43 protein-coding genes, 1 tRNA gene and 2 pseudogenes are annotated in these 56,334 nt (G+C 34.7%); 30 read left to right on the plus strand and 16 right to left on the minus strand.

Annotation, left to right across the window (positions count from 1 at the left end; all coding sequences use genetic code 11):
• Positions 1–621: 621 nt before the first annotated feature.
• From K8V80_RS11140 to K8V80_RS11185, 10 genes and pseudogenes are all read left to right on the plus strand, one after another.
• Entirely contained in the window at positions 622–1,440 is an 819-nt protein-coding gene (locus K8V80_RS11140) for a PstS family phosphate ABC transporter substrate-binding protein (protein ID WP_040310230.1), read from the plus strand.
• Positions 1,441–1,453: 13 nt separating this feature from the next.
• Positions 1,454–2,644, plus strand: coding sequence for a phosphate ABC transporter permease subunit PstC (pstC, locus tag K8V80_RS11145; RefSeq protein ID WP_040310457.1), 1,191 nt, complete (start codon positions 1,454–1,456; stop codon positions 2,642–2,644).
• 15 nt (positions 2,645–2,659) lie between these two features.
• The gene (gene pstA, locus K8V80_RS11150) at positions 2,660–3,514 is read left to right on the plus strand and encodes a phosphate ABC transporter permease PstA (RefSeq protein WP_006745630.1); all 855 of its coding nucleotides are present in this window, start codon (positions 2,660–2,662) and stop codon (positions 3,512–3,514) included.
• Between the two features lie 9 nt (positions 3,515–3,523).
• The gene (gene pstB / locus K8V80_RS11155; protein WP_006745631.1) at positions 3,524–4,270 is read left to right on the plus strand and encodes a phosphate ABC transporter ATP-binding protein PstB; all 747 of its coding nucleotides are present in this window, start codon (positions 3,524–3,526) and stop codon (positions 4,268–4,270) included.
• Between the two features lie 18 nt (positions 4,271–4,288).
• On the plus strand, positions 4,289–4,966 hold the full coding sequence (gene phoU / locus K8V80_RS11160; protein WP_040310458.1) for a phosphate signaling complex protein PhoU: 678 nt from the start codon (positions 4,289–4,291) through the stop codon (positions 4,964–4,966).
• 77 nt (positions 4,967–5,043) lie between these two features.
• Positions 5,044–5,730, plus strand: coding sequence for a response regulator transcription factor (locus K8V80_RS11165; RefSeq protein WP_276778061.1), 687 nt, complete (start codon positions 5,044–5,046; stop codon positions 5,728–5,730).
• A complete protein-coding gene (locus tag K8V80_RS11170) occupies positions 5,727–7,448 on the plus strand; it encodes a sensor histidine kinase (RefSeq protein WP_276778064.1) in 1,722 nt (573 codons plus the stop codon). The genes K8V80_RS11165 and K8V80_RS11170 overlap by 4 nt, the downstream gene beginning before the upstream one ends.
• Before the next feature lie 49 nt (positions 7,449–7,497).
• A pseudogene (locus K8V80_RS12060) lies at positions 7,498–8,534 on the plus strand (endonuclease/exonuclease/phosphatase family protein).
• A 133-nt stretch (positions 8,535–8,667) separates the two neighbouring features.
• Positions 8,668–9,045: a RidA family protein gene (locus tag K8V80_RS11180; RefSeq protein WP_006745635.1), complete on the plus strand. Its 378-nt coding sequence runs from the start codon at positions 8,668–8,670 to the stop codon at positions 9,043–9,045.
• A 126-nt stretch (positions 9,046–9,171) separates the two neighbouring features.
• The gene (locus tag K8V80_RS11185; protein WP_276778068.1) at positions 9,172–9,699 is read left to right on the plus strand and encodes a GNAT family N-acetyltransferase; all 528 of its coding nucleotides are present in this window, start codon (positions 9,172–9,174) and stop codon (positions 9,697–9,699) included.
• Between the two features lie 57 nt (positions 9,700–9,756).
• On the opposite strand, the gene K8V80_RS11190 is transcribed toward K8V80_RS11185, so the two are convergent.
• Positions 9,757–10,167 (minus strand): NUDIX hydrolase, encoded by a 411-nt coding sequence (locus K8V80_RS11190; protein WP_276778071.1) that lies wholly within the window; start codon positions 10,165–10,167, stop codon positions 9,757–9,759.
• Positions 10,168–10,304: 137 nt separating this feature from the next.
• Positions 10,305–12,599, minus strand: coding sequence for a family 20 glycosylhydrolase (locus K8V80_RS11195; RefSeq protein ID WP_276778074.1), 2,295 nt, complete (start codon positions 12,597–12,599; stop codon positions 10,305–10,307).
• A gap of 507 nt (positions 12,600–13,106) precedes the next feature.
• On the opposite strand from K8V80_RS11195, the gene K8V80_RS11200 reads away from it, so the two are divergent.
• The 3 genes from K8V80_RS11200 to K8V80_RS11210 all read left to right on the plus strand — a co-directional run bounded on the left by K8V80_RS11200 (position 13,107) and on the right by K8V80_RS11210 (position 16,237).
• Positions 13,107–13,697: an outer membrane beta-barrel protein gene (locus K8V80_RS11200; RefSeq protein WP_276778077.1), complete on the plus strand. Its 591-nt coding sequence runs from the start codon at positions 13,107–13,109 to the stop codon at positions 13,695–13,697.
• 197 nt (positions 13,698–13,894) lie between these two features.
• Positions 13,895–14,983 (plus strand): glutamate 5-kinase, encoded by a 1,089-nt coding sequence (proB, locus tag K8V80_RS11205; RefSeq protein WP_276778080.1) that lies wholly within the window; start codon positions 13,895–13,897, stop codon positions 14,981–14,983.
• Positions 14,984–14,986: 3 nt separating this feature from the next.
• Complete coding sequence (locus K8V80_RS11210) at positions 14,987–16,237, plus strand: glutamate-5-semialdehyde dehydrogenase (RefSeq protein WP_006745642.1); 1,251 nt, start codon at positions 14,987–14,989, stop codon at positions 16,235–16,237.
• A 345-nt stretch (positions 16,238–16,582) separates the two neighbouring features.
• On the opposite strand, the gene K8V80_RS11215 is transcribed toward K8V80_RS11210, so the two are convergent.
• A tRNA-Ser gene (locus tag K8V80_RS11215) sits at positions 16,583–16,670 on the minus strand.
• A 131-nt stretch (positions 16,671–16,801) separates the two neighbouring features.
• On the opposite strand from K8V80_RS11215, the gene K8V80_RS11220 reads away from it, so the two are divergent.
• The 3 genes from K8V80_RS11220 to K8V80_RS11230 all read left to right on the plus strand — a co-directional run bounded on the left by K8V80_RS11220 (position 16,802) and on the right by K8V80_RS11230 (position 21,691).
• Positions 16,802–19,297, plus strand: coding sequence for an endonuclease MutS2 (locus K8V80_RS11220; RefSeq protein ID WP_276778084.1), 2,496 nt, complete (start codon positions 16,802–16,804; stop codon positions 19,295–19,297).
• A 76-nt stretch (positions 19,298–19,373) separates the two neighbouring features.
• The gene (gene corA / locus K8V80_RS11225; protein WP_006745665.1) at positions 19,374–20,411 is read left to right on the plus strand and encodes a magnesium/cobalt transporter CorA; all 1,038 of its coding nucleotides are present in this window, start codon (positions 19,374–19,376) and stop codon (positions 20,409–20,411) included.
• Between the two features lie 71 nt (positions 20,412–20,482).
• Positions 20,483–21,691, plus strand: coding sequence for an L-serine ammonia-lyase (locus K8V80_RS11230; protein ID WP_006745666.1), 1,209 nt, complete (start codon positions 20,483–20,485; stop codon positions 21,689–21,691).
• Positions 21,692–21,758: 67 nt separating this feature from the next.
• Here K8V80_RS11230 and K8V80_RS11235 read toward each other — a convergent pair whose 3' ends face one another.
• The 7 genes from K8V80_RS11235 to nusB form a co-directional block, all read right to left on the minus strand.
• Entirely contained in the window at positions 21,759–22,196 is a 438-nt protein-coding gene (locus K8V80_RS11235) for a PepSY-like domain-containing protein (protein WP_006745667.1), read from the minus strand.
• A gap of 42 nt (positions 22,197–22,238) precedes the next feature.
• Positions 22,239–22,694, minus strand: coding sequence for a DUF4890 domain-containing protein (locus tag K8V80_RS11240; RefSeq protein ID WP_006745668.1), 456 nt, complete (start codon positions 22,692–22,694; stop codon positions 22,239–22,241).
• Between the two features lie 165 nt (positions 22,695–22,859).
• Entirely contained in the window at positions 22,860–23,285 is a 426-nt protein-coding gene (locus tag K8V80_RS11245) for a DUF5606 domain-containing protein (protein WP_006745669.1), read from the minus strand.
• A gap of 97 nt (positions 23,286–23,382) precedes the next feature.
• Entirely contained in the window at positions 23,383–23,970 is a 588-nt protein-coding gene (gene coaE, locus K8V80_RS11250) for a dephospho-CoA kinase (RefSeq protein ID WP_006745670.1), read from the minus strand.
• Positions 23,963–24,982, minus strand: coding sequence for a YbbR-like domain-containing protein (locus K8V80_RS11255; protein ID WP_276778094.1), 1,020 nt, complete (start codon positions 24,980–24,982; stop codon positions 23,963–23,965). The genes coaE and K8V80_RS11255 overlap by 8 nt, the downstream gene beginning before the upstream one ends.
• Positions 24,983–24,999: 17 nt before the next feature.
• Positions 25,000–25,314: a preprotein translocase subunit YajC gene (gene yajC, locus K8V80_RS11260; RefSeq protein ID WP_006745672.1), complete on the minus strand. Its 315-nt coding sequence runs from the start codon at positions 25,312–25,314 to the stop codon at positions 25,000–25,002.
• 326 nt (positions 25,315–25,640) lie between these two features.
• Positions 25,641–26,567, minus strand: coding sequence for a transcription antitermination factor NusB (gene nusB / locus K8V80_RS11265; RefSeq protein ID WP_006745673.1), 927 nt, complete (start codon positions 26,565–26,567; stop codon positions 25,641–25,643).
• A 179-nt stretch (positions 26,568–26,746) separates the two neighbouring features.
• On the opposite strand from nusB, the gene K8V80_RS11270 reads away from it, so the two are divergent.
• The 4 genes from K8V80_RS11270 to K8V80_RS11285 all read left to right on the plus strand — a co-directional run bounded on the left by K8V80_RS11270 (position 26,747) and on the right by K8V80_RS11285 (position 28,896).
• The gene (locus tag K8V80_RS11270) at positions 26,747–27,148 is read left to right on the plus strand and encodes a PUR family DNA/RNA-binding protein (RefSeq protein WP_276778098.1); all 402 of its coding nucleotides are present in this window, start codon (positions 26,747–26,749) and stop codon (positions 27,146–27,148) included.
• 139 nt (positions 27,149–27,287) lie between these two features.
• Entirely contained in the window at positions 27,288–27,890 is a 603-nt protein-coding gene (locus tag K8V80_RS11275; RefSeq protein WP_006745675.1) for a 50S ribosomal protein L25/general stress protein Ctc, read from the plus strand.
• Positions 27,891–27,896: 6 nt separating this feature from the next.
• Positions 27,897–28,463, plus strand: a complete 567-nt coding sequence (pth, locus tag K8V80_RS11280) for an aminoacyl-tRNA hydrolase (RefSeq protein WP_006745676.1) — start codon at positions 27,897–27,899, stop codon at positions 28,461–28,463.
• A 10-nt stretch (positions 28,464–28,473) separates the two neighbouring features.
• Complete coding sequence (locus K8V80_RS11285) at positions 28,474–28,896, plus strand: RNA-binding S4 domain-containing protein (RefSeq protein WP_006745677.1); 423 nt, start codon at positions 28,474–28,476, stop codon at positions 28,894–28,896.
• A gap of 389 nt (positions 28,897–29,285) precedes the next feature.
• Here K8V80_RS11285 and gcvT read toward each other — a convergent pair whose 3' ends face one another.
• Positions 29,286–30,377, minus strand: a complete 1,092-nt coding sequence (gene gcvT / locus K8V80_RS11290; protein WP_006745678.1) for a glycine cleavage system aminomethyltransferase GcvT — start codon at positions 30,375–30,377, stop codon at positions 29,286–29,288.
• Positions 30,378–30,407: 30 nt separating this feature from the next.
• A complete protein-coding gene (gene pepT, locus K8V80_RS11295; protein ID WP_276778102.1) occupies positions 30,408–31,631 on the minus strand; it encodes a peptidase T in 1,224 nt (407 codons plus the stop codon).
• Between the two features lie 427 nt (positions 31,632–32,058).
• On the opposite strand from pepT, the gene eno reads away from it, so the two are divergent.
• From eno to K8V80_RS11320, 5 genes are all read left to right on the plus strand, one after another.
• Entirely contained in the window at positions 32,059–33,339 is a 1,281-nt protein-coding gene (eno, locus tag K8V80_RS11300; RefSeq protein WP_276778105.1) for a phosphopyruvate hydratase, read from the plus strand.
• A 235-nt stretch (positions 33,340–33,574) separates the two neighbouring features.
• On the plus strand, positions 33,575–37,279 hold the full coding sequence (purL, locus tag K8V80_RS11305; RefSeq protein WP_006745681.1) for a phosphoribosylformylglycinamidine synthase: 3,705 nt from the start codon (positions 33,575–33,577) through the stop codon (positions 37,277–37,279).
• A 337-nt stretch (positions 37,280–37,616) separates the two neighbouring features.
• Entirely contained in the window at positions 37,617–41,609 is a 3,993-nt protein-coding gene (locus K8V80_RS11310) for a hybrid sensor histidine kinase/response regulator transcription factor (RefSeq protein WP_276778109.1), read from the plus strand.
• Positions 41,609–42,151, plus strand: coding sequence for a chromate transporter (locus K8V80_RS11315; RefSeq protein ID WP_276778113.1), 543 nt, complete (start codon positions 41,609–41,611; stop codon positions 42,149–42,151). The genes K8V80_RS11310 and K8V80_RS11315 overlap by 1 nt, the downstream gene beginning before the upstream one ends.
• Positions 42,148–42,708 (plus strand): chromate transporter, encoded by a 561-nt coding sequence (locus K8V80_RS11320; protein ID WP_276778116.1) that lies wholly within the window; start codon positions 42,148–42,150, stop codon positions 42,706–42,708. Before K8V80_RS11315 ends, K8V80_RS11320 begins: the two co-directional genes overlap by 4 nt.
• A gap of 15 nt (positions 42,709–42,723) precedes the next feature.
• Here K8V80_RS11320 and K8V80_RS11325 read toward each other — a convergent pair whose 3' ends face one another.
• A complete protein-coding gene (locus K8V80_RS11325; protein ID WP_276778118.1) occupies positions 42,724–44,229 on the minus strand; it encodes a glycoside hydrolase family 10 protein in 1,506 nt (501 codons plus the stop codon).
• Between the two features lie 213 nt (positions 44,230–44,442).
• On the opposite strand from K8V80_RS11325, the gene uvrA reads away from it, so the two are divergent.
• Positions 44,443–47,223 (plus strand): excinuclease ABC subunit UvrA, encoded by a 2,781-nt coding sequence (gene uvrA / locus K8V80_RS11330; RefSeq protein WP_276778120.1) that lies wholly within the window; start codon positions 44,443–44,445, stop codon positions 47,221–47,223.
• 302 nt (positions 47,224–47,525) lie between these two features.
• Here the strand turns inward: uvrA and K8V80_RS11335 are convergent, their stop codons facing one another.
• Together K8V80_RS11335 and K8V80_RS11340 are read right to left on the minus strand one after the other, a co-directional pair.
• Positions 47,526–48,011: an outer membrane beta-barrel protein gene (locus K8V80_RS11335; protein WP_006745687.1), complete on the minus strand. Its 486-nt coding sequence runs from the start codon at positions 48,009–48,011 to the stop codon at positions 47,526–47,528.
• A 3-nt stretch (positions 48,012–48,014) separates the two neighbouring features.
• Positions 48,015–48,248 carry a hypothetical protein gene (locus K8V80_RS11340; protein WP_276778124.1) on the minus strand — a complete coding sequence of 78 codons (234 nt, stop codon included), beginning with the start codon at positions 48,246–48,248 and terminating at the stop codon, positions 48,015–48,017.
• A gap of 122 nt (positions 48,249–48,370) precedes the next feature.
• On the opposite strand from K8V80_RS11340, the gene K8V80_RS11345 reads away from it, so the two are divergent.
• Positions 48,371–49,855: a glycoside hydrolase family 10 protein gene (locus tag K8V80_RS11345; RefSeq protein WP_276778125.1), complete on the plus strand. Its 1,485-nt coding sequence runs from the start codon at positions 48,371–48,373 to the stop codon at positions 49,853–49,855.
• Here K8V80_RS11345 and K8V80_RS11350 read toward each other — a convergent pair.
• A complete protein-coding gene (locus tag K8V80_RS11350) occupies positions 49,812–50,990 on the minus strand; it encodes a hypothetical protein (RefSeq protein ID WP_276778128.1) in 1,179 nt (392 codons plus the stop codon). The two genes, K8V80_RS11345 and K8V80_RS11350, sit on opposite strands and share 44 nt — an antisense overlap.
• 216 nt (positions 50,991–51,206) lie before the next feature.
• On the opposite strand from K8V80_RS11350, the gene K8V80_RS11355 reads away from it, so the two are divergent.
• From K8V80_RS11355 to K8V80_RS11365, 3 genes and pseudogenes are all read left to right on the plus strand, one after another.
• Positions 51,207–52,385, plus strand: a complete 1,179-nt coding sequence (locus K8V80_RS11355; RefSeq protein ID WP_006745691.1) for an ATP-binding protein — start codon at positions 51,207–51,209, stop codon at positions 52,383–52,385.
• A gap of 28 nt (positions 52,386–52,413) precedes the next feature.
• A complete protein-coding gene (nifJ, locus tag K8V80_RS11360; protein ID WP_006745692.1) occupies positions 52,414–55,965 on the plus strand; it encodes a pyruvate:ferredoxin (flavodoxin) oxidoreductase in 3,552 nt (1,183 codons plus the stop codon).
• 107 nt (positions 55,966–56,072) lie between these two features.
• Positions 56,073–56,334, plus strand: a pseudogene (locus K8V80_RS11365) (IS3 family transposase); the annotation flags it as partial.

The following is a 56,334-nucleotide window of genomic DNA, read 5'->3' on the forward strand; positions in this document are numbered from 1 at the left end:
TGACTTCAATCCAAATATATTAATACTTTATTTCTGAATATTTTATTCCTATTTACTTAATATCCTATCAATCTTATTCTTATAACGAATTCTTTTTTTAATCAAACCTCAAAGGAAATACAAGTAGGCTGCTTTATACACATTATTATATATGCACCCTAAACCCCCCTTTTTAAATGATCTCGAAAAGAGCTCAAGTTTATCGATTTTTAAGTTCATTTGCCTAGGGGTGGAAATAACTTTAACCCTTTGATCGTAATGACATGTCGGTGTCATGATGAGTACATGACACCGACATGCAATCAACATAACAGTACCAGAATGCAGTGTTTTCTTATTGTCTATTCAATGATTATTGCAATTTATAGAATAAACCTAGAACACAACTCTTTGATTTATATCCAAATACCATCTATCAGATATTTGATAACGTCTAATTTGCAAAAAAACTTATATCAAATTAGCTAAAAGACAGAGAACACGGCTTCAAAGCTTAATATTTTCGTAACAATAACGAGTAGTGATTGTAATAAGACATACTTATTTTTGTTACATAATAAAAGGAAATGCTCCTAATTCATCTAATGTCATTGTGGTCTCATTTCCATTTAATATTATATGATGAAGAAATATTTAAGTTTAGTTTGCTTTGTGCTGCTACTTCCTCAAATAGGAATTGCACAAAAAATTAAAGGTTCAGACACGGTTTTACCGTTAGCACAAAAAGAAGCTGAGGTGTATATGCAAAAACATCCATCGGCTACGGTTACAGTTACGGGAGGAGGAAGTGGTGTAGGAATTTCTGCTCTTCTAGAAGGAACAACTGACATCGCACAATCTTCTAGAAAAATTAAGTTTGATGAAAAACTAAAACTAAAAAACAAAGAAAAAGAAGTTATTGAAGTTATAGTAGCTTATGATGCTTTAGCAGTCATTGTACATCCCAATAATCCGATTACAAAATTAACAAGAGAACAACTCGAAGCTCTTTTCAGAGGAAAGATAAAAAACTGGAAAGAACTAGGAGGTCCTGATTTAAAAGTAATTCCTTATGCTCGTGAAACCTCTTCGGGAACTTATGAGTTTTTTAAAGAAAGTGTATTAAAGTACAAAAACTATATGAACGGCATAATGAGTATGCCAGCAACTGGTTCGGTCATTCAATCCATTAGTCAAACCGAGGGAGCTATAGGTTATGTGGGATTAGCCTATCTTAATAAAGATGTAAAAGCCATTCAAGTATCTTATGATCAAGGTCAGTCCTACTCAAATCCATCAGTTAGCCATGCGAATGATCATAGCTATCCCATCGTCCGTCCTCTTTACTTCTACTATATAAAATCAGAAGAAGCTATTGTCAAACCATTTATTGATTATATCTTATCAGATGAAGGACAAAAAATAGCTTCAGAACTGGGCTTCATCAAAGTAATTAAATAGACTCATGAGAAAAATACGTAAGTTTTTAGAAAAAATTATTGAAGGTATATTAACCTTAAGTGGGGCAGCTACTACATTAGTTATTATACTAATCAGTATATTTCTTTTTAAAGAGGGTTTTGGGCTATTCAATAGCCCTGTGGTAGAGAAAGGTTATATGATTTGCTTAAATAGCGATAATCCAGTTCAACAACTATCCTCTTTCGAGATTAAAGAGATATTCGACGAAGAAATAACCAATTGGAAAGAGGTTGGAGGTATTGATGAAGAAATTCACACCTTCCGATTCGAAGAACTCTTCGAGAAATACTCTGAAGCAGATTTCGGAGAAGACTATAAACTACTCCCTGATAAAATTATAGAAATAGTAAAATCAGATCCGAATATAATTGCATTTATGCCCGAAAAGTATGTCCCAAAGGATATGTCTATTTATACATTACCTTATCAAAACTTTAGTATCACAGATTTTTTCTTTGGTAAAGAGTGGATGCCTACTGCTACCCCTACTCCCCAATTTGGAATCTTACCATTAATATTAGGAACATTATTAGTCAGCCTAACCGCTATTCTAATAGCACTTCCTCTAGGACTAGGTGTAGCTATTTATTTGTCTGAATTAGCCGGCAAGCGTACTCGCAAATTTTTAAAACCCGTCATTGAACTATTAGCAGGTATCCCTTCTGTGGTCTATGGATTCTTTGGATTAGTAGTACTTGTGCCTATTGTACAAAACTGGCTCAACCTTCCTGTTGGAGAGACAGCCTTTACAGGAAGTTTATTACTTGCTATTATGGCACTTCCTACTATTATTACGGTAGCAGAAGACTCTATGAGAAATACTCCAAGGGCAGTACGCGAAGCTAGTTTAGCACTCGGAGCAACTCAATGGCAAACTATTTATAAGGTGATAATACCTTACGCTAAGTCGGGAATTTCTGCCGCTGTAGTATTAGGCATAGGTAGGGCAATCGGAGAAACTATGGCTGTATTAATGGTGACAGGTAATGCAGCAATAATGCCAACTTCATTGTTTCAGCCTATCCGATCTATACCAGCAACAATTGCAGCCGAATTAGGTGAAGCTCCAGCAGGTGGAGCTCATTATCAATCTTTATTTCTATTAGGTTGTATTTTATTTGTTATTACATTAATTATCAGTATCTCTGCTGAGGTGATATCCAAAAGACATCCTCAAAACTAGTTAATCAGAAATAATATGAATAAGAAAATATCACAACATATTGCTTTTGGCCTATTCAGATTACTGGGTATCCTCATCGTAGGGTTACTATTCTGGATCTTAGGTTTTATTATTTATAATGGAATAGATGTCATCAGCTGGGAATTCTTAACTACAGCACCCACAGATGGAATGACATCAGGAGGTATTTATCCAGCAATCATCGGTACACTATGCTTGATTGTAGGTAGTATGTTATTTGCCTTTCCGCTAGGTGTAATGTCTGCCATATATACCAGTGAATATGCAGGTAATGGTTGGATCATAAAAGTGATTCGAGTAATGACAAACAACCTCGCTGGAATTCCATCCATTGTTTTTGGTTTGTTTGGGATGTCTTTATTTGTAAATACGATGGGATTAGGAGACTCTATCATTGCAGGATCATTAACCTTGGGGTTACTTGTTTTGCCTATAGTGATAAGGACAACAGAAGAGGCTCTTAAGTCTATTCCAAATTCATTTAGAAATGCCAGTTTAGCATTGGGAGCCAGCAAACTACAAACGATTAGGAAAGTAGTATTACCTATGGCCTTTCCAAACATTATTACAGGACTTATTCTATCAATCGGTAGGGTCTCGGGTGAAACAGCACCTATTCTATTTACAGTAGCAGCTTATTTCTTACCCAAGCTACCTTCATCTATGTTTGATCAGGTGATGGCTTTACCCTACCATTTGTATGTAATAGCAACAAGTGGTACTGATATAGAAGCTTCTCGACCAATAGCATATGGTACAGCATTAGTTCTTATCGCCATCGTTTTAATTATGAACTTACTTGCTACTGCGCTGAGAAGATATTTTAGTAAAAAAGTAAAAATGGATTAATATATTATTATGATTAATACAGAAAACGTCAATTTCTACTACGGAGATTTCCATGCATTAAAAGATATTAGTATGGATATTGAAGCCAATACAGTAACAGCATTCATAGGACCATCTGGATGTGGAAAATCAACCTATCTGCGCCTTTTTAATAGAATGAATGATCTTATAGAAGGAACTAAACTAACAGGGAAATTCCTTATTGAAGGACAAGATATCTATGATAAATCCGTACAAGTAGATGAGTTACGTAAAAAAGTAGGTATGGTATTTCAAAAACCCAACCCTTTTCCTAAAACTATCTTTGAAAACGTAGCCTATGGTTTAAGAGTTAACGGAATGGGCAATAAAGATTTCATACAACAAAGAGTGGAAGAGTCTTTAAAAAGCACAGCTCTATGGGATGAAGTCAAAGATAAGCTTAAAAAATCAGCCTATGAGCTTTCGGGAGGACAACAGCAGCGCCTATGTATAGCTAGAGCTTTAGCTGTATCACCTTCTATTCTCTTAATGGATGAACCTACATCTGCATTGGACCCTATTTCGACTTCAAAAATTGAAGAATTAATTTATCAGCTTAAAAAACAATATACCATTGTTATCGTTACACACAATATGCAACAAGCTGCTCGTGTAAGTGATAAAACAGGATTTTTTATGCTAGGCAAACTTGTTGAATATAGCAATACTAAGAAACTATTCACCAACCCAGAACAAGAAGAAACTCAAAATTATATCACAGGTCGTTTTGGCTAAAATATTATTACTATGATTATGAAACAGACTGATTCAGAATTACAAGCCCTCAGAGATGAAATAAATGAGATGTGGAAGCTTGTTCTATCACAGATGGAAAAAGTAAAACTAGCCTATGTAAACCACGATACAGAACTAGCTCACGAAATCATTAGCAGAGAGAAACGAGTCAATGCTTTTGATTCTAAAATAGATAGCGACTGTGAAAATTATATAGCCTTATATGCTCCCGTTGCCATAGATTTACGCTTAGTTCTATCGCTTATTAAAATAAGTAACACCTTAGAACGTATAGGCGATTTTGCAGATGGAATTGCTAGACAAGTATTGGATGAAGATTATCCAAAGATTGAGTCACAGTTGGCAGAAGATATACATGTAGAAAAAATGTTTGACATTGTTATTACTATGTTAATGGAATGCTACATTGCTTTAGAGTCTGAAAACACAAAGCTATCTGGCAAAATTTTAGCTACAGATGACAAAGTTGATCAACTCTACCATGATTCAATGCCCGTACTTGCTAAATATATCAATGAACATCCAGATATGGCTATGTATGGATTGAAAACCATGTTAGTTATACGAAAATTAGAACGCGTGGGTGACCATTGCAGTAATATAGTAGAAGAAATAGTATTCTACATTGATGCTAAGGTATTAAAGCATACTAAACCAAAAAAGAAAGTAGAATAACGACATTTTATCCTATATTTAATAATTCATTAGATATAGGATATTTTCTATTAGTTAGAACTCCATAAACTCTTGATATGAAACCTAAAATACTTATCGTTGATGACGAACCTGATATTTGTGAAATTCTTACATTCAACCTTGTCAATGAAGGCCTCATCGTAGATTATGCTTATTCGGCAGAAGAGGCTTTACAGAAACTTAGCCCTGAACATTCACTCATCCTCCTTGATATAATGATGGACGGAATGTCTGGTTATAAAATGGCTGAAAAGTTAAGGAGTGAAGGTAATGAAATTCCCATTATCTTTCTGACTGCCAAACGTTCTGAAAATGATATGCTAACAGGGTTTTCAGTCGGTGCAGATGATTACATATCCAAACCCTTTTCCATCAAGGAAGTAATAGCTCGTGTTAAAGCAATCTTGAAAAGAGCCAAACTTAAAAAACAAAATGAGTCGCCAACTTCAATTGATTTCGAAGGCTTAAGCATTAACTTAGAGAGCAAAGAGGTTATTATTGATGAAGAAATGATTCCTCTTACTAAGACCGAATTTGAAATACTTGCTCTATTGGCCTCCAATCCTTCTCGTCTATTCTCAAGAGAAGATATTATAGGTGTTGTATGGTCGGAAACTCCTTATATAACAGAAAGAACAGTAGATGTACACATCACCAGACTTAGAAAAAAGATGAAAGATTATGGACAATTCATCACTAGCAGATCTGGCTATGGGTACAGATTCAATGTGAATGAAGAATGAAATTCAACTATAAACAAAAAATATTCTTTAGCTTCTGCCTACTTATAACGCTATTTGCAGGTAGTATTATTTTCTTTGAAAAATCTGAAGCTAAAAGATATAAGACAGAAGCCCTTGAAGAGCGCCTAAATGTCTATTCATCATTGATATATAGAAGCCTCCAGAAAAAAGACACTTTCGATATAGAAACTATCAATAGTATCATTAGTTCTTTTCCTAGAAACTTACGAGTAACTATTCTTTCGCACATTGGCGACGTTCTCTTTGATAATACGATCTCTAAGGATGATCTTAAACTAGAAAATCACAGCAAAAGACCAGAGATAATACAAGCTCAAAAAAAAGGTAGTGGAAGCGACATCAGAATTTCAACTACTACTTCAGAGAAGTATTTGTACTATGCTAAACAGTATCAAACTCTATACATAAGAGTTGCACTCCCCTACAACATTGAGACCAAGGAAATTCTTAAAGCAGATAACATTTTCCTCTATTTTATTATAATTCTTTTTTTGATAGCCATACTCTTAGTCTATCGATTATCCAATAGACTGTCTCAGTCTATCCGACAACTGAGAGATTTTACAGTTAATCAACAGAGTTCAACCCGTGCAATAGAGACCAACTTCCCTGATGATGAATTGGGGGAAGTAGCTTCACAGATGGTCGACAATTATAAAGAGCTCAAACATAGTCAGTCTCAAATAGCTCTTGAAAGAGAAAAGCTATTACAACATATTCACACTTCTGAAGAGGGTATTTGCTTTTTTACAGCAAGTAAGAAAGTGGAATTTTATAACGGACTATTTATGCACTATCTCAATATAATGCTTGATAAAAAGAGTACAAACCCTGCTGTTATCCTAACAGACCCTCTCTATAGCAATCTTCAAGAGTTTATCCAAGCCCCTGAAAATAATGGCTATTATGAAACTAAAATAGAAAGACAAGGAAAGCAGTTTAATATTCGCATTAGTATATTCGATGATAATAGTTTTGAAATAATTATCAATGATATTACTAAAAGAGAAAAAACAAGACTCTTAAAACAAGAAATGACAAGTAATATTGCACATGAATTAAGAACTCCTATCACAAGTATAAGAGGATATTTAGAAACTATAAAAAGCCAAAACTTAAGCACAGAACAAAATCAATATTTTATAGATAAAGCCTATAATCAGGTAATTAATCTTTCTCAGTTGATAGATGACATGAGTATGATCACTAAAATAGAAGAAGTACCTCAATCTTTTGATTTTGAGAAAGTGTCTATATCTGAAGTGATAGAAGAGGTTTATACCGACTTTAAAGAGGCTCTACAGCAGGAGAATATTGAACTCTATAATTCAGTACCTGAGAACTGTCTATTAAAGGGGAACCGCAATCTACTTTATGCCGTATTCCGAAATCTAGTTGAAAACACTATTAAGTATGGAGGAAATAAAGCTCACATCTATATTTCATGCTATAATGAAGATGAATACTTCTACTATTTTTCATATGCAGACGAAGGTAAAGGGATTAGTGGTGATGAGCATTTGAATAGATTATTTGAGCGATTTTATAGAATATCAGCTGGGAGAACAAGAAAAACAGGAGGGACAGGTCTCGGCCTATCTATCGTAAAGAATGCTATTCAAATACATAAAGGAACCATTATTGCCAAAAACAGAATAGAAGGTGGATTAGAGTTCTTATTTAAAATCAAGAAATGACAATTTTCAAAAATAAAGACACATGACTTTAAATCACAAAAGAAATACTATGAAACAGATTTTATCATTCTTATTGATCTGCTCATCTTTTTTTAGTTGCTCAAAAAATAATGCAAGTCAAGAATTAAAAGTCTTGCAATTCAATATTTGGCAAGAAGGGACAGTGGTTCCTGGTGGATATGAAGCTATCATCAGTCAGATTATTCAATCGGATGCCGATTTTGTCACACTGAGTGAAGTAAGAAACTACAACAATACTCGATTCTGTGATCGCATTATTGAGTCTTTAAAAGATAGTGGATACACCTATTATTCTTTTTATAGTTACGACTCTGGATTAATTTCTCGCTACCCTATCATTGACTCTACTGTAGTTTTTCCCCCACAAAATGATGAAGGAAGTGCATACAGAGCTTTAATAGATATGAATGGACAAGAAATAGCTCTTTATACTTGTCATTTAGACTATAGGCACTGTACTTATTACGATATTTACGGATACAGCGGAGTAACTTGGGAGAAAAGAGAACCTCTACTAGACCTAGATTCTATTTTAACTGATAATAGGCTATCCAAAAGGGATGATGCAATGGCAGCAATAATTAAAATGGCTGAAGAAGATAGAGCTAAAAATAGATTGGTTTTTATCGGGGGGATTACAATGAACCTTCACATTTAGACTGGACAGAGGAGACTAAAGATTTATATTCTCACCAAGGACTAGTTATTCCTTGGACTGTAAGTAGCATGCTAGAGAAAGCAAACTATATTGATGCTTATAGGGAATTGTATCCGAGTGCGGTAACTCATCCAGGCTTTACATTTCCTTCAGCAAACCCCTATGTCGATCTAAGCCAACTGCTTTGGGCGGAAGAATCTGATGAACGTGAGCGTGTTGACTTTATACATTACACTCCAAATTCACAGTTAAAACTTCAAGAAGTGATAATTTGGGGACCACAAGAATCGATTCATACTAGTCAGGTAGTAATAGAAAAATCTCTGGATACCTTTAGAAAAGCTCCTGGTATTTGGCCTACGGATCATAAAGGGGTATTAGCAACGTTTATTTATACTCAGAAATAAGCTGCAATAAGACTATAAATGGTACATTTAACAGTTAAAGAGTACCCAAAAACAAATCTCGATTCTTTTTATCTTTTAATAGTAAAATTCACTACATTAGCTAAAAGTAATCTTAACATAAATCAACATTCCTATGAAAAAAGTAATTGCGACAAAGAATGCCCCTGCAGCAATTGGCCCATATAGCCAAGCTATAGAAGTAAATAATACAATCTATATTTCTGGACAACTACCTATTGATCCTTCAACAGGTCAATTCCCTAAAGGTGGCATTAAAGAACAAACACAACAATCTTTCAATAATATTAAAGCTATCCTTAAAGAAGTAGGACTTACTACAGATCATATTGTTAAAACAACAGTCCTCTTAGCTAGTATTGATGATTTTGGTCCGATGAATGAAGTGTACACTACACAGTTTGGCGATTCTTATCCCGCACGATCTGCCTTTGCAGTTAAAGATTTACCAAAAGGAGCACTAGTAGAAATCGAAGTAATAGCAGCAAGATAACTTTAACCAACAGCATACAGAAAGAACTCCTTATTTTTAGGGAGTTCTTTTTTATTCCTATGATAGAAGTGCAATATTAAATTCTATTTTTGCAAATTAATACACAGACAACAACTATTTTGACTTATGACTTACATAGAAACACCACGATTAATCATCAGAGACTGGAAAAGAGAAGACCTACAATCTTTTGTAACTCTAAACAAAGATCCTGAGGTTATGGAGCATTTCCTAAAAACATTAATGCCTACAGAAAGCATTGCTATGTTTAATAAAATCAAAGACGAAATCAATGAATATGGATATGGTCCATTCGCTATCGAACTTAAAGAAGATCATTCCTTTATTGGTTTTACGGGCTTCCATAATTTTGACCTAGACGTTGATTTTGCTCCTGGAGTGGAAATTGCTTGGAGAATACATAAAAACTATTGGAATCAAGGATATGTAACTGAAGCAGCAAAAGCATGTTTAGAATATGCTAAGGAAAATTTAGAGTTCGATAAAGTATATGCTTTTACGTCCTTACCGAATATAAGATCTCAACGAGTTATGCAAAAGATAGGAATGACTAAAATGAAAGAATTCGACCACCCTCTTGTTCCAAAAAGTCATCCATTACAAAGACACGTGTTATACCAAATCTTACTATGAAAAGACTAAAGTATCCTCAATTTTAAAGGAAAGCCAAGTTTGCAAAGAAGAATTTAATTATTGATTCACTTTTTTATCACTCACTAAGTGATTATAAACTGTGATAACACCACAAACTTGTATAGGCTCTTGAAGATACTCCTGATAGCTAAAGTATTTTAGGGCTCCTATTTCATGACTAGCCTCAACATTCTTATCCTTTAAATCATACAAGAAACAATCTTGTTCCATTATAATACTTTCAGGCTCACCAAAGGCTGGTGCAGAAATATGACAATAGTATTCTATATTATTAGGGTTTAATTCTAAAGAAAGTTCTTCTTTTATTTCTCTAATAAGAGCCTCTATGGCAGTTTCATTTTTATCTATTTTTCCCCCAGGAAGATACCAAGCCTTTTTATTATTGCTATATGCTAACAGTAATTTATCTCCCTTTAATGCTATTAATCCTGCGGTTGGTAATTTCATATCACTCATAATTTGGGTACAAAGATAAAAAAATTAGAATAAGAAGAAATGATTTGCTATGCATCTACCCTATCAATATCTATAGTTCAAGGCATAAAAAAAGGGAGACAAGCTCCCTTCTTTATTTATAATTATAGTTAGTGTTTTAACCAAGACTTATCTATTATCGTCTTTTCACCGTTCTTATTAATCATATACATTTCAAGCATTCCACCATTATTATCGAAATAACGAATTTCTATGGGATGAAGACCTCTTTTTAAGGCAACTTGCGAAACAATCTCTTTGGGAGAGTGTGCTCCATCGTTATCAACCACCAAATCTTCTCCGATTTTCATAATACTTCCATCATCAGATAACAGAGCAAAGGTATAAATATCATCCGTTGGTACTTCAATATAGCCTGTTATAACCAGACCAATATTACCAGAAACACCTTCAGGAATAGAAACAGTACTGATTTCATACTCTCCCATTTTTTTAGCGGTATCTACCTTTTCACACTCACTACCTGCATAATCATACCAAACAGCTTTTAACCCCTCGCTTGTAGTTTCTACATCAACAGCTTCACGATAAGGCGTTTTCATAAATTTTGTTTCTACAAAATCAGAAGCAGAACCATCTGGGCGAAATGTTCGGAACGTAAAGCTCGTTGTTTCTGTTACTGTTAATGGACCTTCATATAGTTGAGAGTTTTTATTTGGGATAGTACCATCTGTAATATATCGAATCTCCGTATTAGGCAATGGACAAGTTAAGTTTAAGGTAGTCTCATCCACAAAAGTATTGACATTATAAAAACCTTCTAAATCTGGTATTCTATAATTAATACCCATGATGTCCATTCTCTTGATTTGAGGAAGAATGAGAGAATAAAACTCTGACAAAGAAGGAATTTTAGAAGGTTCTGTCCATGCAATTTCACTTAGAGCCAGAATACGTGGAGTAATCATATATTGCAATCTTTCTATAGAAGGGATCCACTCGGCCCACACATTAGCTTGTACTCCTAATATTAAAGCTTTCTGCTCTGGGGTTATATCGTCAGGTACTGGATTGTAGCCCAATAGCTTACCCATCGTTTTATTATCTTGTAAATAATCAAAATAAAGATAAACATTCTCTGTATTAATTACATTCTTACCTTCTGATGTTGCTGTAGGAATAGCTTCAGGACTCCAACTTCTCCACCACATAATGGTAGCTTGTTCTGATAGTCCATCATTTAACACTTCATCCCAACCGATAAAACGTTTTCCATTCTCTTTGAAGAAAGCCTCCATTTCTCTTACAAACCAAGCTTGCAACTCTTTTTCAGAAGCCAAACCTTCTTCTTTAATACGCTTTTGGCAATCAGTACATTTTTTCCAATTAGATTGATCTACCTCATCTCCTCCCATATGAACAAATTCATAAGGAAATAATTGAAAAACCTCACGGTACACATTCTTACAGAACTCTAAAGTTGCATCTTTTCCTGGACAGATAGGAGATGAAAACACTTCACCCCAACCGATTAAACCTTTACAGGCAAGTTCAGGGTACTCACCAATAGCTGCCATGAAGTGCCCAGGCATATCTACTTCGGGGATTACATCAATACCTCTCTGACCCGCATAAGCCACAATTTCTTTGATATCTTCTTGAGTATAAAAGCCACCATAAATTGTATCTCCATGAATAACTTGTATGCGGTCTTCGGGAATAGTATAATCGGGGTTATCCATCTTTGTGATATTTGATATACACTCCCTATCGTGTGAATTAAACTTTCTGTATGCTCCCTTCTCTGTAAGTAAAGGATATTGTTTTATTTCGATCCTCCAACCTTGATCATCAGTCAAATGCCAGTGAAATTTATTTAACTTGTACATGGCCATTAAGTCTAGGATACTTTTCACCTCTTCCTTTGTCCAAAAATGACGAGAAGAATCAAGCATCATACCTCTCCAGCTTAACCGTGGAGTATCTTTGATTACGGTTGATGGTAGAGTAACCACTAAATCAGGTGTTGGATTTTCAATTTCAATAGGTAACAACTGCCTAACCGATGATATTGCTGAAATAATACCAGAATAAGATGCAGACTCTATCTTTATCTGTTTCGGATTTATTTCTAATACATAAGTTTCTTTATTTTGATCAATCTCTTTTAGTGCCAGAGTTATATCTGCTTTCGAGTTATCCTGCTCAACAGAAAAAGTCACAGCCCCTTTAAATATAGAAGCTAAATATTCAGCAGCGGGTTTTAAAGATTCATCTGAGACCCCAATAGTTGACACTTTATCAAATTGGAATTCACTAGAGCCCATTTCAATAGATAAAGGGGTAGGGATAATTGCTACCTCTTCATTTTTCTGCGTAGAAGAACAAGCTGATAGGAGTAAAGCTGAGCCTATCAGCAGATAAGAATAAATTTTGTTTAACATATTGTTATACTTAAATGGTTTTCATACTATTTTCTCACTCTATAAAGTTACAAATACTATTATGTATACAATCATAAACCCTATACATACTAAAGCAATTCGCATTTAAAGAGATCTTTTCACAAAAAAGAGAAAATTTTGCATGGATTAAACAAACCCTTGCTACATATAGTAGTATGTGCAGCCTCCTTTTTTATATAATCTTACCATGAAAGCAAGTCATACTTTTTCACAAACAATTATACACTAAAATAGAAGTATGACATCTTATTCATAATTCTGTTTTTTACACCCTTCACACACCTGTTTAATAGTAGAATCAGCTTAATACAGCACTACGAAGCATCTACATGACACTTTAACAATATATAAACCACCCACCTAATTATTTATAACGTAGCTTATTTAAAAGATTTTGGCTAAAATCTATTTTAGTTCAATTATATTATCTATATTTAGGAATATTAAACTAAAAAAACAGATTTAACTTATTAAACTTTAAAAACTATGAAAAAATTATTTTTAGTAGCAACGCTTGTAGCTTTCTGTGCTACAATGAGTGCACAAGGATTAAAAGGGACTTGGTTTGCAGGAGGTATGGTTGATTTTGGTAAAACCGAAAAATACATCGAAGATGTAAAGGTTAAAAACAACACTTATGGTATTATGCCTTTATTGGGTAAATTCGTTACTCCAGACGTTGCTGTGGGTGGAGCTTTAGGATTCCATCAGTCAAAATTTGATAGTGACAATAAGAACACAACCTTCACTATTATGCCTTTAGCTAGAAAATACTGGAACATTACTGGTAATTTATATGTATTTGGTCAAGCAGCTCTTCCTATAGGCATTGGTAATGATAAAATGGCAGGTATGAAAACTGATCAATTCTCAATGCATTTTCAATTAGCTCCAGGTTTTGACTTAATTGTTAATAAATGGATGACAATCGAAGCTTCTTTCACTCTACTTAATGCTGGATTTACAAGAAATAATCCTGATGGTGGCGAGAAGACTACAGACTGGTCTATCAACGGTAACTCTATTGCAAGTAGCTCATTCGGTGATTTAAGCGTGGGTGTAAAGTTCCTATTCTAAACAGAAAATTCACTTTAATCTAAATAGTAAAAAAGCTGCATCACTTCTAAAGTTGGTGTGGCTTTTTTCACATATCTATTTGACACAGTACTTATCAAAATGCTATACAACAAGCCTATATTCTTCTTATTTATTACTTTCTTAAAATTTTAAGAAACATATTTACTAACTTTGAGATTCTACAAAACATTTTAAGAATGACTTCTCATAATACTAAGCATAGAATTGCTATAAAAATAGGTAGCAATGTTCTTAGCAGAAAAGACGGATCACTAGACATCACCCGTATATCTGCTCTAGTTGATCAGGTTAGTGAACTACGAAAACAAAATTATGAAGTAGTACTCATATCCTCTGGTGCTGTTGCAGCGGGAAAAGCAAGAATCTCACCCAAAGGTAAACTAGATGTTGTTTCATCTCGCCAAATCTACTCTGCCGTAGGACAAGCAAGACTAATTAATCAATATATTATCTTTTTTGATAACCACAATATACCGTGTGGACAAGTTCTAACAACCAAAGAAAACTTCTCAACTCGATACCATTATTTAAATCAACGAAACTGTATGTCTGTTATGCTTGACAATGGAATAATTCCAATTGTGAATGAAAATGACACCATATCGGTTACCGAACTAATGTTCACAGATAACGATGAGCTCTCAGGGCTAGTTGCGACTATGCTAAATTGTGGAAGATTAATCATCTTAAGCAACATAGATGGCATATACAATGGTAATCCTTCAGATAAGAACTCTCAAGTGATAACAGAAATAGATACTCAAAAAGATAATATTGAAGAGTATATCCAATCTAGCAAATCAAGTGCTGGACGTGGTGGTATGCAAACAAAATATAATATAGCACGTAAAATAGCTGAAGAAGGGGTTGAAGTGATTATAGCCAACGGAAAAAGAGAAAACATACTGCTTGATATCATCAATAATCCTAACACACTATGTACTAGATTTATCCCTTCTTCAAAACCAACTTCTACTGTAAAAAAATGGATAGCCCACTCTGAAAGTTTTTCTAAAGGAGAAATATATATTAATGAAGGAGCTAGTATAGCACTGAAGAGTGACGAAGTTACTAGCCTACTACCCATTGGTATTACGCATATACAAGGAGTATTTGAAGCAGGAGATATTGTAACCATATTGGATGAAAAAGGAAATCAGATAGCAGTAGGATGTACGGCATTCAATAATGAAGAGGTAGAGCAGTTGATAGGAAAAAGCAATTCAAAACCTATTGTTCATTACGATTATTTATATATAGACTAGAACATGGAAAGTAACAACATATTTCAATCCATAAAAGAAGCAAGCAAAGACTTACTCCTTTTAGACAAAGAACATACAAATCAGATTCTTTTGGCTTTAGCTGATGAAACAGAACAGCAATTCGATCTTATTCTTCAAGAAAATAAAAAGGATTTGGATCTTATGGATCCAGAAAACCCCAAATATGATCGACTAAAACTAACTAAAGATAGATTAAGAGGTATTGTAGGAGACATTAGACATGTTGCACAACTTCCATCACCACTTGGACGTATTCTCGATGATAGAATATTAGATAATGGTCTGCACCTAGTTAAGAAGGCTGTTCCGTTTGGTGTTATTGGTGTTATTTTTGAAGCTCGACCCAATGTCTGCTTTGATGTATTTTCACTCTGTTTCAAGTCGGGAAATGCTTGTATTTTAAAAGGAGGATCTGATGCCGCTTATTCAAATCAAATCATTATATCAATCATCAGAAAAGTACTACTTAAAAACAATCTCAACCCAGATATTTGCATACTATTATCTAACAAACGAGAAGCCACATCACATCTTCTCAATGCACAAGGCTATGTTGACTTAATTATCCCTCGAGGTGGAAAATCGCTTATTCAATTTGTTAGAGAAAATAGTAAAATACCAGTAATAGAAACAGGTGCAGGTGTATGTCATACCTATTTTAACGAACAAGGAGATAAAGAGATAGCTAGAAACATCATTTTCAATGCAAAAACAAGAAGAGTAAGTGTATGCAACGCGTTAGACTGTTTACTGATTGATGCTTCTAGAATTAAAGATTTACCCTATCTCTGCTCTAAATTAGCCGAAAAGAATGTAATTATTCAAGCCGACGAGCCTGCTTATCAAGTTTTAACGGGTAATTATCCAAAAGAATTACTACAAAAAGCAGATCAAAATAGTTATGGCACAGAGTTTCTCGATTATAAGATGTCTATACGAACCGTAAAAGATATAAATGAAGCAATTCGCCATATTGATAAGTATAGTTCCAAACATAGCGAAGCCATTATAACAAATGATGAAAAGGCTAAAATTCTTTTTCAATCATTGGTAGATGCAGCTTGTGTCTACACCAATACTTCAACAGCATTCACAGATGGTGCACAATTTGGCTTAGGTGCCGAAATAGGTATTAGCACACAAAAGATGCATGCTCGTGGTCCGATGGCCTTGCAAGAAATATGTAGTTATAAGTGGATTATTGAAGGAAATGGACAAATAAGAAATTCTTAATTTCTAAAAGTAAATAAACTGCTAAGTATCACATCTTAACCACTCAAAAAAGCGTCGAATTCTCTAGAGTTCGGCGCTTTTTTTTAAACATAGCACTATATTATGACACCGACATGATGATGACATGACACCGACATGATACTCTCTTAACACCGATAAAGTAACCACATATCTCTGATATCCGTAAAGGTCTATCATTAGTGTCTTTTTTGCATTTGGGGTATGTAATATAGACTAGAACTTTTAGGAGATATAAAAATCTAGCTTCAAATATTTACTATCTACCTATTTCCCAAAAAAATTAGGCATAAAAAAAGGAACCAAGTAAAAACTTGATTCCTTCACTGGCGGAGAGGGAGGGATTCGAACCCCCGGAGCCTCTCAGCTCAACGGTTTTCAAGACCGCCGCAATCGACCACTCTGCCACCTCTCCTTACACTTGTAAGTGCTTGCTTTTTCTCTCAAAAGCGTTGCAAAGGTACTAATCTTTTTTTTATATCCAAACTTCTTGCAACTTTTTCTTCAAAAAAGTGTATTTTTGCAACACTTAAAGATTGAATATAGATGATATATCCACATAATTTTGAACATAAAATAGGGTTTGAACAAATCAGAGATCTTCTTAAATTAAAGTGTTTAAGCACTTTAGGAAAAGACAGAGTTGATGAAATGATTTTCTCGAAAAACTTTGATGAAATAAATGAATATTTAGCTCAAACAAATGAGTTTCTTCAAATCATTCAAGAGAAAGTTAATTTTCCCGATCAGTTTTTCTTTGATGTTAGGCCATCCCTAAAAAGAGTTCGCATTGAAGGTATGTATCTCGAAGAACAAGAGCTTTTTGACCTTAGACGTTCTTTGGATACGATTATTAAGATTGTACAATTCTTAAAAGAAATACCAGAAGATCATAAAGAAGATGAACTTCCCTACCCTCATCTTAGCAAACTTGCTGGGGACATATTCACTTTCCCTAGAATTGTAAAGGCGATAGACCAGATTGTAGATAAATATGGAAAGATAAAAGATAATGCTTCACCTGAACTATTAAATATACGTAGAGAACTAGCCAATACAACTGCTGGAATCTCTAGATCACTAAATAGAATACTTAAAGGTGCACAGTCTGATGGCTATGTAGAAAAAGATGCTACGCCTACTGTCCGTGATGGCCGTTTGGTTATTCCTGTTGCTCCAGCTCTTAAAAGAAAGATAAGAGGTATAGTACATGATGAATCAGCCAGTGGAAAAACCGTTTTCATAGAGCCTGCAGAAGTAGTTGAAGCTAATAATAGAATTAGAGAGTTGGAAGGGGAAGAACGAAAAGAGATTATTCGCATACTTACTGATTTCTCAAGCCAGCTTCGCCCACTTGTAAATGAGATTTTATCTTCTTATGAGTTTCTTGCTGAAATTGATTTTATTAGAGCAAAAGCACACTTAGCGAATGAGATGGAGGCAATTAAACCTACCATGAAGAATAACCCCATGATAAAGTGGGATACTGCTATCCACCCTCTTCTTCAAAAAGCTTTAGCAAAGCAAAACAAAAAAGCAATTCCTCTAGATATCGAACTAAATATTACTCAACGAATACTGATCATATCGGGACCCAATGCGGGAGGTAAATCTGTCTGCCTAAAAACAGTAGGATTACTTCAATACATGGTGCAATGTGGTATGCTTATTCCTCTCCACGAAAGTAGTGAGGTAGGAATCTTCAATAGTATATTTATGGATATTGGTGATGAACAATCTCTTGAAGATGACTTAAGTACTTACTCTTCTCACCTTACCAACATGAAAGCTATGGTAAAAAATTGTGATGAAAATAGTCTTTTACTGATTGATGAATTCGGGAGTGGAACAGAACCTCAAATTGGTGGAGCTATTGCAGAAGCTCTTCTTAAAAAATTTAATGAACAAGGTACGTATGGAGTGATTACTACTCACTATCAAAACCTAAAACACTTTGCCGAAGACCACGAAGGAATTATTAATGGGGCTATGTTGTATGATAGACATCATATGCAAGCTTTATTTCAATTAGAAATAGGCAATCCTGGTAGTTCTTTTGCGGTAGAAATAGCTAGAAAGATAGGGCTTCCAGAAGAAATTATAACTGATGCTTCAAATATTGTAGGTGCTGAATACATCAACGCTGATAAATACTTACAAGATATTGTTAGAGATAAGCAATACTGGGAACGAAAAAGAAGAAACATCCGCTTAAAAGAGAAGCAGATGGAGCAAACCATCGAAAAGTATTCGAAAGAAGTTGAGACACTTAATAAAGAGAAAAAACAAATTATTAGAGATGCCAAGCAGGAAGCAGAAAACTTACTCAAAGAGTCGAATGCCCGAATAGAGAATACAATCCGTTCTATAAAAGAGGCACAAGCTGAAAAAGAAAAAACAAAAGATGTTCGACAAGATTTAGAGGATTTCAAAGAGAAAATAGCTCAAATTGATGCGCAAGAACAAAAAGATAAGATTGCCAAGAAAATGGAAAGACTTATCGAAAAGCAAGAGCGCAAAAAGAACAAGAAAAAGGAAACACCAAGTGCAAAAAGTCCTAGAGTAATAAAGGAAGAACCTATTCAAGTGGGTTCTCGGGTACGAATTAAAGGACAACGCACAACTGGAGAGGTCTTAGAGATTAATGGCACCAATGCGACAGTTTTATTTGGGCAACTCAAGACTACTACAAAATTGAATAAGCTTGAAAAGAGTAATTCTACTCCTAAAGAAGAAACTACAGCTACGACCTTTATTAGTGGACAAACTCATGATAGCATGCACGACAAGAAGTTAAACTTCAAACAAGAAATAGATGTTAGAGGCATGAGGGGAGATGAAGCCCTGCAAGCAGTAACCTATTTTATAGATGATGCCATACTTGTTGGTGTAAGTAGAGTACGCATCTTACATGGCACAGGAACAGGTATATTACGCAGTTTAATTCGCGATTATTTATCGGGTATTGGAGGCGTTAAAAACTACCACGATGAACATGTTCAACTGGGTGGTTCGGGTATCACTGTTGTTGAGTTTTATTGATCTAAAAACACTCTAAATAATTGCTAGCCTCCTATATTACATTATCTTTGCTTACAAATAGTGTAATATAGGAGTTATGAAAAACAATCTTCTAGTAGAACAATTAAGTTACAACGGAGAGGAACTTACACCTACAGCCGTACAACTTATTTCTTACTCACCCACTAGCTTCAACCAAAACGAAGTTGAACTTTGGGATAATGAAAGCATTCAATTTGATCCAAATACAACGTATTGGGTAAAGGTTGATGGATTAAATCAAATAGACACTATTAGAAAAATAGCCGATAGAATTAATTTAAACTTTCTACTCACTCAGGATATTTTAAATATCAACCATCCTTCTAAAATAGAAGAATACGAAAACTTTCTTCTATTAGTCCTCAAATACTTCATTGTTGACGAAGATAGTGCTGAGTACATCCCTTTCCAGATATCCATTGTACTAGGGGATAATTACTTAATCTCATTTTCTGAAAAGAAACATCCTTTTATGGATGATATCATTAAAGCCATTGAGAATGATGTATTCCACATCAGAAAAAGAGGGGCTGATTACCTTCTAAGTGTAGTGATCAATAGTATTATAGGAAATCACACCAGCGCTATTCTTCAAATTAATGATTCACTTGATGATTTAGAAGATGACTTACTATCGTTTTCTACAAATAAAAATCTGGGAATAGAAATTCAAACAACACGAAAACAATATATCGCATTAAAGAAGGCCGATTTACCTCTAAAAGATCAATATGCTAGACTATTTAGAGCAAACAATAAACTCATTTCTCCTAAAAACAAAGCCTTCTTTAACGATGTGAATGATCATCTACAGTTTGTATTGCAAAATATAGATATCTGTAGAGAAACTTTAGCATCACTTGTCGACCTTTATATCTCCAATAATGATTTAAAAATGAATGATATAATGAAACGATTAACGATTGTTTCAACTATCTTTATACCACTCACATTTCTAGTTGGAGTATGGGGTATGAATTTTTCATTTATGCCTGAACTAGATTGGAAATATGGTTATATAGTAGCATGGCTACTCATGATTGTTATTGGCATTATTATTTACATTTATTTTAAGATTAAGAAATGGTACTAAAAAATTGCAGCAGTTGTGGTAACAGTTTAGGTAAGAATACGAATAACCTTAAACATAAAAACACTATTAAAATGAAGTCTCTTAAAGAACTTTATCGTATTGGAACTGGTCCATCAAGTAGCCACACTATGGGCCCACGTAAAGCAGCAGAGCTATTCCTTGAAAAACACCCCTCAGCTAAAAGTTTTAAAGTAATCTTGTATGGTAGCCTTGCAGCTACAGGAAAAGGACACTTAACTGATGTTGCTATTATTGACACTTTACAACCTAGAGGTACTGTAGAACTTGAATGGAGATCGGATATTTTCCTTCCCTTTCATCCTAATGGAATGACCTTTAAAGCCTATGATTATGAAGGCAAAGAAATGGATGAGTGGACAATCTATAGTATTGGTGGTGGAGCTCTTGCAGAGGAAGGTGACCAATCTCATGTTGAAACTAAAGATGTCTATTCTATGAGTAGCATGACTCAAATCTTAGAGTGGTGCGAACGAACTGGTAAAACTTATTGGGAGTATGTAAAAGAATGTGAAGATTCTGATATATGGGACTATTTAGCAGAAGTGTGGAAAACCATGCAAAACTCCATAGAAAGAGGTTTAAATGCAGAAGGAGTTTTACCTGGAGCACTTCATTTGCGTAGAAAAGCAGCTGCTTATAATGTAAAAGCCTCAGGCTACACACGCTCTCTACGTTCAAGAGGTCTTATTTTTTCGTATGCATTGGCTGTTAGTGAAGAAAATGCTGCGGGAGGAGAAATTGTTACGGCCCCTACTTGTGGCTCATGTGGAGTAATGCCTGCAGTACTATACCACTTACAAAAGAGTAGAGATTTTACAGACACACGCATTCTTAGAGCTTTAGCAACTGGAGGATTAATTGGCAATATTGTAAAGCACAGAGCTTCAATTTCTGGAGCAGAAGTGGGTTGTCAAGGCGAAGTAGGTGTAGCCTGTTCTATGGCTGCTGCTGCAGCCAATCAACTATTTGGAGGAAGCCCTGCTCAAATTGAATACGCAGCAGAAATGGCGTTAGAACACCATTTAGGAATGACTTGCGACCCTGTATGCGGATTGGTTCAAATTCCTTGTATTGAAAGAAATGCTTTCGCAGCAGCTAGAGCATTAGATGCAAACATCTTCTCAACTTTCTCAGATGGTATTCATCGTATCTCGTTTGACCATGTTGTGCAAGTGATGAAACAAACAGGACATGACCTACCTTCTCTATATAAAGAAACGAGTCAAGGCGGTCTAGCTCTTGACTATGAACCTATGTAATTCAACATACTATAAAACAAAATAGGCTCGCAATGCGAGCCTATTTTGTTTTATTTAAGAATGATCATTAGTGATCAACACTTTTAAAGTTTCCTTTTCTGTCGAAAAGAAGAGACAAGTCACTTTGCAATTCAATATCATACTCTCCTTTAATCACTTCTATCTGCGTAATAAAATCACCAGGAAAGTTCTTTTTAACATAAGAGTTAATATTAACAGGGATAAGAGCCTCAGGTATAGCATCTTCTTGACAATCCACTACAAACCAGACACCTTTACTATCAAAAGTTACTTCATATCCATTAGTAAAGATTACCTCAAAAGATTTTGTTTCATAAATCTTATCATCTTCTTCGATTTTACTTATTTGAAGCTTAGGAAAATAAGTTTTTATAAAAGTTTGTGCCGCATTTGGCAGCTGGGACATATTTTGAGCATTTGCTCTTCCTGTAAAGAAAATGATTGTACTCAATACAAGTACAAAAACTGTTAACGTCTTTTTCATATCTCTATATTTTAATAAATAGATAGCAAAGCGACATACTCATTACTTTTCTAGAGCCTTTTTAATACCCTCTTCTACTCTTTTTTCGTATTCTTTATATTGTTTAGAGGTTAGTATTTTCTTCAATTCAGCTCTATAGCTAATAATATCCGCTTCTAAAGCTTTCACACGAACTTCTCTATAAATAGTAGGTGTAGCTAAACAAGTGCTATCTGATATTAAACAAGCTTTACTCCTATTTTGTTTTCTTACATCATTTCTATCAAATCGGGTATCTCTATCTTTAGTAAACCACTTTTTATTTAACTCCATCAACTGATTTTTTTGATCTTCAGACAAATTATAGGTAGTAACCATTGCATCTGTCATACGCTGAGCACGCATTTCTATACGTTCAGTTTTATCAACCTGTTTTCTAGGAGTTCTTCTTCTATTTTGTGCATCAACTGTCGTACCTGCAATAAGCAGTACAGTCAAAACAAATATAACTCTTTTCATAATTTTTATTGTTTTAAGTAAATGATTTTATCTGTTGCAACTACTATTAAGACTATAAAAAGACGAAAAGGTTTAATTAGGTATCAATAATTTTAAACGAACGAAAAAGAAAAGGGTGTAATTCTCGCGAATTACACCCTTTTCTTAGAAATGTATATCTAATCTTTACTTTTCTTCTTCTGAAGCTTCTTTTTCTTCTTCAATAAAATCAGTCAATCCATCTTCGATTAATGTATTGTACCAATTAATCAATTTTTTGATATCACTAGGGTAAACACGATCTCTATCAAAGTTTGGAAGAACTTCCTCTAAATAGTTTTTCAACTCTTCAGCTGATGCTTTCTTAGGATTCAAAGTTACAGCTTTGCCATTTTCTTTTTCTTTCATAGCTTGGAAAACCTCCGCTAATGGAACCTCTGAATCAATGGTGTACATAGCGATATCACCAAGTGAAATTATTCTATCAGCAGCATAAGCTGGCATACGTTTCTTGTCTGGACTAATAGTTTCAACGATAAGCATATTCTTACCTTGAGAAACCATTCTGTATAAACCTGGTTTACCAGATATAGATAAAATTGTCTTTAGCATAAATTCTATATTTACATTGTCTGTTTAGTTCACAAAAATAACACTACATCTTGAGAGTAGCAACGATAATATTAAGAGATTCTAACGATTAAGTCGGTTAAATGGTCTTTTTTAATTCTTGAAGTAAAAAAAGGACTTGTGGGAGGATTGCAATATTCCCATCGTTATAGACTAAGAAATCAGTCAACAAAAGTTTTTCTCTATCAGGAGTTTGAGCAGCAATCCTTTTTGCAATTAATTCTGCAGTGGATTTATCTCGTTTGATAGCCCGTTCCAAACGTACCTCTTCACTAGCGTAAACCAGAATCGAATAATCTACTGCATTCTTGAACCCTGCCTCAAACAAAATAGCAGACTCTATTCCCACTATTGGACACTCTTGATTTTTTTCGCACCATGTCAGAAAATCCTCTTTTACTCTTGGATGTACTATATCATTGATCTCTTTGGTATGCTCAGGTTTGGCAAATAGGTAATTAGCTAATAATTTCTTATTTAACTGACCATCCAAATAAACTTGATTCCCCAACAAAGCTATCAGCGATTTTTTTATATGAGGATCTGAAACCATTAATTTCTTAGCTTCATCATCAGCTATGTAAATAGGTATGTCCAACACTTGCAGTATTCGAGAGACTACTGATTTTCCACTACCTATACCTCCTGTTATTCCTATTTTAATCATTTGTTTGAGTAGTTTTCTTCTCAATTAAAAAATCTACATTCGTGGGCCAAACTCTAACTTTTTTAGCTTGGCTAGGTGATTTGGTTATTTTTATTTGATAGGTATCTCCCTCTAACGACCGTAAATCCCAATAATCAATATTAATAGCAAAATCTGCTTCAGAGATAGTATTAAACGAACGAGTACCAATTTGAAAGGTCACTTCAACATAAGATGGGAATGTTCTTAACATTTTATCTTGAGGGAAATTAATTCCACGTAAAGGAACTTTTACTGTTTTCTCAGTTACTATATCTGTAGGTAAATGCAGTATTACATAATTGGGAACAAACTTCACACCTTTCATATATTGCAAAGGGATTTTAATAGTAGTAGAGTCTGACAAGCCTAGCAGCTCAGTTTCTTCAGTAAAAGCAGTATCAACCTGATTTAATAAAGCCGAAGGAGCATAAATAGAGACTGAATCAGGTTCAAAAATTGTGTCCGTAACAAAATACTGCTGACTTGCTTCTATCTTTCCTCGAAAAGACACAGGAATACGTTTTCCTCTACCTTTTGCAAATATATATTCTAAAGAATCAGGTTGAATAGAAAGTAGCTTACTAGATACATTAAACTTTGACAAAATCTGCTTCTCAAGTACCACTGCTGAAAACTGGATATGATTCTGCTTTTGTTTTGCTAACTGTGAATAATCCAACTCTATAGGAGGAAGTTTTCTGCTTAACTTATAATTCATCAAAACGGTGCCTTTATCACGGACACGCACAGATAAAGCACTAACAGGATCATTGGTTAATACAATATTATCTGGCAAATTATTCAGATGCAATGGAATAGAAAAATCGGTATCATATTCTTCATTTAGGGTTTGTAAGAACCAAAAGCCTGAGGCAATGAAGAAGAAGAATAAAAAAATAAAGAACTCTCTACTTTTTGGTTTAAGTAGAAAGTCCTTTATCTGTCTAAATATCTGTAGAAAGGTCTTTTTTATGTTCTGAGTATTGAACATATTACGTTACTCCTTTCTTATTTTTTTTCTGGAGTTGCAGCTGGTTTTGCAAATATAGAATTGACATCAATCAATATTTTTACACCATTAGCTATCTGTAACTCTACAGTTTGTCCTTCAATATGTTTAATTGTTCCATAAATACCACCAGCGGTAATTACTTCTTGATTAACTTCTAGGGTTTTTCTAAAGTTAGAAATTTCTTTTTGCTTCTTATTTTGTGGACGAATCATGAAAAAGTAAATAATAAGAAACATTGCACCCAACATTATCCACATGGGCATGCTACTCTGGCCTGGAGCCGCTTGTAGTAAAACATTAATCAAATTCATATATTTTCTTTTTTATAGTTTTAATATGTATTTATAAAGGCTTATATATTACAATAGAGCTTCGCTCAATTCTGAATTACAGCCTTATAAAAGCTATTAAACAAAGGTATAAATTATATTCGGTTTTACCAATTTGAAATAACACCATTATGGGCTCTCTTTCAAAGAAAACAGTGACTTTTTGCTATATATCACCTCTGGTTTTACGAGGAATGGATATTCAAGAAAACCAGAATATAAGATAGAAACAGTCATCAATAAAAAATGGAGTCTCCTATTTAAGAAAACTCCATTTTTATATTATCTATTGATATAATCTTCGCGAATTAATTCTTCATTAACTTACCTTCTTTTTTCAATTGATTTATAATTGAATCTAAAGTACCATTAATAAAACCTCCACTCTTATGAGTGCTATATAATTTGGCTAAGTCTAAATATTCATTAAAAGTAACACTCAATGGAATATTTGGGAAACTCAATACCTCAGCAAGAGCACATTGCATTAAAACAACATCCATCAAAGCGATACGGTCTAACTCCCAGTTTTTAGTGTGGGTACCGATTAAACTTCGGTAATACTCTTCATTCTCTATAGCCTGACGTAAAAGACGCACAGCAAATTCTTGGTCTTCGTCATCTTTGTACTCTGGAAGTAAAGGCTGATCAGAACCTTTTTCAGCTTTAAATTTCTTGATTGTCTTGATAATAAAAGTGTCTACAATTTCCTTATCGTCATTCCAATATAAACTGATGTCTTCTAATGAATCATCAAGCGTTTCGTTTTGACAAATAAAATTCTTGTATAACTTTCTCCACAGTTCACGGTCTTCTTGATAAGATGAGTCTTTAGACTCCATATACTCTTTGTATAAAGGGGAATCTACAATCTTATCATAGATATCTTTTACTGCATTAAGATCATCGGTCCAAGATCTTTTTTGATTTTCACAATAATCTTGTAGCATTTTATTGCTAGATAATTGAGCAATAAATTTGTTTTGAATAAATTTTAAATTTGGATTCAAATCTTCACGTGTAGGTGCCAATTTAGATTTCGCCTTATCAATACGTTCTTGTGCATAATCTGTTACGGCTATCATAAGTAGAAGAAGATAATTGTAAAGATCGTGAGCTTTTGAAAGACTAAATAGCAATTCTTTCTCTGCTGCTTTTACTGTTTTATCACCGTTCTGATAGTATGCATATACTATTTGTATTAACTTAAGACGAATAAGAACTCTGTTAATCATAATTGATATAATGTATAAATACTGTTATTAACGGGTAGCAAAAGTAGTTATTTTACATCAGTTTTCGTAGTAATTTCATTTTTTTATACTTCATTTTTTATTCTAGTCGATTTTCTTTTGAGAGTATCAAAAAAATATCGAATTTTGATGCCGATTATAAACTGACCTATTTTTAGAGAATGGAAGACTTAAAGAAGACAAATGGCCCTGCATTTAATGATAAGGAAATAATTTTCTCAAAAGCAATAAAAGCTGGAAAACGCATCTACTACTTAGATGTGAAGAAAAATAGAAAAGACGAACTATTTTTAGCCATTACTGAAAGTAAAAAAGTAATTACAGGTGAAGGGGATAGTGCTAAGGTTAATTTCGAAAAACATAAAATCTTTCTATATAAAGAAGATTTCGAAAAATTCACCAATGGCCTGCATGAAGCTCTATCCTATATTGAGGAAAAACAGGGGAAATTTATTCCTGAATCAGGGCTTTCAGAAACTGATAAATCACATAATTCTGAAGAATCATTAATGGTTGATGACGAATTGGGTGATAGTGAAATTAAAATTGATATCGACTTTTGAGTAGATAAAAATTTGGAATCTGCAAAATAATAAGTAATTTTGCACCGCTTTTTACAGCATATGCATGTGCATGGTCACATCGTGTGATGGTGAATTAAGCAGTAGTAACTTAATTTTAGAGTAACACAATTTAAAAGAAATGAAAACAATTGAATTAAAAGGATCTGCTAGAGAGATAGCAGAACGCTCTTCAGACCAAACTAGAGCAATCAGAGAAATCCGTAATAACGGTGGTGTTCCATGCGTACTTTATGGAGGTGAAACAAATCATCACTTTACAGTAAAAGCTAGCGACCTTAGAGGATTAGTTTATACACCCGACATCCATGTTGTAAATATTGACCTTGAAGGAAAACAGTTTATGGCTATTCTTCAAGACATCCAATTCCACCCAGTATCTGATAAGATTTTACACGTTGACTTCAAAGAAATCAATGAAACTAATCCTATCGTAATGGAAGTGCCTATCAAACTTCAAGGTCTTGCTAAAGGTGTTAAAGCTGGTGGTAAGTTACAATCTCAAATGAGAAAACTTAAAGTTAGAGCTCTTTATACTAATATCCCTGAAAGATTAGTTATCGACGTTACTAAACTAGAACTTGGTAAAACTATCAAAGTGGGTGAAGTTAGCTTCGAAAACCTTGATATTTTAAATGCTAAAGAAGCAGTTATTTGTGCTGTAAGATTAACTCGTGCCGCTAGAGGTCTTGCAGGTACTGCATCAGCAGACTCAGCAGAATAAGAGTAAATGAAATACTTAATAGTGGGTCTAGGGAATATTGGTACTCAGTACCATGAAACCCGCCACAATATAGGATTTATGATGTTGGACGCTTTTGCAAAAGCGTCCAATGTTGTTTTTAGCGATAAGCGTTATGGTGCTGTAGCCACCACTTCTGTTAAGGGAAGACAGTTAATACTACTCAAACCTTCCACTTATATGAATCTTAGCGGTAATGCTGTTCGTTATTGGATGCAACAAGAAAAGATTCCCTTAGAAAATATTCTTATATTAGTAGATGACTTGGCATTGCCTTTTGGGACTTTACGTCTGAAAGGAAAAGGAAGTGATGCTGGTCATAATGGACTAAAGCATATTGCAAAAATCTTAGGGACTCAAAATTATGCTAGACTTCGCTTTGGTATCGGTAGTGAGTTTAGCAGAGGACATCAGGTTGATTATGTTTTAGAACATTTTAGTAATGATGAACTTAAAGAAATTGATTCTAAAATAGAAACTGCATCAGATATTATTAAAAGTTTCTGCCTAGCAGGTATAGATATTACGATGAATCAATTTAATAAAAGAAAATAAATTAATAATTATGGCTGAAGCACGATTAGACAAATGGTTGTGGGCAGTTCGCATTTTCAAAACACGCTCTATTGCAGCAGAAGCTTGCAAAAAGAATCGAGTATCTGTAAATGAAGCTCCTGCAAAAGCATCTAAAATGGTAAAACCGGGAGATATAGTTAGCGTACGTAAGCCACCCATAACCTATTCCTTCCAAATTTTACAATCTATAGATAAAAGAGTTGGTGCAAAACTAGTTCCTGATATGATGAAAAACGTAACGCCTCCAGAAGAATATGAGGCATTAGAAATGACTCGTGTAAGTGGATTCGTTGACAGAGCTAAAGGAACAGGAAGACCAACTAAAAAAGATAGAAGAAGATTAGAAGAATTTATTGAACCCGCATTTTTTGGAGATATAGATGATGGTTTCGATGATGGATTAGATTTATAACTTCTACACTATATAAAATTAAAAAAAGGCTCAAATTTGAGCCTTTTTTTTATGCACAATCGTCACTAACTACCCGATAATTCTATTTTTAACTCTGACACATAACAGTATATTTATTCCCTCTATAAATGTTATAAATATTCATTTTTTGAATGTGAGAAATATGTATATATTATGACACCGACATGATGATGACATGACACCGACATGTTGCTATTTTAACCCTGATATAATGCTCTTTTAACCTTGAGAAGAAAATGGACGATTAAGAACTACATATTTATGTAATGTTAAAACAAGTACGATTTATAAATCAAAGCGAACTATAGCAACAAAAAAGAGACTAACTCCAACTAGAATTAGCCTCTTTTAAAATTTATTTTCAGCTATTAGTCCATTTTTCTAAATGGAGGTTTTACAATTCTTGCTTTTAATTTTCTATTACGAACTACAATGTAGATTTCTGTATCCAAAGCAGCATATTCTGTTTTAACATAACCCATACCAACACCGATTTTACGAGTTGGAGACATTGTTCCTGAAGTTACCTCTCCTATTTCATCGCCATCGGCATTACATATTTTATATCCTTGACGAGGTACTCCTCTATCTTCCAATATAAATCCGATAAGCTTACGTGAAACACCTTCCGCTTTTTGTTTTTCAAGAATTGATCTTCCTATAAAATCTTTACCTTCGACAAACTTAGTAATCCATCCTAAGTTAGCTTCTAGAGGTGTAGTAGTATCAGACATATCATTTCCATATAGATTGAAACCCATTTCTAAGCGTAAAGTATCTCTAGCTCCTAAGCCTACTGGCTTAATATCAAACTCTTTTCCTGCTTCAAATATGGCATTCCAGATTAGCATAGCATGTTCTGGATAGAAATAAAGCTCAAATCCACCAGCTCCCGTATAACCTGTATTTGATACAATCACTTCTGGAGCACCTGCAAATTCACCAACAGCGAAAGTGTAATACTTCATATCTTTTAGATTGATAGAAGTCAGCTTTTGAAGAGTTTCAGTAGCCTTAGGACCTTGAACAGCCAACTGAGCCATTCTTGCTGATGCATTTTCAAGCTCAGCTCCCATCGTATTTTGAGCAACACACCACTTCCAGTCTTTTTCTGTATTGGCTGCATTGACAACTAATAAATATTTGTCTTCTTCATATTTATAAACTAAGAAATCATCAATAATTCCCCCTTGCTCATTAATAAAACACGAGTATTGAATCTTTCCTACTTGAAGTTTCGATACATCATTAGACGTAACTCTCTGAAGAAAATCTAAAGCCTTATCTCCTTTAACCCATATTTCTCCCATATGAGAAACATCAAAGACTCCTACTCCATTACAAACAGTTAAATGTTCGTCAATGATTCCTTCATACTGAATAGGCATATTAAACCCTGCAAAATCGTGCATACTAGCACCTAATTCAATGTGGGTTTGCGTAAATGGTGTGGTTTTCATATTATAATAGTTTTTAAAGTGAATTATAAATTATCTGGAAGCTATACGCTGAACAAGCTCTATGATTACTTGAGTTGCTTTTTCCATATTGGGAATTGGTACAAATTCATATCTACCATGAAAATTTAACCCTCCTGCAAAGATATTGGGACAAGGTAACCCTTTGAATGATAGTTGAGCCCCATCAGTACCTCCTCGAATAGCCTTAATATTTGGAGTTACTCCTACAGCCTTCATAGCCTCTGCAGCTAAGTCTATTATATGCATCATAGGCTCAATTTTCTCACGCATATTATAGTATTGATCTTTTAACACTAGAGCAACTGTACCTGCACCAAATTCAGAATTTAGTTTTTTAACAATCTCTTGAACTTTAGTTTTGCGACTTTCAAATTTTACTCGATCGTGATCTCTTATAATATAAGTCAAAGTTGTTTTATCTACGCCTCCTTCAATTCCTACCAAATGATAGAAACCTTCATATTTCTCTGTATGTTCGGGAGTTTCATGACGAGGAAACATAGATATCATTTGGTTAGCGAGAGTAATAGAGTTTATCATTTTATTCTTAGCATAACCTGGATGAACATTACGTCCTTGAATAATAATGACTGCCGAAGCTGCATTGAAGTTCTCAAACTCCAATTCACCAAGTTCACCGCCATCCATAGTATAACCCCATTCACAGCCAAACTTTTCTACATCAAATTTATGAGCTCCAAGACCGATCTCTTCATCAGGGTTAAAACCTATACGTATTTTACCATGCTTTATTTCAGGATGATTTATCAAGTATTCCATAGCAGTAACTATTTCTGCTATACCTGCTTTGTCATCAGCTCCAAGAAGTGTATGACCATTGGTTACAATTAAGTCTTCACCTTTATGAGCTAGTAGTTCTGGGAACTGATTAGGTGAAAGAATAATCTTACTTTCCTCACATAGAGTGATATCTCCACCATCGTAGCTTTTTACAATACGAGGAGTTACATCTTTGCCCGACATATCAGGACTAGTATCTAAGTGAGCAATAAAACCTACTGTAGGTACTTCTTTTTCTATATTGGATGGAAGTGTAGCAAATAGATAGCTATTTTCATCGAGAGTGATCTCTGTTAGACCTAACTCTTCAAGCTCCTTCTTTAAGAACTCAGCGAAAACTCGTTGACCAGGGGTGCTAGGTGTAACACCTGAGTTTTCATCAGACTGAGTGTCGAAGCTTACGTACTTTAAAAAGCGTTCCGTAATTGTCATATGTATAGTTCTAAAAATATGTTATACAAAATCTATCATCTGTAAAAATAGGCAAAGGCGATTTAGAAAGCAAGTAGCCTCAACAGAAAAATTTGTCTATTTTTTTAAAAGTTTATATCTGTAACAAACTCATTATGAACTTAAAATATATTATAATATTTCAGTCTATTATAAAAGCGACAGAACCTTTAATAGAAATCATTAATTAATTTTGATCAAAACCAAAAACAATCTGATGTCTATACTCAATATTTTTTACTACAAAAACTCCTTGTAAAAGAATCAAATTCGTACAGATAAAACAGATAATAAAATTTAGACTCTTTCTAAACAATACATTCTATATATTGTTATTTATATGGTATTAGGATAAATACTAGTGTACCCAATGTACAAGAAATAAAGTGTTTAAATAAATTTATTTATAATGAGAATAGAAAAAATAATAGGAAGAGAAATCCTTGATTCAAGAGGTAACCCAACAGTTGAAGTTGATGTTTATTTAGATTGTGGCGTTATGGGTCGTGCATCAGTTCCTTCGGGAGCATCTACTGGCGAACACGAAGCTTTAGAACTACGTGATGGTGATAAGAAACGTTACTTAGGAAAAGGCGTTCTCAAAGCAGTAGAAAATATCAATAATAAAATAGCTCCAGAACTTATAGGATATAGTGCTTTAGAACAAAGGGCTATAGACAATAAGATGCTTGAACTTGATGGAACAAAGACAAAATCAAACTTAGGTGCAAATGCTATTTTAGGTGTTTCTCTAGCTGTAGCCAAAGCAGCTGCTAATTATTTAGAATTACCTCTATATCGTTATATAGGCGGTACTAATACTTACACTATGCCAGTTCCGATGATGAATATCATCAATGGAGGTTCTCATAGTGATGCTCCTATTGCTTTCCAAGAATTTATGATTAGACCTGTAGGTGCTAAATCTTTTAAAGAAGGCTTACGTATGGGTGCTGAAGTTTTCCATGCTTTAAAGAAAGTATTAAAAGACAGAGGATTAAGTACTGCCGTTGGTGATGAAGGTGGTTTTGCTCCAGAAGTTGAAGGAACTGAAGATGCTCTAAATTCTATCCTATCAGCAATAAAAGCTGCAGGTTATGAACCTAAGAAAGATGTAACTATCGCTTTAGATTGTGCTTCTTCTGAGTTCTACAAAAATGGAGTTTATGATTATACGCTTTTTGAGGGCAAACAAGGAAAAAAACGTAATGCCGAAGAACAAATAGCATATCTAGAAGAGCTGATTGACAAATACCCTATTGACTCTATCGAAGATGGTATGGCTGAAAATGATTGGGACGGATGGAAAAAACTTACAGATAAAATTGGAAGCAAATGCCAATTGGTAGGTGATGACTTATTCGTTACAAATGTTGACTTCCTATCTAAAGGTATTGAACTAGGTTGTGGTAACTCTATTTTGATTAAAGTAAACCAAATTGGTTCTCTATCAGAAACTCTTGATGCTATAGAAATGGCACATCGCCATGGTTACACCTCTGTTACTTCACACCGTTCGGGTGAAACAGAAGATGCTACAATTGCAGATATCGCTGTAGCTACAAATAGTGGACAAATCAAAACTGGTTCTTTAAGTCGCTCAGACCGTATGGCTAAATACAACCAACTTCTACGTATTGAAGAAGAACTAGGCTCTCTTGCAGTATATGGTTATAAAAAGATTAGATAATTATTTTTAAGTAAACTTCTAATATACTTTTCAATCAACCCCCTTGTACTTTCAATAGCATAAGGGGGTTACTTTTTTTATTATTTCTTTATCCTTCTATAATACTTATTATATTATATTATCTTTGCATTTATTGAGCGTGTTGCTCTTCGCAACTGGCTCGCACAAAGGCTTAGCCTTTACAAATGCGAGTAAGTGTAGATTCTTATATCTTAATCGTTAATTTTATAACCGCATGATTCTTTTTTTTAGAACTCCTAATGATTCGGTGATTGCTGTTGATTGCAATCAAGATTTACCACCAACTGACTGTAATAAACTGTGCTGGCTTTTTGGAGAAGCTGAGCTAGAAGGGAAAGAAACCCTCGAAGGTTATCTAGTAGGACCTCGGCCTGAAATGATTTCCCCCTGGAGTACAAACGCAGTAGAAATAACCCAAAATATGGGATTACAAGGAATAGAACGAATTGAAGAATTCTTTCCTGTAAAAGACAAGAACGCTGATTACGACCCTATGTTACAACATTTATATGACGGGCTTAATCAGCGTATTTTTATTTCAAACCGTACACCAGAACCTATACAACACATTGAAAACATAGCTTCCTATAATGAAAAAGAGGGATTGGCTATGTCTCCTGAAGAGATTGAATATTTAAATCAATTAGAAAAAGACTTGGGCAGAAAACTAACAGATTCAGAGGTTTTTGGATTTGCTCAAATCAATTCAGAACATTGTCGCCACAAAATTTTTGGAGGAACTTTTATCATTGATGGGGAAGAGAAAGAATCTTCACTCTTTGATATGATCAAAAAGACAACCAAAGAAAATCCAAATCGTATTATTTCTGCATACAAAGATAATGTTGCCTTTGCAGCAGGTCCTAAAGTAGAACTTTTTGCTCCTGCCGACCATGCTAAATCTGACTATTTTAAAACAAGTGAAGTAGAAAGTATTATCTCCTTAAAAGCTGAAACACATAATTTTCCTACTACTGTAGAACCATTTAATGGTGCTTCAACAGGTACTGGCGGGGAGATTAGAGACCGTATGGCTGGAGGTAAAGGTTCTTGGCCAATTGCAGGAACAGCAGTATATATGACTTCCTACCCTAGATTAGAAGAAGGTAGAGAGTGGGAAAGTATTCTTCCTATTCGTAAATGGCTATACCAATCTCCAGAGGAAATTCTAATTAAAGCATCTAATGGAGCTTCCGACTTTGGAAATAAATTTGGACAACCTCTTATTTGTGGATCTGTACTTACTTTTGAGCACACTGAAAACAATGAAGTATATGGTTACGATAAAGTAATTATGCTTGCTGGAGGTGTAGGGTATGGTAGAAAAAGAGATAGCCTAAAAGGACAACCCGAACCTGGCAATAAGATAGTAGTATTAGGTGGTGATAACTACCGAATAGGTTTAGGTGGAGGCTCTGTTTCCTCTGTAGATACAGGTAGATACAGTAGTGGTATCGAGCTAAATGCCGTACAAAGAGCCAATGCAGAAATGCAAAAGAGAGCCAATAATGTAGTTAGAGCCCTTACCGAAGAAGATAATAATCCGATCATATCCATTCACGACCATGGTTCAGCAGGACACGTAAACTGTCTATCTGAATTGGTAGAAGGTTGTGGTGGTTCTATAGATATGAGTAAGCTTCCTATTGGAGACAAAACACTTTCTGCCAAAGAAATCATAGCCAATGAGTCTCAAGAAAGAATGGGACTGTTGATTGAAAAAGATTCAATAGAACACGTTAAAGCTATAGCAGAAAGAGAACGTGCTCCTATGTACATTGTAGGTGAAACAACAGGTGATGATCGATTCTCATTTGTACAAGCAGATGGTGTTAAACCTTTTGATTTAGCAATGGATCAAATGTTTGGTTCGTCACCTAAGACTATAATGGAAGATAAAACTGTTGAAAGAACATACGAAATGCCAGCTTATGAGTTAAGTAAGCTGCACGATTATCTCACAGATGTTCTCCAACTAGAAGCTGTCGCTTGTAAAGACTGGCTTACTAATAAAGTGGACCGTTCGGTTACAGGTAAAGTAGCCAGACAACAATGCCAAGGAGAAATTCAATTACCACTGAGTGATTGCGGTGTTGTCGCACTGGATTATACAGGTACCAAAGGGATTGCAACATCTATTGGTCACGCCCCACAAGCTGGATTGGCTAATCCAGAAGCTGGATCTATTCTATCCGTTAGTGAAGCTCTTACAAACTTAGTATTTGCTCCTTTAGTAGATGGACTTGATACAATATCATTATCAGCCAACTGGATGTGGCCTTGCCGTTCACAAGACGGTGAAGACACTCGCCTTTACTCTGCAGTACAAGCATTAAGTAATTTCTGTTGCGACCTAGGCATCAATGTCCCTACAGGAAAAGATTCTCTTTCAATGACTCAGAAGTACCCTGATGGAGATAAAGTTATAGCTCCCGGTACTGTTATTGTCTCTGCAATGGGAGAAGTATCCGATGTAAAACGAGTAGTATCTCCTGTATTAGTTAATAATACTAAGACTTCTATTTACCACATTGACTTCAGCTTTGATAGCTTTAAATTAGGAGGATCAGCATTTGCTCAAAGTCTGGGTAAAGTAGGACAAGAGGTTCCAACTATTCAAGACTCTGAATATTTTAGAGATGCATTTACTGCTGTACAAGAACTGATCAGCAAAGGACATATCTTATCAGGTCATGATATTTCTGCAGGTGGATTAATTACAGCACTTCTCGAAATGTGCTTTGCCAATACAGAAGGTGGTATGGAGATAAATCTAGACAGTATTCCTGAAGATGATTTAATCAAAATACTCTTTGCTGAAAACCCAGGTATCCTAGTACAAATTGACGATAAAAAAGCATCTAGCATTCTAGATCTATTAGAAGAACAAGGTGTAGGAATCGTAAAAATAGGTAAGCCTTCAGAAGAAAGACACATACTTGTCTCTAAAGCTGGTGCAACCTATCAGTTCGGCATTGATTATCTACGCGACGTATGGTATTCAACTTCATACTTATTAGATAAAGATCAATCGTTTAACGGAAAAGCTAAAGAACGTTACGAAAACTACAAAAAGCAACCTTTAGAATTTGCTTTCATGCCAAGCTTTACAGGCAAGTTATCCCAATATAAGCTCAAAGCATCTCGCACACATTTATCTGGTATTAAAGCAGCTATTATCCGAGAAAAAGGAACCAATGGTGAAAGAGAAATGGCCTATGCTCTGCATCTTGCAGGCTTTGATGTAAAAGATGTAATGATGACCGACTTAACCAGCGGCAGAGAAACTTTAGAAGATATTAATATTGTTGTTTTCTGCGGTGGATTCTCCAACTCAGACGTTTTAGGATCAGCCAAAGGTTGGGCTGGAGGAATACTTTTCAATGATAAAGCAAAAGAAACTATCAAACGTTTCTATGAAAGAAAAGACACTCTTTCACTTGGTATATGCAATGGATGTCAACTAATGATAGAATTAGGACTTATTTATCCAGATCATAAAAAGAAAGTCAAGATGCTTCATAACGACTCTCATAAATTTGAATCATCATTCCTGGGTGTTACTATCCCCACAAATCGTACAGTGATGTTTGGATCATTAAGTGGAAGTAAATTAGGTATATGGGTAGCTCATGGCGAAGGAAAATTTGATTTACCTTATGAACAAGAGAAATATAATATTGTAGCTCAATATAGCTATGATGAATATCCTGCCAATCCGAATGGATCCAAGTATGCTACCGCAGCTGTTGCTAGCAATGATGGTCGTCACATCGCTATGATGCCTCACTTAGAAAGAGCTATATTCCCATGGCAAAACGCATTCTATCCGAATGACAGACGAAAATTTGATCAAGTTACTCCATGGATTGAGGCATTTGTAAATGCAAGAGAATGGATTGAGAAAAACAAAAAGTAATCCTAACCTTTATTTTATATTTTTTATTCAGGGAAGACTATCGCAAGAAGTCTTCCCTGATTTCTTTATACTAAACCATACTGACAGCCTATAAAAATCTCAGAGACCTACTAGTATATCTGGAAAACGCATCTAGAAGGAGTTCTATAGTTACCTAATCATTAAACATTTGTAAAAATTTAGTGGTAATATAAATTAATAAAATCTAATCATTAATTTTAAAAAGATATCTTTTTTGAGAAGAGCATAAATTTGTCTTTGATGCTATTTTTTTTTAGTTTTGTAAGACATACAATAGTCAGTTTTGGGAAACTCCCCAATATAACACCCAACTATTATGAAGAGACTTATACCCGTACTCTGTCTCCTTTTTTTATCAATAATAACACAAGCACAGTCCTACACCTACCTAGGTGTTAACGAAGGATTAAGCCACAGACATGTCTATAGCATACAAAAAGACAGCAAAGGTTATATGTGGTTTCTTACTTATGAAGGAGCTGATAGATTCAATGGAGCAGAGTTTAAACACTATAATTTTTTCCTTGATGGACATAAACTAAATTCATCAACACACTTAAAAAATCTATTTTATTCTCCCGATAATATTTTATGGCAAATAGGTTCTGATGGCAAAGTTTTTCAATACAACAACTATTCTGATGAATTTGAGTTATTTTATACTTATCCCAACGAGTCTAACGAAACAACGATACTCGATTTTAGCGATATTGATGAGAATAATAGAATATGGATGGCCTATCAAGGAAACTTACACATTTACAACTACCAAAAACGTAAAGAAGTAAGTATTACTCAACACCCCCTTTATGCAGCAACTAGCATCGAACAACTACAAGGGGACTCATATGCTATAGGTACTACACATGGCGTATTTTTAGCCGAAATAAGAAATGATTCTCTTCAACTAACTACCAATTCGTTATTAATAGAAAAGCTTCCTATGCGTATAGAACAACTCTACTATCATAAGGAAAGCAACTCTTTGATAATCGCCACTCTTAGGCAGGGATTGTTTATTTACGATATTGAAAAAGGTACATTATCCTCGCAGCTTGATTTACAAACAACTAGTGTTAATAAAATGACACACTATAACGAGGATGAAATTCTTGTTGCGACCAATGGAGCTGGTGTGTTTCTACTAAATGTAACTAAACAAACACTCCAACCATATATCATTGCAGATTATGATAGCCCCAATGGAATGAATGGGAATAACATCAAAGATATTTTTTTAGATGAGAGTGATCGAATTTGGATGGCAAATTATCCCGAGGGTATTACTATACGGAATAACCAGAATATGAACTACGAATGGATCAGACATATTCCAAAACATTCGCAATCTCTTATTCATGATGAGGTAAATTGTATTTTAGAGGACAAGGATGATGATTTATGGTTTGCAACAACCAACGGCATTAGTTTATATCATACAAAAACTGATCGCTGGGAATCTTATTTATCTTCCTATAACCAGGAGTTAACAATCAATAACCATATGTTTATTTCTTTATGTGAAGTAAGCCCTGGTATTATATGGGTAGGAGGATACAATTCAGGAGTATATGAGATCAATAAGCACACACATAAATCGAAATTATTATTATCTAATCAACTCCAGCAAATTAATCAACCCGATAAGTGTATCCGTGCTATTGTAAAAGATAAAGACAACTCGATTTGGGTAGGTGGTTATTACAATTTGAAACAAATAAATATAGGGAATGAGCGTATTCGCTATTTTAATGACTTAAATTCCATTACTACTTTAGTAGAAAAAGATGCATCTAGTATTTGGGTAGCTTCAGCCAAAGGGTTATACATTTTAGAGAAAAAATCGGGTAATAGCAGAAAAATAGATTTACCTATCATTTCTCCTTTTGTTCATACACTTCATCAAGACAAAACAGGAAACTTATATATTGGAACAAATGAAGGCTTACTAATCTTCGACCCTAAGAGTGGTACATTTAAGCATTTTCATAAAGAAAACTCATTCTTGATTTCAAATATTGTTCGTTCTATTGTTACCGATAAGGATGATAATTTTGCTTATTTAGCCACAGACAAAGGTCTTTCAAAATTAAATCTAGAGGATCTAAGTTTCCAAAACTGGACTAAAGACCAAGGTTTACTCACTACTTTCTTCAGTGGTAATGCAGGTATCCAACTTAAAAATGGTGATTACCTCTTTGGTAGTGCAAATGGAGTAGTTCGGTTTGGGCAAAACAGTAAAGTTCAATCGGGCTACAACTCTAAAATGATTTTAGAGGAACTAATAGTTAATCAACAAGTCATTCATCCAACAGACAACAATACTGTTTTAAATGCTCCACTTAACGAAGTAGATCATATAACCCTAAAATTTAAAGAAAACAACGTTTCAATAAAAGTAGGCTCAATAAATTATGATTATCCATCTAATATTCTTTATACATGGAAAATGGATGGACTTTATGATAAGTGGAGTTTACCTACCGAAGAAACCAAGTTCAACTTTACAAATCTGAATCCAGGTACTTACAAATTTACTGTCAGAGCCATACCCCGAGATAACTCTAAAGAGGTATTAGAAGAAAGAGTTATCCATATTGAAGTTTTAAATCCTTATTGGTGGAATGTGTTAGCCAAAACAATGTATCTACTAATAATCGTAGGCTTATTAGTATTAATTACTCGTTACTTCATACAAAGAAGTGAAAAGAAGTTAGTAGACCATACTAAACAGTTCTATTATAACACGGCTCATGACATTAAGGTACCTCTAAGATTAATAAAAGAGCCTCTTCAAGAAATCCACGAAAAAGAACAACTATCACCTAATGGCTTGAATAACTTACGAGTGGTTCTTAGAAACCTAAACACTCTATTAGCTCAAAATGACAATGTGATTAATTACGAAAGAATGGAGAAGAATAAAAACAAACTTTACCTCTCCGAACATAATCTTTCGCACCTAGTTGATCGAATCATAAAACAAACACTACCGATTGCCGAACTCAAGCAGGTAAGTATAAAACTAGAAAACACACTAGAAGAAGACTTATTGGTGTGGATTGATAAAGATAAAATTAAAGCGATCTTTAATAATCTATTAAATAATGCCATTGAGAAGACACCAGACTTTAAGTCGGTAAAGCTACAAATGGGTATGGATACTGATTCTTGGTTCTTTGAAGTTAACCATGAAGGAGACCTTATTCCAGAGGAGCAATTAAACAGCTTAAAAGATGGAAAATGCCTAGATGATGCTATCTATGGCAATACGGAAGCTCAAAAAGAATTAGGTCTTCGCTTAGTTTGTCAACTAGTTAAAGTACACAATGGTACTGTTAGTTTAGACAGCAATAAAGAGAGCGGAACTACCTTTAGAGTTAATTTACCTTTCTACCATAAAAGTATGGCATATGAGGCACCTAAAGAAGAACACAAAACTATTCTTAAACTACCTCCAGTCATCCATAGACTGCCGATACTTAAGAAAGGAACCCCTATTAATCACAAAATATTAAACAATCACGATTTTGTTAATGATGGCAGAAAGCCAACCGTTCTTTTAGCCGAAGATGACGCTACATTGCAAGCCGAAATCATTAATAATTTATCAGACGATTATATTATTGAAACAGCGAAACTAGGACATGATGCTATCCATATGGCAAAAGAACTACGCCCAGATATAATCATTTCTAGAATGTATTTTCAAGACATGAAGGGTACAGAACTTTCATTAACACTTAAAGGAGATATTGAAACCTCACATATTCCGATTATCCTATTAACAGATAAGAATGATGAGAAGCATATCTTAAAAGGATTGCAAAATGGAGCCGATGAATACATCCTAAAACCTTTTAATTATCGAATTTTAAAGGCTTCAATGGCAAATTTATTGGCAAATAGAGCCTTACTAAGAGATAAATATGCTAGTTTAGAAATTCAAGAACCAATAGATTGCATACACTGTTCTACTAATCTAGACTGGAAGTTTATTGCTACCGTAAAAGAAAAGGTGGAAGAACATATGTCGGAAGCCGATTTTACTGTCGATAAACTATGTGCTATTTTAAATATGAGTAGAACAAGTTTCTACAATAAATTGAAAGATTTAACGAACAAAACACCGTCAGATTATATACGACTCATCAAATTAAATCATGCCGCACTACTCTTAAAAAGTCAAGAGTTTACAATTGCAGAAATAGCAGAAAAGACAGGGTTTAATGATGCTAAATACTTTAGAGAAGTATTTAAAAAGCATTATAATATGACGCCATCAAAATATGCTAAAGAAAACTCATAATGAATCCGTATCTACAATTATTTAGAATTTTTTTCAAAATAGGAGCATTTACAATAGGTGGAGGTTATGCTATGGTCCCTATTATAGAGGACGAAATAGTAACAAAACGAAAGTGGATATCACAAGAGGAGTTTGTGGATTTACTTGCGATAGCGCAATCTGCTCCTGGCATTTTAGCTGTAAATATATCCATCTTTATAGGGTACAAGTTAAAAGGGATTAAAGGTTGTTTAGTGACAACTCTGGGTTCTGTACTTCCATCTTTTCTTATCATATTGATGATTGCAATGTTTTTTCAAGCTTTCAAAGACAATATATATGTTGAGAAAATGTTTAAAGCCATTCGTCCTGCAGTAGTTGCTTTAATTGCTGCACCAACTTTTTCTATGGCTAAAACAGCAAAAATATCTATTTACAATGTATGGATTCCAATTGTATCAGCCCTCTTGATATGGCTTATGGATGTCTCTCCTATTTGGATTATTGTGGCTGCAGGCGTGTTAGGTTTTGCATGGGGTCAAATTAAAAAAAATAAAGCATGATTACACTATACTTTGAATTGTTCTACACCTTTTTTAAAATTGGGTTATTTGGATTTGGAGGTGGTTATGCCATGCTTTCTATGATCCAAGGAGAAGTTGTTACACATTACCAATGGCTCACACCACAAGAATTTACAGACATAGTAGCAATCAGTCAGATGACTCCTGGACCAATAGGTATTAATGCTGCTACCTACGTAGGATACACGGCTACAGGAGGTAGCATATTAGTTTCTATAGTTGCTACTTTAGCTGTTGTTTTTCCCTCCTTTATACTTATGCTCCTAATCAGTAAGTTCTTTTTAAGATATAGTAGCCACCCTACTGTAGAGGCTATATTTAGTGGATTAAGACCTGCGGTGGTTGGACTTTTAGCTTCTGCAGCTTTAGTCTTAATGGATAAAGAAAACTTCTCTTCACCACAACTAGATATGTATTCTTTTATCTGTAGTATTGCTATTTTTGCATTAGCATTTTTCTTCTCAAAGTCCAAATACAAAATAAACCCTATACTACTCATAATTATATGCGGAGTGATAGGGCTTATTATCTATTAACAATAAAGTAAAATACTATAGAGACACTTTCTTTCTCTTGTATTTAGACTCATTATGTAATCGGTCTAAAGCTGTAACTACATAAGTATATTTTTTCTGACCATCCACATAAGGCAACTTATAGTACTCATTGGGTGTAATGGCTACAATATGAGAAGGATCTTCTAGGTCTATCTTCTGCCCCCTTTCAAAACGATAAATCACGTAGCGTATAGCCTCATCCATTAATGTTTTTGCCTTTGGTGCTGTCCAGAATAACATATATCCATCTATCGTCCAAAGACTTTTAACTTTACGAACAGATTTTGGAGCTTTATCATCCATAAAATCAAATACAGGTACAAGGGAAGGATATTTATTATATTCAGATACTAAAGCATCTAAATATCTACCTTCATTGGCTACTACAGATGTAGCAGGCCACTGACAACTACCACCGACAGACTGATATGAACGCTGAATACGCATTTTCAGAGGTAATTGGTTCATATTTGGATTGTTGGGATCAGCATGCTGAATAGTATTTGGAACAGATTGTCCAATAAAAAGTGGACGATTACTGCTGTTTTTAGCCCACCAATCTACTAAAACTTGATAATCTGCAACTGGATGTCCTACATGCCAATAGATTTGAGGAATATTATAATCTACCCAACCTTTATTGACCCATAATAAGACATCAGCATATAAATCATCGTAGTTTTGTAAGCCATTGGTTCTACTTCCAAATGGATTAGAGCGTTCATTTCTATAGATCCCGAAAGGACTTACACCGAATTTAACCCATGGTTTAATCTCTCTTACGGTCTCATGAATTTGCTTAATCAACAGATTCACGTTATCCCTTCTCCAGTCACCCTTATTTGTATATACAGAGCCTAACCTTCTAAAACTAGGATCATCATTAAACTCTATCCCGTCTTTAGGATAAGGATAAAAATAATCATCCATGTGTATCGCATCGACATCATATCTATTTACAATATCACTTACAATGCTACAAATGTAATTTCTATTTTCTTGAAGGGCTGGATCAAAAAACAATTGATTTCCATATTGAATAAAACGCTCGGGGTACTTTATATAGGGATGAGAATAAGCTAACTCTTTATTTATATTCATCATAGCTCTGTATGGATTTATCCATGCATGTAATTCCATACCTCGCTTATGACATTCTTCTACCATAAAAGCCAAAGGATCCCAATAAGGATTAGGTGCTTTCCCTTGTTGTCCAGTAAGAAATCTACTCCAAGGTTCTAAGTTGGATTCATAAAGGGCATCACCTTCAGCTCTAATCTGAAAAATAACAGCATTCATGTTTGCTTTTTTTAAAGCATCTAATTGATTCAGTAAACGCTGTTGTGCTTGTGCTGTAGATAAACCTTGAAATTGTCCATTAATAATCTGTATCCAACCCGCTCTAAACTCTCGTTTCGGATACTTTTGAGCCAGTAGATCTCCAGAGAATCCGAATATCAAAAAAATAATCAGTATAAAAAAAGGTATTTTACTCTTCATTGCTTATTTTAATTAGTTCGCAGCAAATATATACTTTTATTACCTCTTTTCATTATAAAAAGTAAAAACTGCAAACACTTTATACTATGTAACTTGTTTATTAAAGCAATTAGCATATCATAAGAAGTTTAATAAAAATCTACTTACTCAATTATGGGTAAAAAGAGGTACAAAAACATTAACTTTGCATTTCAATCAAAAAGAAGGAACTAAATGGCCGAAGGGAACTATATATCAATTAAAGGAGCTCGTGTAAACAACCTGAAAAATATAGATGTTGATATTCCTAGGAATAAACTTGTGGTTATTACTGGGTTATCAGGTTCTGGAAAATCATCTTTAGCTTTCGATACATTATATGCTGAAGGGCAGCGTAGATATGTAGAGAGCTTATCAAGTTATGCACGTCAGTTCTTAGGTAGAATGAGTAAACCTGAATGTGACTTTATAAAAGGTATTCCTCCTGCTATTGCCATCGAACAAAAAGTAAATAGCAGAAACCCAAGATCAACAGTGGGTACATCTACCGAAATATATGAATATTTAAGACTATTATATGCCAGAGTAGGCAAGACATACAGTCCTATCAGTGGTAAAGAAGTTAAGAAACACTCTATGAATGACATCGTAGAATGTATGTTGTCTTACCCAATAGGTACAAAATTTACAATTCTTACCCCTGTCCTTGTACGCCAAGATCGTACTTTGGAGGAGCAGTTGGATATGGATCTAAAACAAGGATTTAACCGAGTAGAAGTCAACGGAGAAATTATTCGTATTGATGCTTATACCCCCAACTCACAAGACCAAGTACATCTATTAATCGATCGAATGAAAGTCGATAATAGTAAAGATACAATTAGTAGATTAACAGATTCTGTAGAAACTGCATTGTATGAGGGTGCAGGAAATTGTATTCTTCGATTCTTCCTTCCCAACGGAGAAAATATCACTCATTCATTTAGTAATAAGTTTGAAGCTGATGGCATTGAGTTCGAAGAACCCACCGATCAGATGTTCTCCTTCAACTCCCCCATTGGTGCATGTCCTGAATGCGAAGGTTTTGGTAAAGTTATGGGCATAGACGAACACCTTGTTATACCCAACAGAGCATTATCTATTTACGAAAATGCAGTGTTTTGCTGGAGAGGTGAAAAGATGAGTGCATGGAAAGATAAACTGATCAGCAATGCAGATAAGTTTGGTTTTCCAATATTTACACCCTATTATGAACTCACAGAAGAACAAAAAAATATTCTATGGGAAGGCAATCAATATTTTGAAGGGATCAATGATTTCTTCAGTATGCTGAAAGAAAACCAGTACAAGAAACAGTACCGTATTATGCTTTCTCGCTATAGAGGAAAAACAACTTGTCCTAAATGTAAAGGCACTCGCTTAAAACCTGAAGCGAATTATGTTAAAGTTGGAGGTTTGAGTATTACTAAATTAGTAGATAAGCCAATAAACGAACTTAGCCTATTTTTTAAACATCTAGAACTCTCTGAATATGAATTGAAGGTTGCTACTAGAATATTGACTGAAATTACTAGCCGCATCCAGTTCCTTATTGATGTTGGTTTGGGTTATCTTACTCTAAATCGATTAAGCAACTCTCTCTCGGGAGGAGAAAGCCAAAGAATAAACCTAGCTACCTCATTGGGTAGTAGCCTCGTAGGTAGTTTATACATTCTAGATGAACCCAGCATCGGTTTACACAGTAGAGATACTGATAAACTTATTAATGTACTAAAACAGCTAAGAGATCTAGGCAACACAGTAGTTGTTGTAGAACACGATGAAGAAATAATACGGGCAGCCGACTATATCATTGATATAGGTCCGAAAGCTGGTAGGCTAGGTGGTGAAGTTGTTTACGAAGGAGATATGAATAACTTGCAACCCAATAGTAATAGTTATACAGTAAAATATCTTCTTGGGGAAGAAACGATACCCGTACCTCAACACAGAAGGCCTTGGAATAATTATATTGAGATTAAAGGAGCTAGAGAAAACAACCTTAAAGGTATTGATGTAAAATTCCCTCTTAATGTAATGACTGTAGTTACAGGTGTTTCTGGCTCGGGGAAAAGTACCTTAGTACAAGATATATTCTTTAGAGCATTAAAAAGACAACTCGATGAGTACACAGATAGACCAGGAGAGTTTACTGAGTTGACAGGTGATATAAAGTTACTAGATAACATCGAGTTTGTAGATCAGAACCCCATAGGGCGTTCATCTCGTTCTAATCCAGCCACATACTTAAAAGCTTATGATGAAATTCGTAAGTTATGGGCTAACCAACCTCTTTCTAAGCAAATGGGATATAAACCAGGTTTCTTCAGTTTTAATAGTGAAGGAGGAAGATGTGAGGAGTGTAAAGGTGATGGAACCATTACAGTGGAAATGCAATTTATGGCCGACCTTGTTTTGCAATGTGAATCATGCCACGGCAAACGCTTCAAGCAAGACACTTTAGAGGTTATGTATCATGGAGTAAATATTTACGATATTTTACAAATGACCGTAAATCAAGCTATTGAGTTTTTTGAGAAGAATAAAGAGCCCAAGATTGTGAAGAAGCTCAAACCTCTCCAAGATGTTGGCTTGGGTTACATTCGCCTAGGACAATCTTCTTCTACTCTATCGGGAGGTGAAAACCAACGTGTCAAGCTAGCTTTTTATCTAAGTCAGGAAAAAGCTAAACCTACATTATTCATCTTTGATGAGCCTACAACAGGACTTCACTTTCATGATATCAAAAAACTATTAGAAGCTTTTGATGCTTTGATCCTAAGAGGTCACACTGTCTTAATTATTGAACACAATATGGATGTGATCAAGTGTGCAGATTATATTATTGATTTAGGACCAGATGGAGGAGATAAAGGTGGTGAACTAATAGCCACTGGCACTCCTGAAGAAATAACTCAATACCCTAAAAGCCACACTGGATATTTCTTAAAAGAAAAACTAGAAAACAAAGAATAAAAAAACAGATACAAAACGGAGGTAAGTTATATGTGCTTACCTCCGTTTTTATATGTTACTCAATAAGATACCAGTCATTTATGCTAGGGATGATAAAGCATCATATCGGTGTCATGAGATTGCTTTGACACCGACATGTCATCATCATGTCAGGGATCTAGTTAGTACTTGCCTAAGACTTACAATAAGAAATTCAAGCACAACTCTCTTTATTTACTTTATTTCAAGAGACCACTAATAGAAAAATGGCCAATCCAAAAGAATTTAGATTGACCATTTTTAGTTTCTATTTATGTGATAGATTAAAAATAAAAGCTAAAACCTATCTTCAATCCAATCTTTGAGTTATCACTATCTTTCACACTCAAATCCCAATATACTGCTGGTTCAATAGTAACTGTTTTACTCAAGAAATAAGCATAACCAGCTTCTAATAAAAAAGCAAAGTCATTAGTCTTATCCATATGTTTGTACTGAATACTACTCAACTGCAAACCACCACTTAGGTAGATTCCAATATTATCAAAATAATACCTTGTTTTAGCAGCTAGCTTATATTTATCCACAGGACTAGACCAGTCACCACCTAGATCTGCTAAAACTGCCCAATTATCTTGTAAAAAATAACCGCCGCCCACTTCAAAACCAAAGTGTCCTTTTGATCCACTACTATATGATAAATCTAGACCAGTAATAGAAGTATTAACAATAAATTTACCTTCTTCAAACTGAGCACTTGCTCCAATAGTTGTTAGTAAGCAAACAACTAGTAATAATAATTTCTTCATATTTTATTTTTTATCAGGGTTACCCATCTCTTTTTCTCGCTCTTGTGCATATTTCTCTTTCCTACGAAGCACAAACCATAAAATTAAGATGATTAAATAAGAAAAGCCAATAGTCAGATACTCTTCCATTGTATTTTGTCTTTCTACAAAAACTAAAAAATAGAAGGCAACTAATGTGGTATAAATTAACAGCGCTCCTACTATCCAATTTGATTTTTTCCTTTTCTTTTTCATCATTTATACATATTATATCTTAACCAACAAAGATACAAAGGCATTAATTATATTCTTACACTTTCATGTATAAAAGTGAGAAATCTATTTATCTTTGCCTTATACAATGACTTAATACATTCTTTATGATCAAGAAAACAACCTATATATTACTCCTTTTACTTTCCCTAGGAACATTTGTTTCAGCACAACCCAAACAAGAAGTACGTGCTGCATGGATTACTACTGCATATCGCTTAGATTGGCCTCAAACATTAGCTCAAACACCCTCTTCCATGAAGCAACAACAGAGAGAGTTGATACAATTATTGGATCTTCTTAAAGAAGCTAATTTTAATACAATACTTTTTCAAGTAAGAGGACGTGGAGATGCTACCTATCCTTCAAAACATGAACCTTATAGTTCATCACTTACTGGTAGGTTAAATGGAAATCCTGGATATGATCCACTCCAATTTGCCATTGAAGAGAGTCATAAGCGAGGCATGGAGCTGCATGCTTGGGTGGTGGGTATCCCCATAGGTAGTGTAAGTTTTCATAAAAGTTTAGGAGCCAAATCTCCTATTAAAAAAGAACCTAAGTTATTTATCAGACAAGGATCTTACTGGTATCTAAACCCAGGTAATCCACAATCAAAATATTATTTAGGTAAAATAGTAAAAGACATTGTTGAACGATATGATGTAGATGGTATCCATTTTGACTACCTCAGATACCCTGATCGCTCCGCCAAATTCCCCGACAATCAAGATTATCAGAAATATGGTAAAGGTGTGGATAAAGCTCAATGGAGAAGAGACAATATCACTCAGATACTTAGTCATACCTATCACGAAATTAAAAGTGTAAAACCATGGGTTAAGGTAAGTACCTGCCCTATTGGCAAACATAGCGACACCAATCATTATTCTGCAAAGGGCTGGAATGCCTACAATGAGGTGTACCAAGATGTATTTAAATGGCTTGAAATGGGTATTCAAGACCAAATATACCCTATGATGTACTTTAGAGGAAATAACTTTTATCCTTTTGCCCTTGATTGGAAAGAGCAAAGCCAAGGAAGACATATTATTTCGGGACTAGGTATTTATTTCTTAGACGAAAAAGAAGGGAACTGGGCGAAAGAAGAAGTCCAGCGTCAACTTTATTTCGTGAGAGATAATCATTTAGAAGGACACGCTTTTTTTAGAGCTCAATTTTTAGCAGATGATACTAAAGGAGTTTACTCCTCTCTCGTAAATAACCATTATAAGTATCCCGCTTTAATACCTGCAATGCCTTGGCTTGACAAGATAGCTCCGAACAAACCTCAAAACTTAAAACTTAAAATTACGGAAGAATCGGCTATTCTATCTTGGAGTGAAAGTAAAGACAATGATGAGCATAACAAGCCAACCTATATTATTTATCAATCAGACAAGCAACCTGTCGATACATCTAAGGCTGAAAACATATTAGCAACATATATAAAAGGTACAAACTATGTCTATACTCCCATACTACCAATCAACAAGTATAAGTATTTTGCAGTTACAGCAATAGACCGATATGGAAATGAGAGTGAAGCTATTCAATTAGAATCCATGCATGATATTGAGATTGACGAGTAACAGGACATAATGCTAAATACCCTTCTACAATTTTACCCTCTTTAATCACAAGAGGGTATTTTTTTTGCATCCGTAAATGCTGCTGATATAAAACATCCATTTTTTTAGAATAATCTATTTTATAAATACCCGTACTATTACAATCTATATATCTATGATACAATTGATGAGCTAGTATGCCCATATTCATTCTTAAATTCACTTCAACACAAGGATGTATCCGAAAACAAGGGTAGCTTTCAAATTGACACACCATCATATCAACACCTAAACAACCTCTATAATCTGTTCCATAGAATTGTAATACTAGTTTTTCTATATCCCGTTGTATTTGCAGAAGAGCTTTTTTCAATCCATATTTTCTTTCTATATCTTCAAGAAAAGAGACATCAGAAATTAATTTATTACCTATATAAGCTCCATTAGCATTTGTCTCAAAGGAAGAATATCCAATAAAATGAATTTCACTAGAGGATATAATTTCAAACTCCATTGCAAAATCCAGTTCCTTAGAATAGATCGGTTCTCCAATCGCTGAATCTTGCTGAGCAATGGTGCGATTAAACCATTTTAGAGCAGCCTCATCCAATCCTCTCCTACACCACTTTAGCCCCTTACCACTTCCTGAAATTGGAGCTTTTAATATAAAACTATCATTTACAGAATGAAAAGATTCTAAATCAGGCTTACTCATTAATATTTGTGAAGAACCACAGATAAAATCATATTTGGGTAAATGCTTCAAAAGACGAGCTGCCATATCTCGGCGAGTTAAGTGTCTAAGGGCAGATAAATAATCATCTGTTGGACAATATGTATTTAATCCTAATTGCTTAAAAAATTTATTTATGGCTTTATTCCAGCCCCAGGGTGACAATTGTATATCACTTAGGTGAGAAGCCTCAGGATAAGTTAGTAAATCTACCTTTATAGGCAATATACTCTGTATCCACTCTAGATACTCGGTATTAGGATATGATTCGGCTAGAATAAGACTATCCTTTTCAGCATACCATAGAGGCAATAAAGCCAAATCTTTTGCCAGCTTTCTCGCAGACTGAGGAGGCATATAATTTTCATCATTATTGGCTAAGGCTAAATCGGATTCTGGATTAAACAGATATAATCTTCTCATAAAAACAAATCAATTTTAGGGCAAAAGTACATCTAATATAATAGACTATAAACTATACTTAGCTGTAAATCGATAATATAGGTTGTTACTCTCTCAAAATCAGTCAAAATATCAGAACACAAGAGATCTATTAGATTAATATTATTTTGCAATGTCCACTTTGCAATAACTAAAAATTAAAGTATATTTGCCTCGTGTATAAAACTAAATTATAGCATGGAATCATTCTACCGCACACACTACTATCTAATCGAGCATATCAATGCACCCATCAGAAGAGATTTAATGGATGAAATTGACTGGAGTGATCGATTAATAGGTATAAAGGGAACACGTGGAGTGGGTAAAACTACTTTTCTATTACAGTATGCCAAAGAAAAATTTGGAACAGATCGTTCTTGCTTGTATATAAACATGAACAACTTCTATTTTTCTGGGCATAGCTTAGTAGACTTTGCTGATGAATTCCAAAAACAAGGAGGTAAAGTTCTTTTAATTGATCAAGTCTTCAAATACGAAGATTGGAGTAAAGAACTTAAAAAATGCTATGATAGATTTCCAAACCTGAAAATAATATTTACAGGATCTTCCGTAATGCGTTTAAAAGCAGAAAATCCTGAATTAAATAACATTGTAAAGAGTTATAATCTCAGAGGTTTCTCCTTTCGTGAATTCCTTAACTATCAGACAGGTATGAAGTTTCAATCCTATTCTCTAGAAGAAATACTTACCTCACATGAAAAAATAGCCAAAGGGATTGTATCAAAAGTCAAACCTTTAGACTATCTTCAAGATTATCTTCATCATGGTTTCTACCCGTTCTTCTTAGAAAAAAGAAATTTCTCGGAGAACTTACTTAAAACTATGAATATGATGGTAGAAGTTGATATTTTACTGATAAAACAAATAGAACTAAAATATCTAGCTAAAATAAAAAAACTTCTTTACGCTTTAGCTGTTGATGGACCTAGAGCTCCAAATGTGAGCCAATTAGCAAAAATAATTGAGACATCTAGAGCTACGGTAATGAACTATATTAAGTATCTTGCAGATGCACGACTGATCAACATGGTTTATCCTATAGGAGAATCTTTCCCTAAGAAACCATCTAAAGTAATGATGCATAATACAAGTTTAATGTATTGTATTTACCCTATAAAAGTTGATGAATATGACATTATAGAAACTTTTTTCGTGAATTGCATGTGGAAAGATCACTCTGTAAATCAAGGAAACAGACAAATCTCTTACATCATTGATGAAAAAATGCCATTTAAGATTTGCTTGAAGGAGCAAATCCATAAAAACAACACTGATATCACCTATGCGGTGCATCAGTTGGAAATAGGTCATAATAATCAAATTCCACTTTGGTTATTTGGCTTTTTATATTAACTCAATTTTTCACTAAATAATATTAGTTATGACTAAACAGAAGAAATTCATTACTTGTGATGGGAATCAAGCTGCTGCACATATATCATATATGTTCACAGAAGTAGCTTCGATTTATCCTATTACTCCTTCTTCTACCATGGCTGAATACGTAGACGAATGGGCTGCGGCTGGTCGTAAGAATATCTTCGACGAGACAGTATTGGTACAAGAAATGCAATCTGAAGGAGGTGCAGCAGGTGCACTTCACGGATCTCTACAAGCAGGAGCTCTTTCAACAACTTATACAGCTTCACAGGGATTATTATTGATGATTCCTAATATGTATAAGATTGCTGGTGAACTACTACCTTGTGTATTCCACGTTTCAGCTCGTGCATTAGCTACTCAAGCATTATCAATTTTCGGTGACCACCAAGACGTTATGGCTGCTCGTCAAACAGGCTTTGCTATGTTAGTACAAGGCTCTGTTCAAGAAGTTATGGATCTTGCAGCGGTATCTCACCTAGCAACTCTTAAATCAAGAGTTCCATTTATGAACATTTTCGACGGATTCCGTACATCACACGAAATCCAAAAGATCGAAATGTTGGAAAATGAAGATTTAGCTCACTTGATAGATCAAGATGCTCTTAAAGAATTTAGAGAAAGAGCTCTTAATCCACACGAACCAGTAGCTCGTGGTATGGCAGAAAACCCTGATGTATATTTCCAACACAGAGAATCAGCTAACAGTTTCTACGAAGCTGTTCCTGCAATCGTGGAAGAATATATGGCAGAAATCACTAAGATTACAGGTCGTAAATATGGTCTATTTGACTATTACGGAGCTGAAGATGCTGATCGTGTTATCATTGCAATGGGCTCTGTTACAGAAGCTATTCGTGAAACAGTAGATCATCTAAATGCTAATGGAGAAAAAGTAGGTCTTGTAGCTGTACATTTATACCGTCCATTCTCTGCTAAACATTTCTTAGCTGCAGTTCCAAAAACAGCAAAACGTATTGCTGTTCTTGACCGTACTAAAGAACCAGGAGCTAATGGCGAACCTCTATACTTAGACGTAAAAGACTGTTTCTACGGAAAAGAAAATGCTCCAGTTATCGTAGGTGGACGTTATGGTCTATCTTCTAAAGATACTACTCCAGCACAAATCCTAGCAGTATACGAAAACTTAGGTTTAGCTATGCCTAAAAATCACTTTACTATTGGTATCGTTGATGATGTTACCTTCACTTCTCTTCCACAAGAAGAAGAAATCGCTCTTGGCGGTGATGGTATGTATGAAGCTAAATTCTATGGTTTGGGTGCTGATGGTACAGTTGGTGCTAATAAAAACTCAGTGAAAATTATCGGTGACAACACAGATAAACACTGTCAAGCTTATTTCTCATACGACTCTAAGAAATCAGGTGGTTTCACTTGTTCTCACCTTCGTTTTGGTAACGATCCTATTCGTTCCACTTACCTAGTAAATACACCAAACTTCGTTGCTTGCCACGTACAAGCCTATTTAAGAATGTATGATGTTACTAAAGGTTTAAAACAAAACGGAACATTCCTTCTTAATACAATTTGGAGTGGTGAAGAATTAGCAAAACACTTACCTAACAAGATTAAGAGACTATTTGCTAAACGTAATATTACTGTTTATTATATCAACGCTACTAAGATTGCTCAAGAAATTGGTCTTGGTAACCGTACAAATACAATTCTTCAATCTGCATTCTTCCGTATTACAGAAGTAATTCCAGTAGATCTTGCAGTAGAACAAATGAAGAAATTCATTGTGAAATCTTACGGACGTAAGGGTGAAGATGTTGTTAATAAAAACTATTCTGCTGTTGACCGCGGTGGTGAATACGAAAAACTAACTGTAGATCCTGCTTGGGCTAATCTTCCTGACGAAGAAGTTGAAACAAACAACGACCCAGCATTTATCAATGAAGTAGTTCGTGTAATCAACGCACAAGATGGTGACCTTCTTCCTGTATCTACATTTAAAGGTATAGAAGATGGTACATGGAAACAAGGAACAGCTGCTTACGAAAAACGTGGTGTTGCTGCTTTCGTTCCAGAATGGAATCCTGAAAACTGTATCCAATGTAATAAGTGTGCTTATGTTTGTCCTCACGCATCAATCCGTCCATTCGTATTAGATGAAGAAGAACAAAAAGGTGCAAACTTCCCATCATTAAAAGCTGTAGGTAAACAATTTAATGGCATGACTTTCCGTATCCAAGTAGACGTTCTTGACTGTTTGGGTTGTGGTAACTGTGCAGATGTATGTCCAGGTAATCCACGTAAGGGAGGAAAAGCTCTTGAAATGAAACCTCTAGAATCTCAATTAGAACAAGCTCCAAACTGGGAATATTGTGCAGATAAAGTGGGAACTAAACAACATCTAGTGGATGTAAAAGCGAATGTGAAGAACTCACAATTTGCAACTCCTCTATTTGAATTCTCTGGTGCATGTTCTGGTTGTGGTGAAACTCCATATGTTAAATTGATTACTCAATTATTTGGTGACCGTCAAATGGTTGCTAACGCTACTGGATGTTCATCAATCTACTCTGGTTCTGTACCGTCTACTCCATACACAACAAACGAAAGAGGCGAAGGTCCAGCTTGGGCTAACTCTCTATTCGAAGATTTCTGTGAATTTGGTCTAGGAATGGAATTGGCTAATAGCAAAATGCGCGAACGCCTAGCAGACCTTATGACTAAAGCTCAATCTTGTGCTTCTTGCTCAGATGAACTTAAAGGTCTATTCCAAGAATGGATTGACAACAAAGACAATGCTGATAAGACAAAAGAACTATTTGATAAGATTGTTCCTCAAGCTGAAGCTTGTGGTTGCGATATCTGCAAAGACATTCTTGGTCTAAAACAATACATCGTTAAACGTTCACAATGGATCATCGGTGGTGATGGTGCATCATACGATATAGGTTTTGGTGGTCTTGACCACGTGATTGCTAGCGGTAAAGATGTAAACATTATGGTACTTGATACTGAAGTTTACTCTAACACTGGTGGACAATCTTCTAAAGCTACTCCTCTAGGAGCAATCGCTAAATTTGCTGCTTCTGGTAAGAGAGTACGTAAGAAAGACCTTGGTATGATGGCTACAACTTATGGCTATGTTTATGTTGCTCAAATTGCAATTGGTGCAAATCAAGCTCAAACATTAAAAGCTATTCGTGAAGCTGAAGCTTATCCAGGACCATCTCTTATTATTGCTTACTCACCATGTATTAGCCACGGTTTAAAAGCTGGTATGGGTAAAACTCAAGCAGAACAAGCTAAGGCTGTTGAATGTGGTTACTGGCACTTATGGAGATATAATCCAGAACTAGAAGCTGAAGGTAAGAATCCATTTGTAATTGACTCGAAAGAACCTGAGTGGGATAAATTCCACGACTTCTTAATGGGTGAAGTTCGTTACCTATCAGTAAGAAAACAATATCCAAAAGAAGCAGAAGAACTATTTGCTGCTGCTGAAGAAAACGCTAAGTGGAGATACAAAAACTATGTCCGCATGGCTAATCTAGATTGGAATGGCGAAAAAGCTGAATAATTAAAATTCATATAACAAAAAAGAGGGTGTGTCAAAAGGTCACATCCTCTTTTTTTTGTTTAAAATGTCTAGTCCTAACATAGCGTTACACTATACTCAAAACCATTATGAAAAGTAAAGAAAGACCGTATGTTAGGCGTAGTCAAAAAGACTATAGTATGCCCTTTAAATTATCCGTAGTTCAGGAATATGAAGAAACCGATATCTCTTATAGCGCTTTAAGTCGAAAATATAGAATACAAGGTAGTGATACTATCCGTCAGTGGGTAATCAAATATGGCAGTACAGATGTTATATATAAAATATCCTATCCTATGAATAAACCCAAAGACCTAAAAATCGTTAAGCTCGAAGCTCAAATAGAGATGC

The organism is Bacteroides coprosuis (assembly GCF_020741705.1).
GTDB lineage: Bacteria > Bacteroidota > Bacteroidia > Bacteroidales > Bacteroidaceae > Bacteroides_E > Bacteroides_E coprosuis.

Excerpts from the sequence above, each read along its gene's own strand:
- K8V80_RS11140 (WP_040310230.1), top strand. The coding sequence starts at position 622 with ATGAAGAAATATTTAAGTTTAGTTTGCTTTGTGCTGCTACTTCCTCAA.
- pstA (WP_006745630.1), top strand. The coding sequence starts at position 2,660 with ATGAATAAGAAAATATCACAACATATTGCTTTTGGCCTATTCAGATTA.
- pstB (WP_006745631.1), top strand. The coding sequence starts at position 3,524 with ATGATTAATACAGAAAACGTCAATTTCTACTACGGAGATTTCCATGCA.
- phoU (WP_040310458.1), top strand. The coding sequence starts at position 4,289 with ATGAAACAGACTGATTCAGAATTACAAGCCCTCAGAGATGAAATAAAT.
- K8V80_RS11165 (WP_276778061.1), top strand. The coding sequence starts at position 5,044 with ATGAAACCTAAAATACTTATCGTTGATGACGAACCTGATATTTGTGAA.
- K8V80_RS11170 (WP_276778064.1), top strand. The coding sequence starts at position 5,727 with ATGAAATTCAACTATAAACAAAAAATATTCTTTAGCTTCTGCCTACTT.
- K8V80_RS11180 (WP_006745635.1), top strand. The coding sequence starts at position 8,668 with ATGAAAAAAGTAATTGCGACAAAGAATGCCCCTGCAGCAATTGGCCCA.
- K8V80_RS11185 (WP_276778068.1), top strand. The coding sequence starts at position 9,172 with ATGACTTACATAGAAACACCACGATTAATCATCAGAGACTGGAAAAGA.
- K8V80_RS11190 (WP_276778071.1), bottom strand. The coding sequence starts at position 10,167 with ATGAAATTACCAACCGCAGGATTAATAGCATTAAAGGGAGATAAATTA.
- K8V80_RS11195 (WP_276778074.1), bottom strand. The coding sequence starts at position 12,599 with ATGTTAAACAAAATTTATTCTTATCTGCTGATAGGCTCAGCTTTACTC.
- K8V80_RS11200 (WP_276778077.1), top strand. The coding sequence starts at position 13,107 with ATGAAAAAATTATTTTTAGTAGCAACGCTTGTAGCTTTCTGTGCTACA.
- proB (WP_276778080.1), top strand. The coding sequence starts at position 13,895 with ATGACTTCTCATAATACTAAGCATAGAATTGCTATAAAAATAGGTAGC.
- K8V80_RS11210 (WP_006745642.1), top strand. The coding sequence starts at position 14,987 with ATGGAAAGTAACAACATATTTCAATCCATAAAAGAAGCAAGCAAAGAC.
- K8V80_RS11220 (WP_276778084.1), top strand. The coding sequence starts at position 16,802 with ATGATATATCCACATAATTTTGAACATAAAATAGGGTTTGAACAAATC.
- corA (WP_006745665.1), top strand. The coding sequence starts at position 19,374 with ATGAAAAACAATCTTCTAGTAGAACAATTAAGTTACAACGGAGAGGAA.
- K8V80_RS11230 (WP_006745666.1), top strand. The coding sequence starts at position 20,483 with ATGAAGTCTCTTAAAGAACTTTATCGTATTGGAACTGGTCCATCAAGT.
- K8V80_RS11235 (WP_006745667.1), bottom strand. The coding sequence starts at position 22,196 with ATGAAAAAGACGTTAACAGTTTTTGTACTTGTATTGAGTACAATCATT.
- K8V80_RS11240 (WP_006745668.1), bottom strand. The coding sequence starts at position 22,694 with ATGAAAAGAGTTATATTTGTTTTGACTGTACTGCTTATTGCAGGTACG.
- K8V80_RS11245 (WP_006745669.1), bottom strand. The coding sequence starts at position 23,285 with ATGCTAAAGACAATTTTATCTATATCTGGTAAACCAGGTTTATACAGA.
- coaE (WP_006745670.1), bottom strand. The coding sequence starts at position 23,970 with ATGATTAAAATAGGAATAACAGGAGGTATAGGTAGTGGAAAATCAGTA.
- K8V80_RS11255 (WP_276778094.1), bottom strand. The coding sequence starts at position 24,982 with ATGTTCAATACTCAGAACATAAAAAAGACCTTTCTACAGATATTTAGA.
- yajC (WP_006745672.1), bottom strand. The coding sequence starts at position 25,314 with ATGAATTTGATTAATGTTTTACTACAAGCGGCTCCAGGCCAGAGTAGC.
- nusB (WP_006745673.1), bottom strand. The coding sequence starts at position 26,567 with ATGATTAACAGAGTTCTTATTCGTCTTAAGTTAATACAAATAGTATAT.
- K8V80_RS11270 (WP_276778098.1), top strand. The coding sequence starts at position 26,747 with ATGGAAGACTTAAAGAAGACAAATGGCCCTGCATTTAATGATAAGGAA.
- K8V80_RS11275 (WP_006745675.1), top strand. The coding sequence starts at position 27,288 with ATGAAAACAATTGAATTAAAAGGATCTGCTAGAGAGATAGCAGAACGC.
- pth (WP_006745676.1), top strand. The coding sequence starts at position 27,897 with ATGAAATACTTAATAGTGGGTCTAGGGAATATTGGTACTCAGTACCAT.
- K8V80_RS11285 (WP_006745677.1), top strand. The coding sequence starts at position 28,474 with ATGGCTGAAGCACGATTAGACAAATGGTTGTGGGCAGTTCGCATTTTC.
- gcvT (WP_006745678.1), bottom strand. The coding sequence starts at position 30,377 with ATGAAAACCACACCATTTACGCAAACCCACATTGAATTAGGTGCTAGT.
- pepT (WP_276778102.1), bottom strand. The coding sequence starts at position 31,631 with ATGACAATTACGGAACGCTTTTTAAAGTACGTAAGCTTCGACACTCAG.
- eno (WP_276778105.1), top strand. The coding sequence starts at position 32,059 with ATGAGAATAGAAAAAATAATAGGAAGAGAAATCCTTGATTCAAGAGGT.
- purL (WP_006745681.1), top strand. The coding sequence starts at position 33,575 with ATGATTCTTTTTTTTAGAACTCCTAATGATTCGGTGATTGCTGTTGAT.
- K8V80_RS11310 (WP_276778109.1), top strand. The coding sequence starts at position 37,617 with ATGAAGAGACTTATACCCGTACTCTGTCTCCTTTTTTTATCAATAATA.
- K8V80_RS11315 (WP_276778113.1), top strand. The coding sequence starts at position 41,609 with ATGAATCCGTATCTACAATTATTTAGAATTTTTTTCAAAATAGGAGCA.
- K8V80_RS11320 (WP_276778116.1), top strand. The coding sequence starts at position 42,148 with ATGATTACACTATACTTTGAATTGTTCTACACCTTTTTTAAAATTGGG.
- K8V80_RS11325 (WP_276778118.1), bottom strand. The coding sequence starts at position 44,229 with ATGAAGAGTAAAATACCTTTTTTTATACTGATTATTTTTTTGATATTC.
- uvrA (WP_276778120.1), top strand. The coding sequence starts at position 44,443 with ATGGCCGAAGGGAACTATATATCAATTAAAGGAGCTCGTGTAAACAAC.
- K8V80_RS11335 (WP_006745687.1), bottom strand. The coding sequence starts at position 48,011 with ATGAAGAAATTATTATTACTAGTTGTTTGCTTACTAACAACTATTGGA.
- K8V80_RS11340 (WP_276778124.1), bottom strand. The coding sequence starts at position 48,248 with ATGATGAAAAAGAAAAGGAAAAAATCAAATTGGATAGTAGGAGCGCTG.
- K8V80_RS11345 (WP_276778125.1), top strand. The coding sequence starts at position 48,371 with ATGATCAAGAAAACAACCTATATATTACTCCTTTTACTTTCCCTAGGA.
- K8V80_RS11350 (WP_276778128.1), bottom strand. The coding sequence starts at position 50,990 with ATGAGAAGATTATATCTGTTTAATCCAGAATCCGATTTAGCCTTAGCC.
- K8V80_RS11355 (WP_006745691.1), top strand. The coding sequence starts at position 51,207 with ATGGAATCATTCTACCGCACACACTACTATCTAATCGAGCATATCAAT.
- nifJ (WP_006745692.1), top strand. The coding sequence starts at position 52,414 with ATGACTAAACAGAAGAAATTCATTACTTGTGATGGGAATCAAGCTGCT.